The 57,671-nt window shown below is 36.8% G+C and carries 59 protein-coding genes and 1 tRNA gene (2 of these 60 only partly in view); 33 read left to right on the top strand and 27 right to left on the bottom strand.

Annotation, left to right across the window (positions count from 1 at the left end; translation table 11 throughout):
* Positions 1-525 carry the final stretch of an alpha-L-fucosidase gene (locus Q0983_RS11550; RefSeq protein ID WP_299553089.1) on the top strand. Its footprint begins 1,035 nt before the window's first position, so 525 of the gene's 1,560 nt are visible here — the last part of the coding sequence; its start codon lies off the left edge, out of view; its stop codon occupies positions 523-525.
* A gap of 66 nt (positions 526-591) precedes the next feature.
* Positions 592-2,160, top strand: a complete 1,569-nt coding sequence (locus tag Q0983_RS11545; protein ID WP_299553086.1) for an alpha-L-fucosidase — start codon at positions 592-594, stop codon at positions 2,158-2,160.
* A 247-nt stretch (positions 2,161-2,407) separates the two neighbouring features.
* On the opposite strand, the gene Q0983_RS11540 is transcribed toward Q0983_RS11545, so the two are convergent.
* The 3 genes from Q0983_RS11540 to Q0983_RS11530 are packed head-to-tail and all read right to left on the bottom strand — an operon-like array spanning position 2,408 to position 3,788.
* A complete protein-coding gene (locus Q0983_RS11540; RefSeq protein ID WP_299553083.1) occupies positions 2,408-2,668 on the bottom strand; it encodes a hypothetical protein in 261 nt (86 codons plus the stop codon).
* A 26-nt stretch (positions 2,669-2,694) separates the two neighbouring features.
* A complete protein-coding gene (locus tag Q0983_RS11535) occupies positions 2,695-3,270 on the bottom strand; it encodes a hypothetical protein (protein WP_299553080.1) in 576 nt (191 codons plus the stop codon).
* Complete coding sequence (locus Q0983_RS11530; RefSeq protein WP_299553076.1) at positions 3,267-3,788, bottom strand: hypothetical protein; 522 nt, start codon at positions 3,786-3,788, stop codon at positions 3,267-3,269. The genes Q0983_RS11535 and Q0983_RS11530 overlap by 4 nt, the downstream gene beginning before the upstream one ends.
* A gap of 159 nt (positions 3,789-3,947) precedes the next feature.
* Here Q0983_RS11530 and Q0983_RS11525 point away from each other — a divergent pair, with 159 nt between their 5' ends.
* A complete protein-coding gene (locus tag Q0983_RS11525) occupies positions 3,948-4,484 on the top strand; it encodes an RNA polymerase sigma factor (RefSeq protein WP_299553073.1) in 537 nt (178 codons plus the stop codon).
* 11 nt (positions 4,485-4,495) lie between these two features.
* Positions 4,496-5,278 carry a hypothetical protein gene (locus Q0983_RS11520; protein WP_299553070.1) on the top strand — a complete coding sequence of 261 codons (783 nt, stop codon included), beginning with the start codon at positions 4,496-4,498 and terminating at the stop codon, positions 5,276-5,278.
* On the opposite strand, the gene Q0983_RS11515 is transcribed toward Q0983_RS11520, so the two are convergent.
* Entirely contained in the window at positions 5,270-8,395 is a 3,126-nt protein-coding gene (locus tag Q0983_RS11515) for a CHAT domain-containing protein (RefSeq protein WP_299553067.1), read from the bottom strand. The genes Q0983_RS11520 and Q0983_RS11515 overlap by 9 nt on opposite strands.
* A gap of 161 nt (positions 8,396-8,556) precedes the next feature.
* Here Q0983_RS11515 and Q0983_RS11510 point away from each other — a divergent pair.
* A tRNA-Leu gene (locus tag Q0983_RS11510) sits at positions 8,557-8,641 on the top strand.
* 127 nt (positions 8,642-8,768) lie between these two features.
* Here the strand turns inward: Q0983_RS11510 and Q0983_RS11505 are convergent.
* The 3 genes from Q0983_RS11505 to Q0983_RS11495 all read right to left on the bottom strand — a co-directional run bounded on the left by Q0983_RS11505 (position 8,769) and on the right by Q0983_RS11495 (position 11,131).
* On the bottom strand, positions 8,769-9,518 hold the full coding sequence (locus Q0983_RS11505) for a CPBP family intramembrane glutamic endopeptidase (RefSeq protein WP_299553064.1): 750 nt from the start codon (positions 9,516-9,518) through the stop codon (positions 8,769-8,771).
* A 50-nt stretch (positions 9,519-9,568) separates the two neighbouring features.
* Positions 9,569-10,582 (bottom strand): helix-turn-helix domain-containing protein, encoded by a 1,014-nt coding sequence (locus Q0983_RS11500; protein WP_299553061.1) that lies wholly within the window; start codon positions 10,580-10,582, stop codon positions 9,569-9,571.
* A gap of 204 nt (positions 10,583-10,786) precedes the next feature.
* Positions 10,787-11,131: a helix-turn-helix domain-containing protein gene (locus Q0983_RS11495; RefSeq protein ID WP_299553058.1), complete on the bottom strand. Its 345-nt coding sequence runs from the start codon at positions 11,129-11,131 to the stop codon at positions 10,787-10,789.
* An 87-nt stretch (positions 11,132-11,218) separates the two neighbouring features.
* Between Q0983_RS11495 and Q0983_RS11490 the strand changes: the two genes are divergently transcribed.
* Positions 11,219-11,986 (top strand): type 1 glutamine amidotransferase domain-containing protein, encoded by a 768-nt coding sequence (locus tag Q0983_RS11490; RefSeq protein ID WP_299553055.1) that lies wholly within the window; start codon positions 11,219-11,221, stop codon positions 11,984-11,986.
* A 3-nt stretch (positions 11,987-11,989) separates the two neighbouring features.
* Complete coding sequence (locus Q0983_RS11485) at positions 11,990-12,616, top strand: NADPH-dependent F420 reductase (protein WP_299553052.1); 627 nt, start codon at positions 11,990-11,992, stop codon at positions 12,614-12,616.
* 142 nt (positions 12,617-12,758) lie between these two features.
* On the opposite strand, the gene Q0983_RS11480 is transcribed toward Q0983_RS11485, so the two are convergent.
* The 6 genes from Q0983_RS11480 to Q0983_RS11455 form a co-directional block, all read right to left on the bottom strand.
* A complete protein-coding gene (locus Q0983_RS11480) occupies positions 12,759-12,989 on the bottom strand; it encodes a hypothetical protein (RefSeq protein ID WP_299553049.1) in 231 nt (76 codons plus the stop codon).
* Positions 12,990-13,016: 27 nt separating this feature from the next.
* On the bottom strand, positions 13,017-13,796 hold the full coding sequence (locus Q0983_RS11475) for a prohibitin family protein (RefSeq protein ID WP_299553046.1): 780 nt from the start codon (positions 13,794-13,796) through the stop codon (positions 13,017-13,019).
* A 262-nt stretch (positions 13,797-14,058) separates the two neighbouring features.
* Positions 14,059-15,072 (bottom strand): alpha/beta hydrolase, encoded by a 1,014-nt coding sequence (locus tag Q0983_RS11470; RefSeq protein ID WP_299553043.1) that lies wholly within the window; start codon positions 15,070-15,072, stop codon positions 14,059-14,061.
* Positions 15,073-15,077: 5 nt separating this feature from the next.
* Positions 15,078-15,578, bottom strand: a complete 501-nt coding sequence (locus Q0983_RS11465; RefSeq protein ID WP_299553040.1) for a nuclear transport factor 2 family protein — start codon at positions 15,576-15,578, stop codon at positions 15,078-15,080.
* Positions 15,579-15,580: 2 nt separating this feature from the next.
* On the bottom strand, positions 15,581-16,096 hold the full coding sequence (locus Q0983_RS11460; RefSeq protein WP_299553037.1) for a nuclear transport factor 2 family protein: 516 nt from the start codon (positions 16,094-16,096) through the stop codon (positions 15,581-15,583).
* Between the two features lie 79 nt (positions 16,097-16,175).
* Positions 16,176-17,090: a helix-turn-helix domain-containing protein gene (locus tag Q0983_RS11455; RefSeq protein WP_299553034.1), complete on the bottom strand. Its 915-nt coding sequence runs from the start codon at positions 17,088-17,090 to the stop codon at positions 16,176-16,178.
* Positions 17,091-17,296: 206 nt separating this feature from the next.
* Between Q0983_RS11455 and Q0983_RS11450 the strand changes: the two genes are divergently transcribed.
* From Q0983_RS11450 to Q0983_RS11435, 4 genes are all read left to right on the top strand, one after another.
* A complete protein-coding gene (locus Q0983_RS11450; RefSeq protein ID WP_299553031.1) occupies positions 17,297-17,545 on the top strand; it encodes a DUF6364 family protein in 249 nt (82 codons plus the stop codon).
* Complete coding sequence (locus Q0983_RS11445) at positions 17,542-17,964, top strand: PIN domain-containing protein (RefSeq protein WP_299553029.1); 423 nt, start codon at positions 17,542-17,544, stop codon at positions 17,962-17,964. Before Q0983_RS11450 ends, Q0983_RS11445 begins: the two co-directional genes overlap by 4 nt.
* 268 nt (positions 17,965-18,232) lie before the next feature.
* Positions 18,233-18,442 carry a hypothetical protein gene (locus Q0983_RS11440; RefSeq protein ID WP_299553026.1) on the top strand — a complete coding sequence of 70 codons (210 nt, stop codon included), beginning with the start codon at positions 18,233-18,235 and terminating at the stop codon, positions 18,440-18,442.
* A 7-nt stretch (positions 18,443-18,449) separates the two neighbouring features.
* Complete coding sequence (locus Q0983_RS11435; RefSeq protein WP_299553023.1) at positions 18,450-19,031, top strand: TetR/AcrR family transcriptional regulator; 582 nt, start codon at positions 18,450-18,452, stop codon at positions 19,029-19,031.
* A 103-nt stretch (positions 19,032-19,134) separates the two neighbouring features.
* Here the strand turns inward: Q0983_RS11435 and Q0983_RS11430 are convergent, their stop codons facing one another.
* Positions 19,135-19,494 (bottom strand): hypothetical protein, encoded by a 360-nt coding sequence (locus Q0983_RS11430; RefSeq protein ID WP_299553021.1) that lies wholly within the window; start codon positions 19,492-19,494, stop codon positions 19,135-19,137.
* Positions 19,495-20,003: 509 nt separating this feature from the next.
* Here Q0983_RS11430 and Q0983_RS11425 point away from each other — a divergent pair.
* Positions 20,004-20,579 (top strand): hypothetical protein, encoded by a 576-nt coding sequence (locus Q0983_RS11425; protein ID WP_299553018.1) that lies wholly within the window; start codon positions 20,004-20,006, stop codon positions 20,577-20,579.
* A 352-nt stretch (positions 20,580-20,931) separates the two neighbouring features.
* A complete protein-coding gene (locus Q0983_RS11420; RefSeq protein WP_299553015.1) occupies positions 20,932-21,447 on the top strand; it encodes an ORF6N domain-containing protein in 516 nt (171 codons plus the stop codon).
* A 15-nt stretch (positions 21,448-21,462) separates the two neighbouring features.
* On the opposite strand, the gene Q0983_RS11415 is transcribed toward Q0983_RS11420, so the two are convergent.
* Positions 21,463-23,730, bottom strand: coding sequence for a tetratricopeptide repeat protein (locus Q0983_RS11415; RefSeq protein ID WP_299553012.1), 2,268 nt, complete (start codon positions 23,728-23,730; stop codon positions 21,463-21,465).
* Positions 23,731-23,939: 209 nt separating this feature from the next.
* Here Q0983_RS11415 and Q0983_RS11410 point away from each other — a divergent pair, with 209 nt between their 5' ends.
* From Q0983_RS11410 to Q0983_RS11390, 5 genes are read left to right on the top strand one after another with little or no spacing between them, the layout of a single operon-like run.
* Entirely contained in the window at positions 23,940-24,839 is a 900-nt protein-coding gene (locus Q0983_RS11410; protein ID WP_299553009.1) for a MerR family transcriptional regulator, read from the top strand.
* A gap of 48 nt (positions 24,840-24,887) precedes the next feature.
* Positions 24,888-26,354: a phytoene desaturase family protein gene (crtI, locus tag Q0983_RS11405; protein ID WP_299553006.1), complete on the top strand. Its 1,467-nt coding sequence runs from the start codon at positions 24,888-24,890 to the stop codon at positions 26,352-26,354.
* Positions 26,351-27,190: a phytoene/squalene synthase family protein gene (locus Q0983_RS11400; protein WP_299553003.1), complete on the top strand. Its 840-nt coding sequence runs from the start codon at positions 26,351-26,353 to the stop codon at positions 27,188-27,190. Before crtI ends, Q0983_RS11400 begins: the two co-directional genes overlap by 4 nt.
* Positions 27,191-27,199: 9 nt before the next feature.
* Complete coding sequence (locus Q0983_RS11395) at positions 27,200-27,649, top strand: sterol desaturase family protein (protein ID WP_299553000.1); 450 nt, start codon at positions 27,200-27,202, stop codon at positions 27,647-27,649.
* A gap of 4 nt (positions 27,650-27,653) precedes the next feature.
* Positions 27,654-28,358 carry a lycopene cyclase domain-containing protein gene (locus Q0983_RS11390; RefSeq protein WP_299552997.1) on the top strand — a complete coding sequence of 235 codons (705 nt, stop codon included), beginning with the start codon at positions 27,654-27,656 and terminating at the stop codon, positions 28,356-28,358.
* Here the strand turns inward: Q0983_RS11390 and Q0983_RS11385 are convergent.
* The 8 genes from Q0983_RS11385 to Q0983_RS11350 all read right to left on the bottom strand — a co-directional run bounded on the left by Q0983_RS11385 (position 28,339) and on the right by Q0983_RS11350 (position 33,736).
* On the bottom strand, positions 28,339-29,304 hold the full coding sequence (locus Q0983_RS11385) for a D-2-hydroxyacid dehydrogenase (protein ID WP_299552994.1): 966 nt from the start codon (positions 29,302-29,304) through the stop codon (positions 28,339-28,341). The genes Q0983_RS11390 and Q0983_RS11385 overlap by 20 nt on opposite strands.
* A gap of 11 nt (positions 29,305-29,315) precedes the next feature.
* Complete coding sequence (locus Q0983_RS11380) at positions 29,316-29,879, bottom strand: TlpA disulfide reductase family protein (protein ID WP_299552991.1); 564 nt, start codon at positions 29,877-29,879, stop codon at positions 29,316-29,318.
* 88 nt (positions 29,880-29,967) lie between these two features.
* Positions 29,968-30,837, bottom strand: a complete 870-nt coding sequence (locus tag Q0983_RS11375; protein ID WP_299552988.1) for an anti-sigma factor — start codon at positions 30,835-30,837, stop codon at positions 29,968-29,970.
* A 76-nt stretch (positions 30,838-30,913) separates the two neighbouring features.
* Entirely contained in the window at positions 30,914-31,585 is a 672-nt protein-coding gene (locus tag Q0983_RS11370; protein WP_299552985.1) for a Crp/Fnr family transcriptional regulator, read from the bottom strand.
* 102 nt (positions 31,586-31,687) lie between these two features.
* Positions 31,688-32,113 (bottom strand): DUF5606 domain-containing protein, encoded by a 426-nt coding sequence (locus tag Q0983_RS11365; protein WP_299552982.1) that lies wholly within the window; start codon positions 32,111-32,113, stop codon positions 31,688-31,690.
* Positions 32,114-32,166: 53 nt separating this feature from the next.
* Positions 32,167-32,757, bottom strand: a complete 591-nt coding sequence (gene def / locus Q0983_RS11360; protein WP_299552979.1) for a peptide deformylase — start codon at positions 32,755-32,757, stop codon at positions 32,167-32,169.
* 56 nt (positions 32,758-32,813) lie between these two features.
* Complete coding sequence (gene ruvX, locus Q0983_RS11355) at positions 32,814-33,224, bottom strand: Holliday junction resolvase RuvX (RefSeq protein WP_299552976.1); 411 nt, start codon at positions 33,222-33,224, stop codon at positions 32,814-32,816.
* A gap of 200 nt (positions 33,225-33,424) precedes the next feature.
* On the bottom strand, positions 33,425-33,736 hold the full coding sequence (locus Q0983_RS11350; RefSeq protein WP_299552973.1) for a hypothetical protein: 312 nt from the start codon (positions 33,734-33,736) through the stop codon (positions 33,425-33,427).
* 459 nt (positions 33,737-34,195) lie between these two features.
* On the opposite strand from Q0983_RS11350, the gene Q0983_RS11345 reads away from it, so the two are divergent.
* Positions 34,196-35,011: a 2,3,4,5-tetrahydropyridine-2,6-dicarboxylate N-succinyltransferase gene (locus Q0983_RS11345; protein WP_299552970.1), complete on the top strand. Its 816-nt coding sequence runs from the start codon at positions 34,196-34,198 to the stop codon at positions 35,009-35,011.
* Positions 35,012-35,054: 43 nt separating this feature from the next.
* On the top strand, positions 35,055-35,960 hold the full coding sequence (locus Q0983_RS11340) for an ATP-grasp fold amidoligase family protein (RefSeq protein WP_299552967.1): 906 nt from the start codon (positions 35,055-35,057) through the stop codon (positions 35,958-35,960).
* Between the two features lie 10 nt (positions 35,961-35,970).
* Here the strand turns inward: Q0983_RS11340 and Q0983_RS11335 are convergent, their stop codons facing one another.
* Entirely contained in the window at positions 35,971-36,798 is an 828-nt protein-coding gene (locus Q0983_RS11335; RefSeq protein WP_299552964.1) for a glycosyltransferase family 2 protein, read from the bottom strand.
* Positions 36,799-36,853: 55 nt separating this feature from the next.
* On the opposite strand from Q0983_RS11335, the gene Q0983_RS11330 reads away from it, so the two are divergent.
* Positions 36,854-37,609 (top strand): glycosyltransferase family 2 protein, encoded by a 756-nt coding sequence (locus tag Q0983_RS11330; protein ID WP_299552961.1) that lies wholly within the window; start codon positions 36,854-36,856, stop codon positions 37,607-37,609.
* Between the two features lies 1 nt (position 37,610).
* On the opposite strand, the gene Q0983_RS11325 is transcribed toward Q0983_RS11330, so the two are convergent.
* Positions 37,611-38,366 (bottom strand): lipopolysaccharide kinase InaA family protein, encoded by a 756-nt coding sequence (locus tag Q0983_RS11325; RefSeq protein ID WP_299552957.1) that lies wholly within the window; start codon positions 38,364-38,366, stop codon positions 37,611-37,613.
* An 11-nt stretch (positions 38,367-38,377) separates the two neighbouring features.
* The gene (locus tag Q0983_RS11320) at positions 38,378-39,430 is read right to left on the bottom strand and encodes a beta-1,6-galactofuranosyltransferase (protein ID WP_299552954.1); all 1,053 of its coding nucleotides are present in this window, start codon (positions 39,428-39,430) and stop codon (positions 38,378-38,380) included.
* A 66-nt stretch (positions 39,431-39,496) separates the two neighbouring features.
* Here Q0983_RS11320 and glf point away from each other — a divergent pair, with 66 nt between their 5' ends.
* The 7 genes from glf to Q0983_RS11285 are packed head-to-tail and all read left to right on the top strand — an operon-like array spanning position 39,497 to position 45,050.
* A complete protein-coding gene (gene glf / locus Q0983_RS11315; protein ID WP_299552951.1) occupies positions 39,497-40,615 on the top strand; it encodes a UDP-galactopyranose mutase in 1,119 nt (372 codons plus the stop codon).
* On the top strand, positions 40,612-41,175 hold the full coding sequence (locus Q0983_RS11310; protein WP_299552948.1) for an L-threonylcarbamoyladenylate synthase: 564 nt from the start codon (positions 40,612-40,614) through the stop codon (positions 41,173-41,175). Before glf ends, Q0983_RS11310 begins: the two co-directional genes overlap by 4 nt.
* A gap of 29 nt (positions 41,176-41,204) precedes the next feature.
* Complete coding sequence (locus Q0983_RS11305) at positions 41,205-41,579, top strand: GxxExxY protein (protein ID WP_299552945.1); 375 nt, start codon at positions 41,205-41,207, stop codon at positions 41,577-41,579.
* A gap of 28 nt (positions 41,580-41,607) precedes the next feature.
* Positions 41,608-43,032 carry an HD domain-containing protein gene (locus tag Q0983_RS11300; protein ID WP_299552942.1) on the top strand — a complete coding sequence of 475 codons (1,425 nt, stop codon included), beginning with the start codon at positions 41,608-41,610 and terminating at the stop codon, positions 43,030-43,032.
* Complete coding sequence (locus Q0983_RS11295) at positions 43,025-43,477, top strand: GNAT family N-acetyltransferase (RefSeq protein ID WP_299552939.1); 453 nt, start codon at positions 43,025-43,027, stop codon at positions 43,475-43,477. Before Q0983_RS11300 ends, Q0983_RS11295 begins: the two co-directional genes overlap by 8 nt.
* 4 nt (positions 43,478-43,481) lie before the next feature.
* The gene (locus Q0983_RS11290; protein ID WP_299553191.1) at positions 43,482-44,498 is read left to right on the top strand and encodes a COX15/CtaA family protein; all 1,017 of its coding nucleotides are present in this window, start codon (positions 43,482-43,484) and stop codon (positions 44,496-44,498) included.
* 36 nt (positions 44,499-44,534) lie between these two features.
* Positions 44,535-45,050 (top strand): hypothetical protein, encoded by a 516-nt coding sequence (locus tag Q0983_RS11285; RefSeq protein ID WP_299552936.1) that lies wholly within the window; start codon positions 44,535-44,537, stop codon positions 45,048-45,050.
* Between the two features lie 2 nt (positions 45,051-45,052).
* Here the strand turns inward: Q0983_RS11285 and Q0983_RS11280 are convergent, their stop codons facing one another.
* The gene (locus Q0983_RS11280; protein ID WP_299552933.1) at positions 45,053-46,114 is read right to left on the bottom strand and encodes a hypothetical protein; all 1,062 of its coding nucleotides are present in this window, start codon (positions 46,112-46,114) and stop codon (positions 45,053-45,055) included.
* A gap of 121 nt (positions 46,115-46,235) precedes the next feature.
* Here Q0983_RS11280 and Q0983_RS11275 point away from each other — a divergent pair, with 121 nt between their 5' ends.
* The 5 genes from Q0983_RS11275 to Q0983_RS11255 all read left to right on the top strand — a co-directional run.
* Complete coding sequence (locus Q0983_RS11275; protein WP_299552931.1) at positions 46,236-47,144, top strand: ABC transporter ATP-binding protein; 909 nt, start codon at positions 46,236-46,238, stop codon at positions 47,142-47,144.
* Between the two features lie 4 nt (positions 47,145-47,148).
* Positions 47,149-47,973 carry an ABC transporter permease subunit gene (locus Q0983_RS11270; protein WP_299552928.1) on the top strand — a complete coding sequence of 275 codons (825 nt, stop codon included), beginning with the start codon at positions 47,149-47,151 and terminating at the stop codon, positions 47,971-47,973.
* Between the two features lie 31 nt (positions 47,974-48,004).
* Positions 48,005-50,722 (top strand): T9SS type B sorting domain-containing protein, encoded by a 2,718-nt coding sequence (locus Q0983_RS11265; RefSeq protein WP_299552925.1) that lies wholly within the window; start codon positions 48,005-48,007, stop codon positions 50,720-50,722.
* A 12-nt stretch (positions 50,723-50,734) separates the two neighbouring features.
* Complete coding sequence (locus tag Q0983_RS11260; protein ID WP_299552922.1) at positions 50,735-53,197, top strand: T9SS type B sorting domain-containing protein; 2,463 nt, start codon at positions 50,735-50,737, stop codon at positions 53,195-53,197.
* 147 nt (positions 53,198-53,344) lie between these two features.
* Positions 53,345-57,671, top strand: the 5' portion of a protein-coding gene (locus Q0983_RS11255) for a T9SS type B sorting domain-containing protein (RefSeq protein WP_299552919.1). Its footprint extends 578 nt past the window's final position; only the first 4,327 of its 4,905 coding nucleotides appear in the window; the start codon lies at positions 53,345-53,347; its stop codon lies beyond the right edge, outside the window.

The raw sequence follows: 57,671 nt of genomic DNA, 5'->3' as shown, positions 1-57,671 counted from the left end.
CGCCTGAAAACACCAACAATAATTATCCAGGAACTGGTAGATATTTCCAGTAAGAATGGTTGTCTATTGCTAAATATAACCCCTACCCACGATGGTAAAATTCCCGAAAAACAAAGAGAAGGGCTTTTGGAAATAGGAAAATGGCTGGATGTTAACGGAGAAGCGGTTTACGAAACCCGCCCGTATGTAACCTATGGAGAAGGCGGTACAAAACTTAAAAAAAATCATTTTGGAGGTGTGCAAGGTGATGGGGTTACCTATAAAACAACTGATTTTAGGTTTACCCAAAACAAATCAAAAGACGTTATTTACATAACGCAGTTAGCAATCCCCAAGCCAGGTGCAACCTTTCTTTTAAAAACGTTTGCATCAGATGGTGTTGGAGCTGATGAAAATATAACATCAGTTGAAGTCATTGGCAGTAATGAAGCCATTACATGGTCTAAAACAAATGAAGGCTTAACCCTGAAAGCTCCAAATACAGTTCCAAACGAACATGTTTTGGTGTATAAAGTGCATTTATAAGTATTTGGATACATTCCATATGGAATTAACAACATAAATATCAACTGGATTTTAAAAATAACTATTATGAAAAACTATGTATTAATGCTTCTTTCCGTCATTTTAGTGTCTTGCGGATCAAAAGAAAAAAAACAGGAAACTGATAATGCAACAAAAAAAGACACCATAACGTATGAAGCCGACTGGGAATCGTTAAAACAACACAAAACACCGGATTGGTTTTTAGATGCCAAATTTGGTATCTACTGCCACTGGGGACCCTATTCGGTACCTGCTTATGAAACCGAATGGTATGCCCACTGGATGTATGTTAACGCGGATAACCCGGAAGCCAGAAATGGAAAAGCGCATGAGATTCACGACTATCACGTAAAAACCTATGGTCCGTTGGATAAATTCGGTTATAAGGATTTCATCCCGATGTTTAAAGCCGAAAAATTTGATCCGGCGGAATGGGCCGATCTATTCCAAAAAGCAGGTGCTAAATTTGCAGGGCCGGTTTCCGAACATGCCGATGGTTTCGCCATGTGGGACAGTGAACTGACCGAATGGGATGCCAAAGATATGGGGCCAAAACGTGATATTATGGGCGAGTTAGCTAAAGAAATTCGCAAACGTGACATGAAGTTTATAGCTACCTATCACCGCCAATGGCTATTTGGCTGGTATCCAACCTGGGATGAAACTACAGATGCTTCAGACCCAAAGTACGCCGGTCTTTACGGTCCTAAATTGAAAAAAGGAGATAATGTCATGCCGAGAAGCAAACACGATATAGACAACGGTATTGAAAAATATTACCCCGTGGCAGATCAAGCGTTCAATGATGACTGGTTAAACAGATTAAAAGAGATCATTGATAAATATGACCCAGATTTAGTTTGGTTTGACAACAAAATGGACATAGTTAGTGAAGCGCACAGAAAAGCGTTTTTACAGTATTATTACAACGAAGCTGAAAAGAAAGGACAGGAAGTAGTGTCTACCTATAAATTCTATGATTTTGCTGAAGGAAGTGCGGTTTACGACCTGGAACGTGCCAGAATGAGTGAGAAGAAGGATTTCCCCTGGTTAACTGATGATTCTATCGATTGGAAAGCCTGGTGCCACATCAGTGACCCGGATTACAAATCAACCAACAGACTAATTGATTTTTTAGTGGATGTTGTTAGTAAAAATGGCGCGGTACTTTTAAACATTACACCCAGAGCGGACGGTACGATTCCTGAGCCGGTAAAAGAACGTCTATTGGAAATGGGCCAATGGTTAAAAGTTAACGGTGAAGCCATTTACGGCACCCGTACATTTGAAATTTACGGCGAAGGCGATGCCAAAGTGGTTGAAGGGCATTTAAGCGAGCGCAGTAATGACGACAATACGGCAAAAGATATTCGGTTTACAACCAAAGGCGATACGCTTTACGCCATTGCTCTGGATTGGCCGGAAGGAAGCGAATTAGTGATCACCTCATTCAAAAAAGGCAATGATCTATTATCAAAAGAGATAAAATCTATTGACTTGTTAGGCGGTGAAAGCAACCTCAACTTTGAAATTAAAGACGACGGTCTGCACATTCAATTACCTGAAAAAACAGGAGACCACGCCTTCGTCTTTAAAATAAATCCTAAAATCTAATCTGATTTTTAGCACCCAACCATAAACAAAAGAGGTTGTCCAAAAAGTTACATTTTTTGTTGTCAGGTTGAGCGCAGTCGAAACCTATTGATTGATTATCTCTGATTTAAGGCATTTCGACAAGCTCAATGTGACATAGGATTTACTTTTTGGACAACCTCTTTTTAATACAATAATTCAAAAAAAATATATAAAGCCCCCCTTTTGTTCGTTTCAATTAACAATCCCTTTAAATTTGTAGCATGCCTCATTCAGGATAAACCTGGTAGCAATCATCGGAATCTCCTGTTGGCGGGCAATAGGATGCTTTACAGGCACTACCGGCTTTTTCCTTGGCTATTTTTATACATTCGGATTCCGAAACAAAAGGATGATTGGTCTGCACAAAAGGCTGACTGGTACCAAATCCGCCACAACTAATACTGCAATTTCCCCCTGCGTTGTCAGCCGAACAGGCAAACAATAACATGGTAAACGAAATGGAAAAATATTGAAAAAAGGATTTCATAGGTGTATAATTAAATGAGTTAAACATTATTGACTGATGCAATTTGCGGGCTCCATTAGGCTCGATTGCAGGCGTTTATTTAATATTTCATAATCAAAGAAAGTCCCGAGTTTGTCTTTTCCCATTTTATCCTCAGGAACTTTGTCCGAATCAAAATATACTTTCAGATGAACTACCGGTTGGGAGATGAACAATTGTAGTTGTTCCGGACTTATTTCATAATAAGGTTTATTGATCTCCGTTGTGGCCGGTAAGGTAAACTTCCCCATTAATGTTTTATCAGGGAATAGAGTAATAATACTGTCGTTCTGAAACCTGACAACCAAAGGGTTCTCCTTCAAAATATTTATTCTTCTACCCAGTTCACGTACCAGGACCAATGACAGGTAATAATGCTCCTCAGATCTTACAAAATTAACTGATGCTGCCTGACTGAATTTGGAGAACAACGGCTTCTGCTTGGTGGCCTTTATCATTTTTTCCTTTTCAAAATGCTTGTTGGCCTTCCGTACCCTTTTTTCGGAATACTTACATTTTTGTCCAAAACAGGTTATACAAAATAGCAGTGCCAATAGGGTTGTAAAGCGAGCATATGTCTTCATATTTTTAAAGTGATTTTAATATTTGAGAAACTTTCCTTTGTTAAAAATCCGAATTGAATTGAGGGACGCAATCCTGCAGATGCTTTTCCCAGGTATAAAGGTTTCCATTTTGGGACAAACACCCCTACCAGCGCTCCCAGTATAGCACCACCGCCTGTCATACCAAGATAAAACCCGGCATCTTTTTCTCTGGGGCGCCCCAGATAATCCGTATCCAAATCAATAATTAATGATGCCAGAGCCATAGTGCCGGCCCCAAAAAGGGCCCCTTCCCACAAATAATTTCCTTTAGGTATTTTAATAAGGTCTATTTTATCAACAGCTATTGTTTGTTTTGTATCACCATCTGATTCAATAAATGAGGCATCCGTTTGGGTGATCTCCAAATCCTTCACGTTTAGAATCCTGTGATCCTGCAAATACACCTTTGCCTTCGGATAAGAACCAGTGGTATTGGATTGTGCCATTCCCTTAAATATCATGGTGAAAATTATCACTGTAAAAACTGCATATTTCATGGTATTCCTTTTTGCCTTTTAATCGGAGTTATACTAAAACTGATCTTTGTATAAACCTTAGACTCCAAAAAGGGTCATTTTTTCCCGATACCGGGAATAAAAAAATACATCGGGAATTTTTTGCTTAATTTGTAGTCTATTAACTGATACCTCTATCTAATGACCAAACCTGATCAAAGTGACCACTTATGGGACCAATACTTAGATGGAGACACCGCTGCGCTCAAAGCGTTGATAGACAGATACAATGATCCTTTGTTTATGTTTTTGGTTGGTAAAACCAGGAGCAGGGACATTGCCAGGGAGCTGGTGCAGGAAACCTGGCTCAAGATGATAAAGCACAAAAAGGGCATAAAAAACTTTAAAGCCTATTTATTTAAAGTAGCCTCAAATGCCTGGGTGGATATGAATACTAAAAACAACAGATTAAAATCAGTTGGAAATGCCGCCACTATAGTGAATGGAAAAGTAGTAAAGCCTGAGGTATTCCATAAACTTGAGAGCGATGATATTACAAAAATGTACAGGGTCTGTTTAACCAAAAATGAACACGAACTATGGAAGCTTCATTGCGAGGGCTATAACAGTGAAGAGATTTCCAAACGCCTTTCAATTGCTAAAAAGACTGTGGATAATAAGAAATCGATCATTAGAAAGAAATTGATCATTGAAATAAAAAATCACGCCAATAATTAAAGCGTTTGTATATGGATGATTTTTCAGATTACAAAGAACACCCTGATTTAGAATTACTCATTGACTATGTGGATGGTATTCTGGATGCCGAAATGAATGCTAAAATAGCACACCATTTAGAGCAGTCTGATGCCTCTAAAAACATAGTTGATGGTATCCGCTTTTATTATGAAACGTATGGAGCCGATAGAAAAGGGCTTGAAAATTATCTACAGGAGACCAAAGACAGTGTCTTTTCAAAACTGGATATCCCGGAGGATCAGCCTGCCAGTTTAAAAAAAACTCGAACTTTAAGGTATTATATCCCCCGGATTGCCGCCGCTGTTTTACTTCTCATGATTCCGGTATTTATATTTGTCTATCAGGGAAAATCCTCCGCGTTGTTGATAGATGACTACCTTTCTGTCCCTTATGACAAACCGCCGGTAATGCGGGGAGATTTTGACCAAAATATGGCGCTTTGGAACAAAGTAGCTTTCCAATATGAAAGTCAAAACTACCGGGAAGCCATACAAGTTCTGGATTCATTAATACGTCAAAATGAAACACGTTCCATGGCTCATTTTTATACCGGGCTGTGCTATTTATATTTGGAAACCCCGGCCCCCTATAAAGCCATCCTGCATCTTCAAAAAGCTATTGACACCGAGAGTCCGTTCATGGAGCAGGGTTTATGGTATTTGAGCCTGGCTTATTTTAAAGCTGAAGAAAAAGACCTAGGCAAAAAAACCTTAAAACGCATTGAAGGATATAAATACGAAGAAGCTCAAAACCTGATGAGTAATCTAAAATAATGGAAGGGTTGTCCTTTTTCGTTTTCCGAATAAAAGCACAACAATCAGGCCCACTAAAAGCACAGCGATAGCATATACATACCAGGATGCTCCCGATACCTGAATATCCAGGGGTTGGGTATTACCGTGAACTATAAAACCCGCCCAGAAATACGGATGCTCGTACAATGGGTTTTCAATAGTTTGAAGATAATTTAATTTCCCTTTTTGCAAAGCCTCGTCTATGGGAAGTCCTGCCATGAGGTTATCATAAAAATCAACCATGGAGTGCACTGTGGTATCATCAGAGACTTTCCATAAACTGGCCACCAAACTGGAGCACCCGGCATAGGCGAATGCCCGTGAAAGGCTCATAATGCCTTCACCTTTATTAATTTTTCCAAAGCCGCTATCGCAGGCACTCAATACTACCAAATCGGCATTGAGCTCCAAATTGTAAATTTCCGAAGCGTTTAAAAAACCATCTTCAAGGCTATTCTTTTTTTGTGTGAACATCAGTTTTGAGAACATAGGATTTACGTCATCTGTAAGGCCATGTACTGCCAAATGCAATATTTTATAATTATGAGCTGTCTCTTTAAATGCTTTTTCGGTGGTCATGGGCGACCATACTGCTTCACCATCAAATTTTTCTGCAATAGTCTGTACCTCCTTTTTAGCACCGGGCAAAGCCGCTATGTTCCAATCTAACGTATCAGCACCCGCTTCTCCATCTTCTCCAACCGGAAATAAAGAAAACGGCTCCGTATATTCGGATGCAAACCCTCCAAACCTTAACACATCACTTTCTTTAGCTTTCAATTGTGCCACTTTAACAGATGTCATTAAAAACCTGGATGAATAGGTGTAACTAAGGCTATATTTTTTTATCAGGTAGTCCAAATCCTTATATCTGAATCCGTTCAGGTCAGCAGGAAGTTTAGTTAAAAATGCCTCAAAATTCAGATAGCTCAATTCGCCGTCAGGTATTACTATGATCTTTTTTAAAGGCCTGTTCAGCTCCTGAAGTGGCTTTTGTAGTAACATTTGGTACAATTCGAAGGCCGCATTAATAAAGGCCTGTTTACTTTCTCTTCCGGCTTCAAGTACTGCTTGTTGATTTGTCAATCCCTGCCTGTAATCCCCTATGAGTTTTTTATATGTTTCCGTTTTCTCGATGATGAATGTGCGAAAATCATCTTTTGTAATACTAAAGAGATATAGGTTGTCTTCCGCAATAAAAAACTCTAAAAGCACACTGTTTTGGTCCAACAGTTTACTTTGGATATCTTCCACGGAAAATACGTCAGCACTATATTTTAATTGATAGTACCGGGCGTACTGCGCTTCAACATTATTTTTGATCGCTTCAAAATCTAACCTGGCCTGAAATAATTTTTCCCGATACAATTTTGTTTTTACCGAATCCTTCTTTTGGATCGCACTATAGAGTTGCTCCTCATAAAACGCCGATCTGATTTTCAGTGTCCTTTCCTGCTTAATGATACTATCCGGAATAGCCCCGTACTGTTTAATTTCAGAATCCCTCAGTTGCTGCAACAAAATAAAAGCCTTACTTGCTTCGGAATATTCAAAGGCTTGTTTCAAGAGATCTTTGTCTCTGTTTATTTTAAACAATTCGAAAGCAACTTCAATAGCTCTTTCGTAAACGGGCATGGCCTTTTCAATGAGTTCCTGTTTTGACATGGCAGAAGTGATCTCTGACTTAAGTATGTCTATCAACTCCAAAGCCTTGCCATATGTAGCAAGACTACTTTCAAGGTCTGAAACCTCAGGATGTGTATCATGTAAATATTTGGCTTGTAACGCCATTGCTTTGGCACTTAAAAGCGCTAAAAGATTCTTTTTTGAACCGATCTCGGTCAGGTTGGGGTTTGAATAAATGTCTTCACTCTTAAAATCCTTAACAACAGCGGTTAAGCCTTGTTGAAAAGACGATAAGGCCTGTTTCCAATCTTTAACACTCACATAATACGATCCAATGATATTACAGGTATTGGCAACTTCCGGATGATTTAAGCCAAGTACTTTCTTCTGGATATCCAATCCCTTTTGAAAATAGCTTATAGCCTTTGTCCCGTCTTTAATTTTGCCAAAACAGTTACCCAAATTAATATAGGTTACAGCCACATACGGATGGTTATCCTGTAATGCCGATAAAAAAATAGTCAGTGCCTTTTTATGATATGTAATGGCCTTTGTAGCGTTACCATTATGCAACCAGGCACTCCCAAGATTATTATAAAAAATACCAGCATACACATGGTTTTCGCCAAACAACCCGATCAACAGATCCAGGGCATTTTGATAAGCTTCTATGGCCTTACCATAGTAACCTTGTGCATCATACGATTTCCCTAAGTTGGAGTAACCAATGGCTTTAAATTGATTTTGCTCTCCAACAGCATTACTCATGACATCCAATGACCGTTGAAAGTAGTCCTGAGCTTTTTTGTATTCCCCTTTGCTTAAATATATGGCTCCGATATTGGTATAATCCTGCGAAAGGCCAAAGTCATTGGAATCTAAGGTCCCGAGATGAATATCCAACCCCTTTTTTGCACAGTGCAAAGCATTTTCATAATCCCCCAGGTATTTGTAGCTAACAGATAAACTGCTATAGGTCTGGGCCACTTTAGGGTGATTATCGCCCAATTTATCCAATCTGATCTCCAAAGCTGCCTTATAATTCTCAAACTGTTTTTCATAATCCCCGTTCCTGCTCCAATCGAACCCCAGGTTCTGGTAAGTGTCCGCCACTTCCGGCTGCTTTCCTAATGTTTCAAGGCCAACACTCAAAGCCAGTTGCAGCTGTTTTTGAGCTTCTTCATGCTTTGACAACAAAGTATAACAGGCCCCTAAACCATTTAACGACTTCACATAACCTGACCATTGGGATACTTTTTTATAATCGGATGCCGCTTTTTGATAGTAGACAATGGAATGGTCATAATCTCCGGCATCACCAAACTTTCGAGCCTGTCCGTAGAACTCATCGGCTGTTGTTGTTTCCGGTTGTTGCGCAAAAACGCCCTGTGCGGCTATTACAAATACAAAAAGTATTATATACGCAATTCGTATAAAACCAACAGAAACTACCTTTAAAGCGCTCAACATAGGAACCCGGGTATGACAAAAGGACTAAAATGACCTGTTTAATATGCATTAAAATATCTACAACCAAAATAATAATTTCCTTCTAATAAAGTTAAGTCCCTTATCGATTTAAAAAAATAAGGTTAATCTCTTAACTTTTTTTACTTTTGCGTACTTCATAAGCACACGTGGCGGAATTGGTAGACGCGCTGGCTTGAGGGGCCAGTATCCGTTTAGGATGTGGAAGTTCGAATCTTCTCGTGTGCACAGACACGATGCAAAAGACCCTATATTCTCTGTTATAGGGTCTTTTTATGTGTTAGTCTAATGGCATTGGTTTCCAGAAGTCGTGATCATTTCAATGGATCACTTCAGGACTTTGCTATTTGTGATGCTAACTAAAGTACAACTGCAGTATTAAAATAGTATCCATATAAACATGTGCAAGAATTAATACCCAAATCTTTTTCTTTAAAAACAGATAGCTGAACCCTAAAGCCAGTCCCATAAATGCCGTCTGAACAATACCCACGATACCCCAGCTATAGTGCACCAAACCAAAGATCAAAGCACTTATGATGACAGCTGTTATTTTTCCTGATCTGCTATTAAGCCCCAGTTCTGAAATACGATTTATAAGAAAGGCTCTGTAAATGACCTCTTCTCCAAAAGAAGAAGCCACATATATACCTGCCAGTGACACAAAAAGCATCCAAACGTTGTTTTTTAGGTAATCATAGCCGCCCATGTCCGGACTTTCAGGAATGCCCACAATGTTTGCCATGACAATAGCCCCCAAAACAAATCCCAGTAAAGCAATAACGAACACCAGCATGGATTGTAAAAGGGTTCTAAGTGCAAACTTTAAATTGAATTTTTTAAAGCTAAACCCAAAATGGGTTAAGGGTTCTCCCCTTAGCCTTAAACCCATGTAAACCATGAACAGCATAATAATGTTTGCCAGCCATACAACAAATTGATTATAGATCAGATCAGATGCTTCATCAGATATAAGCCATTGAATAAAAAGAAGTGCTACCAAAAATACCAGGAGTATTTCTATAATTTTGGCGTATATATTTGTTTTTAAAAGGGTTCCCAACGTTTTAAAAACCCGTATCCCGAATTGATTTTCTAATGGCATGAGATTTTTAAGGCAATATTAAATCTTAAAAGACACAAAACAGACCGATTTCAGGAAGTCGAACCCTTTTTAAATTGAGTTGGAGTTAGATTAGTGAACTTTTTAAAAGCCGTATTGAAAGACGATTTAGAATTAAAACCGGAATCATACATAACTTCCTGAACGGTAAGTTTATCATCCGATTGCCCCATCAATAGGGATTTGGCAACATCAATTCTGTATTTGTTTACGAAATCAAAGAAATTATACCCATAGCCTTCATTGATTACCTGCGACAATACTTTTAATGGTATGCCCAATTCAACAGACAGATCATTAATACTTAATTCACTGTCTAAAAACCTGCGCTTTTCTTTCATATAGTCCCCTAATTCTTTCTTAAATGCGTCAAGTTCTGTTTGGGATAACCTGGATCCTGCATATTTTTCTTTCTCCTTAAAGAAAGCCCGTGTTATTTCACCACTTTCATTTGAAACATGATTTAGCATTCTCAGCAATATAGAATTAATGAAATAAAACATAAAAACAACAAGTGCCGGTAATGTGATTATCAGCCCTTTTTTGATCCCGATAAAGGGTAACATGGAGTGCATTAATGATAACAGGAATAATACAATAAAACTGTTAAGTATGAACTTTAAAAGCTTAAAACCAGCTTGATTGAAGCTTGAATAATTGCCCTTAACCTTGTGTAAAACCCTTTGGATGTATTGTTTGGATCGGTATAAATAATAAAAAATATGAGTCAGAATTAAGATCTCAACAATACGAAAGTTTGGCGGTATTTGTTGCGTATAAAAGTCATTAATGGTCTGTGATAACGATCTAGTATCAACAAATAGAATGGTTGTTATAACTAAACAAACGGCTATAAAAAAAGGTATAAAATGAATGGCATCTGTCCTTTTTAACTTATAATGCTTAAATAATACGGATTGCGTAAAAAGGAATAATAAAGGGCCATATGCCAACATAAATGTATCATCAATGAACAGCAACTGTGGTAAACCTATCTTTATGTCAAAAACGAATAAGTAGAGGCTCAGCACCGATATGCTCATCATTAGGAAAACTACAGCTAACAATTTATTGCTTAGTGCTTTTCCTTTTTTATTTTGAAACAGAAAAAAGGAAACAAACAAAAATTGAAAACTCAATATGTAAAACAATATCTTCAACATAATATGCTCAACAGGCATTCCGGATGTAATATAAAATTAGGTCCATTAAAATAAATTAAAAAGCATTATCTAATACGGCATTTGCATTTAATCTTTGATACCATCCTGCTTCATCAAACTAAAACCATAGTCTCTCAACACGGATATTATGGGAATAGCTTCCTGGCCTCTTTCCGTCATGGTATATTCAACTTTTACCGGTACTTCAGGGATAATGGTTTTTGAAATAAAGCCATCATCACAGAGCTCCTTAAGGTTCTTGCTAAGCATCCTGTCAGACACATTTGAAATACTTTTTTTCAATTCGGAATACCTCCAGGCCCTGTCTTTGACGCGCCAAAGGATAGGCATTTTATAGGTCCCTCCAATTTTTGAAAATACGTACTCAACGGGTGTATAATATTTCTTGTTATTGCTTAAAAACTGTGGCATACTTACATAAATGTTAGTTACTAACAAATATAATCATTTGTCAAACAAATGTTGTTTCAAAATAACTTTGTATAAAAAATGATACCGATGAAAACAGCAGTAACAGAAACAGAACAATATGTGCACTTCCATGGCGCACCCTTTAAAGGCAACATTTTAATGGTGGCAAGCAGTCCGGCCATTTCCAAACAAACCAACTGGCCCATTGGTTTTTGGGCTGCAGAATTAACACACCCCCTGCATGTATTTCAAGAGGCCGGTTATGAAATAACTTTAGTTTCTACAGCGGGTGGTACTATTGAAATGGACAGCTATTCAGACCCGACAGATGAAAGCGGATACGCTGCCCATGATATTATAACATTAGGTTATATGCAGCAGAACTGGTTTCATACTATATTGGAAAACACACAAAAGCTAACGGACATAGATCCAAGCGATTTTGATGCCATATTTTTAGTTGGTGGACAAGGCCCCATGTACACCTTTAGAAATAATACCGGGCTGGAGCGGTTGTTCGTATCATTTTACGAGCTTGGAAAACCAAGTGCAGCCGTATGTCATGCCACTACCCTGTTATTGGGTGCCAAATTATCTAATGGCGACTTATTGGTAGCCGGAAAAACGTGGACAGGTTTTGCTGATGCTGAAGAGGATTTCGCCGATAATGCCATTGGCATACAAATCCAGCCATACAGAATAGAAACGGAGGCCAGGACCATTAAAAATACTAACTTTAAGGTGGCTGCGCCCTTTTCAAGTTATGCTATTGCCGATGGCAATCTAATAACGGGACAGCAACAAAACTCGGGTGCCGCAGTAGCAAAAATGGTCGTAGAACAACTAAATCGATAACATATGAAACTAGCTTTTATAGGTATTGGAAACGTAGGATTTGCCATAGCCAATAACCTGCAACAAAAAGGATATGAGATCCTTGTGGCCAATGACAATCCGGAATCGGACAGTGTAAAAAAAGCGCTGGACAGCAATCCTCTTTTTAGCGTATTGCCTTTAAAAGAGGCTGTTGATATGGCAGAAGTCATTTTTTTAGCCACACCCTTTAAAGCAAATGAGGGCATTCTGGCTTCTTTGGATTTTCAAGGCAAGCCTTTGGTTGATTGTACCAATCCGGTTGGGCCGGGCATTTCTCATGGATTAGAGAGTAGCATTTCCGGAGCAGAGCAAGTACAGGAGTGGGCAGCCAGTGCCCGGGTGGTCAAAGCATTTACGATCTATGGTTTTGAAAATTTTAGCAACCCGGCCTATTTAAAGGCTAAAGAATCCCCTGTAATGTTTTTTGCAGGAAATGATGAAAAAGCCAAATCAAAAGTCGCAGCGACCATTTCGGATAGTGGGTTTTATGCCAAAGATGTCGGTAGTTTAGACCAGGCCCTTCACCTGGAACATATGACCCTGCTTTGGGTGAAAATGGTGCGACGTGACGGACACCATCCAAACTTTATGTGGCGTTATTTGGAATAGTAAAAGCGAGGCCTGAACCTCGCTTTTCAATTGTTATAAGTTCTTGTGAACAAAGTCTTTGGTGATCACAGAATAGTTCCATAGTAAAACAAAAGGTCGAACAACCTTTACCGGTCAAGGCCATTCGACCTACCAACAAAATTCAGATTGCGGTACTTAAAGAACGTCCCTTAAGCCTTTTATCTATTTTACGTTTTTTCACCGTCACTAATTTCATTATTTCCATTAAATAAGGGTCTTTCGTTTTCTTGTAAATAGTGTTGATGGCCAGTACTATGGACTTGGCTTCTCTGGACGCCAAAATACGATCACTGGTGCTCATTCTTGCCGTACTTCTTTTCTCAAACTCTAATGCTTTTTCTATCAGTTTCATAGGATTCTTTTTTAAGCTGTTTACTTTTTATTCTTCCGTTTCAATTAAAAATGGTGTTTTACCATCGGTAATTATAATTTTACTGTTGTTAGATTCGGATAGCTTATTGAAGGCTTCAATACTTCTGATTTTAATAATCTCTTTTGTCAGGCCTTCAGACAATATTTTTTGTGCATCCCTTTCTCCCTTGGCATTTATAATTTTTCTATCGGCCTCCAGTTTTTCCTGTTGAATCACAAACTCCATACGCATAGCATCTTGTTCTGCCTGTAACTTGCGTTCTATGGAATTAGCTAAACCCCTGGGAAGCTGTATACTTTTCATCAATACCGCAATTAATTGAATACCATCTGCTTGCTTTTCCAGATTTACCTTCATTTTTGATTTGATCTCTTCTTCAATCGTCGCTCGCATCCCCGAGTGCATGTCCTTGGCGAAAAACTGTGCGCAAACATCAGAAGACGCCGACCTAAATACACTTGTGATTATAGACTCATAATCCCGTCCTAAATTTTCTAGTACTGACGGAATCTTGTTTTGTTCTAAACGGTAAAGGATGGATATTTCGGATTTAACACTAAGTCCTTCTTTACTGGGTAAGTTTAAAATGAGCTTAATATTATTGGTTTGAGTCGATTCCTTAATGACCTTGCTTGTAATAGGATTATAAAAAATAGTGCCCTGGGTAGCAACGTCGCCGGAGAATTTACCCAATGTCATCTTTACACCTGCTTCTCCCGGTCGTATGACGGCACAACTTGTAAATAGGAGAATTGTTGAAATAAATAAAAGCGTTTTCGTTTTCATAATGTTATAATATTTTTTTTAATTTTTCATAAAATTATGAAACAACAACTATATATTTTTATTTATATTTATAATGATTCATATAAACAAAAATTATAATAAAAGTTGGCAGGCATTTAAAAGTTAGCATTGAAACTCAGGGCCGTGTTACCATAAAAACAACAATTCACACATAAAAAATGGGTTGTCCCTTTCGGTTTTTATCAAATAAAAAAGGAATTCTGTTTAGAATTCCCTATCCATTTAGCAACAGTATTGCTAATTAAAGATTGTGAAAAAATGCACTTGTTTTCTCCACAGCTAAATTCACTTCTTCATTCTGGTCATAAAAAGAGAATTGATGCATTGGTGACCCTAAATCAGTATCCACCCAAACCAGTTCTTTGTCGGTTGACGCCACAGCGTCAAAATACTTTTTAGTGTAATCCGGTAAAACACAGCCGTCGGAATGTATCATAAGCAATGGTTTCTTAAGTTTTGAGGCCGATGGAAACGGATCCAGCGTTAACCAATCTTCCCAGGTAGCCACGGCAAACTGGTCGGCCTTCCACTGTGGAATAGCACCACGCTCGGGGTTCAAATAATAATCGAACTCACCAAACATGGCGGCTGTCTCATCTGTGGTTGATATGGCTTTTATATAAGTAAACTCCCCGGTTTCTGCATATTTTTTCTTTGCTTCCTGAGCCATTTTTATTTTGCTCTCTACGCCTTCATCCCCGCCATAAAATAATTTTACGGCTTCGGCATCATGCAACCAGGAGGCTGTAGTAGCCACGGCCTTTATATTAACATCTTCGGAGGCTGCCATTAAGGTATACATGGAACCGGCGCACACACCAAAAGCACCTATTTTAGTGGCATCTACTTCCGGTAAAGTTTTTAAATAGGCCACGGCGTTTTTAATATCCTGGATTTTCATTTCCGGATTTTCCCAGGCTCTGGGGACACCTTCGCTTTCACCATAGTTTCTAAAGTCGAATGCCAATGTAATGAAACCTTCCTTAGCAAAACGCTCGGCGTATAAACCGGCCATTTGCTCTTTGACCGTGGTCCAACTTCCGGATACTACCAGCGTCGGGTAGCGCTTTCCTTCTTCATAATTTGGCGGATAAAACAGGTTTCCTACCAGGTTTAATCCTTCGCTTTTAAAATGTATTGTTTTCATGTGTGCTTTATTTTCAGTTGTTTCTAAAGATCCGTTTGCTATTTTGACAGTGTTTTTACAAGCCGCAAAAACCGAAAGTGCTACTGCCATTATGAGTATTTTTTTCATGGTTCTTATTTCATTTTATCTAATAATCCAAAGCCTCGAGCGGCTGTAATAGGATTAAATATTTCTACATATTCTATAATCTTACCGGCTTCATTGAACTTGAATGTCGCATAATAATCATTACTGTACACCCCGGCATTGTGCTTCAATTTGATATTCCCGGTAAACTTTACATAGACCATGTTAGGGTCTTCCATGGCATAGATCGCTTCTATTGGAAAGGCCATCCCGTCAAAGTTTGGAAAAACAGGCTCCCAGTAATTACGGATCCCTTCTTTCCCCCGGGCTCCTTCAGGAAACAATCCGGAATGATAGGGATTGATATGTTTTGCATCGTCCGCGAATAAATGTACCAGGTCGTCTACGTTTTCGGCTTCCAAAGCTTTAAAAAATGCTTTTACCGATACCTTATTTTTATTTGCTGTTTCTGTGGTCATGGTTTGTTGATTTTGTTTTGTGCAGGACATTAGCATGCCCAAACACACTAGTATTACAATTGGTTTCATTATTATTTTGATTTCACATGTTCAATAGCTTTTTGGGCTAGGCTTGAATTTCCGTCCTGATACTTAAAGTTGAAAGTCATGGTGGTGATTTTCCAGTCCTCATTTACTTTTTCCAGGTCAAAATCGTAGCTGCCCACTACCGTCCGGACATTGCCATTATCATCTTCCAGGTAATGCGTAGCGGTTCCGTAGCAAAAAACATGGGCTTTATTATGCGTTATATCCACCAGCACATTTCCTATTTGGTGATGGGTATGGGTAAAACCGGGTAATACGGTTTTCCAGGCACCGGTAATGTCTTTCGGTTTTAGTGCTGCTGCCGGATTTCCGGACAGGGATGAATAATCCAGGATTACTTTTGAAGCGAATTGTGCTTCTACGCCATTCCAATTCCTATTATCTGTATTCACAAATAATTGTGTTACAGTGTCCTTAATACGTTCCGTTTGATTCATTGCTTCTTGATTTTTGCATCCAAACAATGTTAATATTGCGAGGATCATGATACCGTGTTTCATGTGGTTCGTTTTTGATACCACAAAGATGCGGCAACCTTGTTCCGGACGCGTTATGAAATCAAATCAAGAGGTATAAAAATCAAAGATTGTTGATTTTTCTATAGGCATTTGGGGTTTGGCCGGTCATTTTCTTAAAAAAACTACTGAAGTTATTAGGCGACTCAAAGTGCAGGGCATAGGCAATTTCCTTAACACTTTTGTCCGTTTGTAGTAATCGTGACTGCGCTAAACGCAGTATATGATTGTTAATATGGGTTTTGGCCGTATGCCCGGTAATTTGTTTTACCGTGGCATTTAAATGATTCGGATGAACCGCTAATAGTGCGGCATAATAACTTGGTGAATGCGACTTTTTAACTGACAAAGCAGTTTCGTAAAAACTGGTTTCAATCAGGGTTTGAAACCTTGACAATAAATGGATATCGGCTTTTCTGAAAGCTGCTTCGGCTTCTTCCCTATTGGTCTGTGCATTAAAAAACCGTTTTACAAAATTGAGTAATACCAATACCTGAGCTTCAATGATATTAATGGAATCTTTACTTAAATTCCGGTACTCCTCATAAATGGCTTCATAAATGGTCAGAAGTTTTGAAACCTCTTTCGGTTTGACTTCAAAGGGAATGGACTTATCTATTTTTAAAAAGGGAAATTCGGTTAACAGCTGTTGCAGGTGCTTTGATTGGGTAATAAACTCTTTTGAAAACATTAGATAGTAGCCTTCCCAATCCGGTAAAATATCCCAGGAAATAATTTGAAACGGCGAATTAAAAAACACGGTAGCGCCTTCCGGGAAATTGGTATGATGCCCTGAAATGGCTTTCCCGGAGCCTTCCACTTTTATAGCTATGGCATAAAACTCATGCTTAAAAGGAGGCATTTTTGCCACCACCGTAGGCATGTTTTCTTCAAAACTGCGGATATCAAAATACGGATGCCCGGGTTGCGAGATATTAATCGCTTTACAATACGCTTGTATGGTTTTAAAATGTTTCACTTATCAAATCTACAGTTCTTTTTGATAAAAGTAAACGCTTTGTTTGAAAGCATATTTCTTAAATTTACTGAAATATGCATAACAGATATGAAATCAATTGTTTTTATATCTGCGTTGTATGTAATTAACGCTCACCTCGAAAAGTCATCCCAAAACTCAGTAGTACGGATTATTTTTATATATTTGTACGTATAAGATAATTTATTATGGACACAAAATTAACTTTAAAGCTAAATCAAAGGGTTATTGAAAAAGCAAAGGCATATGCTTCTAATAAAAAAATGAGCTTATCCCGAATAGTTGAGGCTTATTTACAGTCTTTGACTTCAGAAAATGAAACATCTGAATTTGAGATTTCACCTTTTATCAAAAGTATCACGACCGGAACTGAAATCCCATCGGATTTGGACTATAAAAAAGAATATTCTGATTATTTAATTGAGAAGTATAAATGAGTAAAAGGGTTTTTATAGACACTAACATAATGTTAGACTTTTTGGGAGAGAGGAAACCTTTTTATGAACCAATTGCCAAAATTGCAACCTTGGCTGAAAAAGAAAAACTGACCATGGTTGTATCACCTATTTCATTTGCAACCGTAAACTATTTTCTGGAAAAATTTGAGAGTAAAAAAATAGCAAGGGAAAAATTAAGAAAGTTTAAGATAATTTGTGAAATATGCTCTTTGGACGAACAAACTATTGAAAAAGGTCTTAATTCTTCTATAAAGGATTTTGAAGATGCTCTACAATATTTTAGTGCAACCGAATCGGAATGCGAAATTATAATAACAAGAAACGGAAAGGACTTTAAGAAATCTTTACTACCTATAATGACAGCGGAGGAATTTCTAAAATCTTTAAATATAAAATAACTACTCCCAACATTGGTCATCATTACACAAGGTTCCTGCTCTTCGAAGTTTTGCCATGCTGAGCTTGGCGAAGTATAACTTCGAACCAGAGTTTACAAAACCAAAGCTTTGATTTTACAGAAGTATGCGAAGTTTAAAACTTCGCATAGCAAGCCCGTAATGCGAGGTTTTAGTGCATTTAAAAAGAATCCTCAAAACAATTTTGATAATAATTTGGAAATTTGATAAGACATTTATATTTTTGACTGACCATTTAGTCAATTAAAAAATGAATATATCAGTATTTAAAACATCCATAAAACAAGAAGACATTAAACATGTCAACTCCATCCTAAGAATGATAGCACCAAATTGTATCTGGGACTTTGACCTTGAAGATTGTGACCACATTCTGAGAGTGCAAAGCGAGACCAATATAAATGAGTTAGTTTGCTTTCATCTTAAAATTGACGGTTTCATTTGTGAAGAATTAAACTAAGTTTTATATGTCACCAAGAACATCTGAACAATATCAACATATAAGAGATCAAAGCAGGAAATTAATCAAGAATTCTGCCCTGGTATTGTTCTCAAAAAATGGCTTCAGCTCCACCAAAGTTGATGATATTGCAAAACATGCCAAAGTATCAAAAGGTTTAATCTACAATTATTTTAGTAGCAAAGATGACTTACTTAAAGAAATATTGGCTGATGCCACTTTGAGAGGTCAAAAAGTAATTGAAAAAATAGAGCGTTTGGATTTATCGGCGAGAGAACGCTTAAAATATCTGGTTGAATACATTTTTGATATGATGCAGGAAGACTTTGAATATTGGAAACTAGTGAATGCTTTGTCTTATCAGGAAGATGTACTGGAACTTCTGTCACACACAATTAAGGAATATCTGGAAAAAATGATCTCTATTAAGACACAGCTTTTTAAAGAAATTGGTAGCCCTGATCCGTTGATTGACACCTATTCATTAAGTGCCTTATTAGATGGTGTTTTTGTACAATATATCCACTTACAAGACAATTATCCAATGACTCAAATGAAAAAGCACATTCTGGAAACTTACTTAAAATAACTAATTGTTGTAGATAATATTTTTTTAAAAAATATGTAAAGTTTTAAACCGTGTAAAGATAAATTACAGAGGACTACCAACACAAGGTAGCCCTCTATAAAATTTAAGATGTTGCTACCTGCTCCAACCCTTCCCACAAGAGTTTTAAATTAAAAAGGGCCTGTTTCTCTTCGGAATTAAAACACACAGTTGTGTTATACAAAGCGAGATCATGAATCCTTTTTAAAGAGGTAATGACCTCCTCAATACCGTGAAGTTTGATATTATCTACAAGTTTCTTTTCGGGAGCGGTAGTGAAATAAAGCCGTTTTGACCTGTCAAATACATAGCTAATGTGCTCTAAAAATCTGATCTGTTTTGGAGAAAGCGGTTCTCCTTGTTTTACTTCGGTAATAAATAAACCGTAAGGGGTCTGTACCAAGTTATCATGAATACATACCAATTGCCCATTTTGTGTTCGCATAAAAATGAAATTTAAGGTTAATGAATTTAAAAAGAAGGGAAGTCACTGCGAACACATTCCAAGCGGTGCTTAGATAGGTCTCGGGACTTACACCCGTATGCTTCCCCATGATTTTCTGTTTCAGACATAATTGAAATAACTTCACCATTGATAATAAATTTGAAATATGTTCGCATTTCAAATATACGACTAAAAATGAAATGAAAGAAAAAACCGATAACATAGCATATTAAAAAAAAGCCATTTTCTTTAACATAAGAATGTCAAGGTTTAATGGCTAAATGGTGCTCGCATGAGGCTGACCTTTGGTGGCACAATAATTGTATATATTTTGACTAAATTTTATCGGATAGACATTACGGCATACGAATTCAACAACACTCTAAGTTTTGCAATTACGCTGATTATTTTGTCTATGATTTTTGGACAACTAATTTTTCCGATTAACATTATTTACGGACTTATAAAAAAGAAAAATAAAAGTATTAATTAACAATAATTATAAATAAATGAAAAAAATATCGATCTTTTTATTGGTGCCTTTCTTTGGATTTGTTAATGTTTTATCCGGACAAGAAAACACCGGTAGTTATTCCACTATTTTAAAAAATGAAACCCCAAATTTTGCCACGTTTTCAACTGATGGAAAATATATTGCCGCGGGAGTCTACGGTGCTATAAGGATTTGGGAAACCGGTACGGAGAAATTCAAAGATTACAAAACCAATTTAAAAAATGAAACGCCTCTTTTTGTTTGCTTTTCACCAAACGACAAATACATGGCGGCAGGTGTTTACGGCGCTGTAAGAGTTTGGGAATTACATACAAATAGTTTTACCGATTATGAGGTTAAACTAAAAAATGAGACCCCAAATGGTGTTTGTTTTTCTCCAAACGGAGAACATATGGCCGCAGGTATTTATGGAGCTGTAAGAGTTTGGGATCTTAAATCCGGGGCGTTTACAGATTATCCAACAAGGCTAAGGAATGAAACGCCAAAACATGTTAGTTTCTCGGCGGACAGCCAGTTTATTGCTGCGGGTGTGTATGGAGAAGTTCGTACCTGGAACATTAGCGAAATGTGATACCTTGTTTTTATATAGCTAACTCATAATTATTTGCCATAATCCATAATGCATTTCAAAGCTCAATAGTCTTGTTTAGCAAAGACCTGCCAGGTTTTCGAAACCCTGCTCTTCGAAGTTTTCCCGTACTGAGCTTGTCGAAGTATAACTTCGAAGTCATTCAAACTTTATATAAATACCCGGGATTTTTGTCTTGGTGACGTCCTGATTTGTAGGAATATTTCTTAAATTTACTGCAAACAAAAGCTAATAATAGCAATGATCCATTACACTCATTGGTTAATTATATGAACTACACTTACATTTAATTAGGGGTATCACAAATTGTGATACCTCTTCTTACATTTACTATATGAAATTAACAAAAGGAGACAAGGACATAGCCAAGAACATAATTCCTCTTAGAAATGACCGTATAATTCTGGATATACATCTGGCTCAAATGTATGAAGTTGAAACCAGAGCCTTGAAACAACAGGTTAGAAGAAATTTGGATAGATTTCCTGAAGATTTCATGTTCGAACTCAATGCATCGGAAATCGATTTGATGGTATCACAAAATGTGATACCTAACAAAGGTGTTTTAGGAGGGGCAAAACCAATGGCATTTACAGAACAAGGCGTCGCCATGCTTTCAAGTGTCTTAAGAAGTAAGAAAGCAGTTGAAGTAAACATTGCAATTATGAGAACATTTGTCCATGTGAGAAGAATTCTTGAAGATAACCAGGAACTGGCAAAACAGGTAAAGCAACTAGAGAAAAAATACGATGAGCAATTCCAGATCGTTTTTAATGCAATTAAAAAGCTAATTGAAAAGAAAAACCCTCCAAGAAATCCTATTGGATATAAAGCAAAAGAGAAAAAATAATCAGTTTACAATTATCTACTGCACCTGCCTTAACTGGTTATACATGCCAACATACTGCTGATTATTAGGATATAACTGTACCAATTGTTGGGCTATGTTTCTGGCCTTGCCTATTTGTCCGTTCTTTTGATAGATATAGGCCAGTACATATAACAGATCGCCATTTTGTGGTGCCAGTTTTAAGCCTTTCACAGCGATTTCTTCAGCTTTTTTAAAGTTATTGACTTTATCGTATAATAGGCTTAAATTGTAGTAGAACCTGATATTTTCCGGCATATATTTTATAGCCAATATCATTTGTTCTATAGCCTCTTCGGTTCTGTTTTGCTCGCCTAACAATAAGGCATAGGAATAATAAGTCTGACCAAATTCCGGTTCCTGACTTATAATGGTCTTAAACGCTGCTTCGGCTTCTTCAACCTGCCCGTTTCTATAGTATAGATTGGCTAAATTGCTTCTTATAATGTTATTAAGGTTATCAACCTCTAAAGCACTTTCAAACGATTTTATAGCATTCAATAAATCGCCCTTCTTTAAATAGTAGCCACCGCGTTTGGCACGTCCTCCGGCAAAATCCGAGGTCACACTTAAGTGTACTTCAAACTCCTTTTTAACTTTTTTATAGGCGTCCTTATATTCGTCCGGGATCTGAAGTTCATCCAACGAGCTTAAAGCAAAAAACGCTTTTATCCTAACCGTTCGTTTTGGGTCTTTCAACAAGGGTAAAAAGTAGTTTACGTAATCCTCATTGGTTATTTCGCTAAGCGCATCAATGGTAGCACCTCTTACAATAGGCGATTCGTCTTTTAAAAAGCGAAGCATATCATTGATCACCTCCCGGTTAAAATAATTGGTCATCAAATTAACCGCTGATGCCCTGGCAATATCCGGGTAAATAGTATCACTCGCCATGGTTAACAGATCATGGTATCCCTCTGCTTCCCCGGTAAATGCCGGAGCCAGTAAATCGGAAAAATGTGTATAATCCGGTTCACCATAATTCTTTTTAAAATGCTCCCAGGCCCATTCGTTGGACTTATCCGTATGACATCTCACGCAGGCATTTGGCGTCCCGTATTTTAAACTTTGGTCCGGCCTTGGAATTCTGAAACTATGGTCACGCCTGTAATCATTCCCCATATAAATTTTGCCATCCATATGGCAGTTGATACACTGGGCGCCTTCTGAATTTACCTCATGAAAATGGTGGGAAGGTGTATCATACTTTGGAGGTTCATGACACTGCAGACACAGGGCATTCCCTTCAAACCTTAATTTTAAAGAATGCGGATCATGGCAATTGGTACAGGTCACATTGTGCTGATACATTTTACTTTGAACGAACGATCCGTATACATACACCTCATCCAGGATCTGTCCGTCCGGATGATACAAATTATTAGTGAGGATTTGAGGGAAGTAATGATCCATCATAGTGCCTTCAAAATTGAAATGACCGGAGAATTGCTCCCTTCTCATATGACACCGGGCACATTGGTCCACTAATTCTTTTGGCTCAGTATCAGCGGTCATCCACATGCCTTCGGTAGCTACATAATTATCACCCAGTTCGTTAACCTGCTCTACATGCGCTTTTCCCGGGCCATGACAGGCCTCACAATTCACGTTGATAATGGCGTATTTGGTATCGTAGCTGTGATCTGCCTGCTTGTAGTTCTTTCTAACATTGGTGGAATGGCAATCGGCACACATGTTATTCCAGTTAAGACCACCCCTGGACCAGTGCAACCATTCCGAATGCACTACTTTAAAATCCGGGTATAGGTCAAACCATTTGTTCTTTTCTGTATCCCAGGCGGTTCTTAAACATTGGTAATGTCCGTTAGGAAATTTAACAATGTATTGCTGTAACGGTGTAATTCCAAAGGTATATTCAATTTTATAATCGTGGTTTTCGCCATCCGGTCCTTCCGTATTTACATAATAACCATCATCCTTTTTAAAAAAACGAGAGGTGACCCCCTGGCTCTTAAAGCTGGTATTATTGAAATCGGCCAATATGGTAGCATCGGTAGCAATTTGCATTGCTTTGTCATGGTGAGACCCCTGCCAGTCCTTAACTTCGTCTATATGGCATACGGCACAGGCCTTATCGCCTAAAAAATGATCATCGGGAATTAGTTCCGAAGACACAAAAACACTTTCTTTTTTAGCTTCAACGTACTTATTTTCTTTATTGTTACAGGAAACTAACAGGATAATGGCTAATACAAATAATAAATTATTTGTTTTTATTTTAAAAAAAGAAAGGGCTGTGAACATAGTTTAAACTGGTACCGAAAATTTGTATATAAACGCCTCAAAAATAGGCTTTACTTCCGGGTTTACAAAGAAATACAGGTATTAAAAAGATCGTCTTCTTTACGGCAACATCGTTGTTGTTTTTTATCGCTTAACAAATGTTAATTTCTCTATTTATTAGATTATATCATATAAATTCATTACTTTTGTTTAACTTATATCTAATTTTGATGAACAATATACAGGTTAATTTTAGTATAAAAGATTTGGAAAATCTTACCGGAATTAAAGCACACACCATTAGAATATGGGAAAAGCGCTATAATTTACTGCAGCCTAACAGGTCGGATACTAACATAAGAAACTATAGTATAAGTAGCCTCCAAAAACTGCTCAATATTTCTTTTTTAAATAATAACGGTTATAAAATTTCAAAAATAGCCGATTTAAAAGAAGAAGAAATCCCTATTAAGGTCAGAGAAATTGCCTCACGATCTAAAGTTGAGGATCATGCCATTAACGCTTTAAAAATGGCTATGATCAATTTTGATCAGGTACTGTTTTACAATACGTACAACAACCTCATTGAAAACAAGACCTTTAGTGAGATCTTTTACACTGTTTTTCTGCCTCTATTGAACGAAATAGGCATCTTATGGCAAACAAGTACCATAACACCGGCGCATGAACATTTTCTTTCCGTACATATAAAGCAAAAGATCCTTTTAAATATAGAACGGCTTCAAAGTTTAGAGCCCAAACCGGCATCAAAGACATTCATCCTGTTTTTACCTGAAAATGAGATACATGACATTGGTCTATTGTTCATTAACTACCAATTAAGAAGTAAAGGCTACCATACCATATTTTTAGGAGAAAGTGTGCCTTTAGACAGTTTAACCAGTGTTCTTGAGTTCTTTAATGAGATTACCTTTATCTCATATTTTACGGTCAATCCGGAAATAGATAAAATACCTGATTACATTAGTGAGTTCAATGAACTATTGTTAGAAGACAACAATCATGACCTCTTATTATTAGGCCCGAAGCTCTTAAGAACCGATGATATCAAAACGCCTGAAAAAGTCACTATTTATCCAACTATTGAAGACCTGGTAGCGATTTTATAGTATTTAAATTTTATTTTGTTTAACTTTTTTATATATTTGTTAAACAAAATGAAAAAACGTATTATAATAATCGGTTCCGGCTTTTCGTCTTTAGCAGCTTCTTGTTACCTGGCTAAAGCAGGCTACGCCGTAACCATACTGGAAAAAAACGACACTATTGGCGGCAGGGCCAGGCAATTGCAAAAGGATGGATTTACCTTCGATATTGGCCCCACCTGGTATTGGATGCCTGATGTTTTTGAACGCTTTTTTGCTGATTTTAATAAAAAACCTTCGGATTACTACACCCTGGAAAAACTCAATCCAGCCTATAGCGTTTACTTTGATAAAGATGAATTTATTACCATTGAGGATTCTTTAGAAAAAATAAGCAACACCTTTGAGAACATTGAATCAGGCAGTTCCGCCAGGCTCAATGAATTTATTGGAAAAGCCAAAAGAAATTATAACATAGCTATTAAAGACCTGGTGTACAAACCCGGTGTTTCTCCTTTGGAGCTGGTATCGGTTTCAACCGTAAAACGATTAAACCAGTTCTTCAGTAATGTAAAAAAGGATGTTCGCAAGGCCTTTAAAAATGATAAACTGGCAAAAATTCTTGAATTTCCGGTGTTGTTTCTGGGAGCCAAACCCAGTAATACACCGTCGTTCTACAATTTTATGAACTATGCCGATTTCGGTTTGGGCACCTTTCATCCTAAAAAAGGCATGTACGAGGTGATCCTCGCTTTGGAATCTTTAGCAAGAGAACTTGGAGTAGTTATTAAAACCGGTACTCCCGTTGAAGGCATTAAAGTGGAAAAAGGCAAAGCAAAAGGAGTCGTTTCAAATAAGTTTGTTTACAGTGCCGATATTGTTTTAAGCGGAGCCGATTACTGGCATACCGAAACCCTTCTGAAAAAGCCATACAGGCAATATTCCAAGAATTATTGGAAGAAAAAAACCTTTGCCCCTTCTTCCCTGTTATTTTATGTAGGTTTCGATAAAAAACTTAAAAATGTCAATCATCATACTTTATTTTTTGATGTAGACTTTGACATACATGCCCATGCTATTTATGATGATCCCAAATGGCCGGAAAATCCGCTATTTTATGCCAGCTTCCCCAGTAAAACGGATCATTATGTTGCTCCTGAAGGCAAGGAAGCAGGTATTTTTTTAATTCCGTTAGCACCGGGATTAAAAGACACGGAAGCCTTAAGAGAACAGTATTTTAAAAAAATAATCAAAAGATTTGAAGACCTCACCTCTCAAAAAGTATCGGATCATATTCTTTTTAAAGAATCTTTCTGTGTAAAAGACTTTAAAAAAGATTATAACTCCTATAAGGGGAATGCCTACGGGATGGCTAATACTTTAACACAAACCGCCTTTTTAAGGCCCAAACTTAAAAGTAAAAAGGTCAAAAATTTGTATTTTACAGGGCAGCTTACTGTACCTGGTCCCGGTGTACCGCCCTCCTTAATTTCAGGAAAATTAGTATCAGAATTAATAACAAAACATCATCAACAATGAAACAATTATTTGATACCGTATCCTACGGTTGCAGTAAAATGGTTACCAAAACGTATAGTACCTCTTTTTCTTTGGCAACTAAAATGCTAGCCAGTTCCATTAGAAATGATATCTACAATATTTACGGATTTGTTAGGCTGGCGGACGAAATTGTGGACTCGTTTCACGATTACGAAAAAGAAATACTATTCAACAGGTTTTCTGAAGATTTGGAATCCGCTTTAAAGGATAAAATAAGTTTAAACCCGATTCTGAATGCCTTTCAACACACCTACCATAAATATAATATTGACAGGCGTTTGGTTGATGCCTTTATGACAAGTATGCGCCTGGATCTGCATAAAACAGATTATTTGACCGATGAAGAATACAAAGCATACATTTACGGATCTGCCGATGTTGTAGGCTTAATGTGCCTGAAAGTGTTTGTTAAAGGAGATGATGCCAAATACGAAGCTTTGAAAGATACGGCGATGTCTTTAGGTTCTGCCTTTCAAAAGGTTAACTTTTTAAGAGACCTTAAAGCTGATTTCGATGATTTGAACAGAAGTTATTTCCCGAATACGGACCTTAATAATTTAAGTGAGGCCTCTAAAAAAGAGATCATTGATGATATTGAGACTGATTTTTCCAAGGGGTTATCCGGTATTAAAAAACTGCCCATGGAAGCTAAATTCGGGGTATTTATGGCTTACCGGTATTACAGACAACTTCTAAAAAAATTAAAGAAAACGCCGGCGCTCAAAATAAAAAGCACCAGAATAAGAGTGTCTAATCCAAAAAAAATTGAGCTTTTAATGCGCAGTTATGTTAAATATCAACTAAATTTATTGTAATTTAAAGTCATGCAAACTGTTTTGTGGATATTGGTTTTTTTAGCAGCGTATTGCACCATGGAATTTATGGCCTGGTTTACCCATAAATACATTATGCACGGGTTTTTATGGAGTTTACATAGGGACCACCACAAAAAAGACCATGATAGTTGGTTTGAGCGTAATGATGTCTTTTTTATATTTTATGCCGTAGTTAGTATTAGTTTCATTCTACTTTGGGAATTTGCCGATTTTTGGGCAGGCTTACCCATTGGCCTGGGCATTTTTGCTTATGGCGTTTCTTATTTTATAGTTCACGATATTTTTATTCACCAGCGCTTTAAGCTATTTAGAAATGCCAATAATTGGTATGCAAAGGGTATTAGAAGGGCGCACAAAATACATCACAAGCATTTAGGAAAGAAAGACGGCGAATGTTTTGGGATGTTATTTGTTCCTTTTAAATACTTTAAAAAGTAATTGCATGAATTACTTGTATTTGTTACTGAACTTAGGCTCGATAAGTATCCCTTTTTTATTTAGTTTCCATCCTAAATTAAAATTCTACAAACTATGGAGGTCCTTACTTAAAAGTATGTTTATTTCCATGCTTGTTTTTATTCCCTGGGATATTGTTTTTACAGCCAATGGGTTTTGGGGGTTTAACAGTGCATACCTTTTAGGTTTTGAACTTTTTTATTTGCCTGTTGAAGAATGGCTCTTCTTTATTTGTATACCTTATGCCTGTGTGTTTACGCATTATGCGCTGTTATACTACTTCCCTAACCTGGGACTTCCCGATAATTACACCAAAATGATCGCTTATATATTGGTCTTTTTATTTACCATTGTTATAGTTTACAATTACAACAAATGGTACACGTTAATAAACTTTACACTGGCCATTATATTGATCTATATTACGCTTAAAACGCAGCTGAAGTTATTAAGTCAATTTTATATTACCTTTTTGGTAATGCTTATACCGTTTTTTATTGTAAATGGTATCCTAACCGGAAGTTATATTCAAGATGAGGTTGTTTGGTATAACAATGCCGAAAATTTAAATATCAGACTGTTCACCATACCCGTTGAAGATGCTGTTTATGCGTTTTCCCTGATCCTGTTGAACTTATTTTTGATGGTATCTTTTCAAAGATCTCAAAAAACTAGCCAGTCACCACATTGATAGGGTTACCATCCAAATAAGCTTCCAGATTCTTTATGGCGGTATGTAATAATCTTGCTCTGGCCTCTTTTGGCGCCCAGGCAATGTGCGGCGTAATAATACAATTTCTGGCATTTAACAATGGATTATCTGCCTTCATAGGCTCGGCCGAAACCACATCAACCGCAGCTCCCGAAACCTTTCCCGAATTTAATGCTTCGGCTAAATCTTCTTCAATAACCAATCCGCCCCTGGCCGTATTGATGATCTTAACACCATCCTTCATTTTCGCAATATTATTGGTATTAATAATACCTTTAGTACTTTCAAAAAGCGGACAATGCAAACTAATGATATCAGATTCGGCAAATAAGTCATCCAGCACTACAAACCTGCAAGCATCCGTCTCAAATTCCGGTCTTTTGGTCCTGGTATTCACTAAAATACGCAACCCGAAAGCCTGGGCTACTTTAGCTACTGCCTGACCAATGCTTCCAAAACCAATGATACCCAAAGTTTTTCCGTCCAGTTCCATAAGCGGCGAATTCCAAAAGCAAAAGTCTATGGCATTCACCCAATCCCCATTATGGACCGCATTGCTATGGTTTCCAACATGATAACACATTTCCAGTAACAACGCCATGGTAAACTGCGCCACCGATTGGGTACTGTAACTGGGTACATTGGTAACCGTAATGCCTAATGCTTTGGCAACAGCAACATCAACTACATTGTAGCCCGTTGCAAGTACCCCTACATACTTAACGGATGGCACCTTTTCAAGGACTTCTTTAGGCAAAGGCGTTTTATTAGTGTAAACGATTTCAGCGTCGCCAATAGTTTTAATAATTTCCTTTGTATCATACGGCGTTCTGTCGTGCACCATTAAATCTCCATATTGAGCTATGGCATCCCAGCTTAAATCGCCCGGGTTTAATGTGTATCCGTCTAAAACTACTATTTTCAATGGCTTTTGTTTTACTGTTGCATTAATTTGTCTATGGTTTCTCTAATAGTACTACTGTTCCAATTAGCGGCCCCGGTTTTATCAATAATGATCTTCCCGGTTTTATCAATTAAAAAGGTTCTGGGGATACTATTCACTTTAAACAACGCACCCTCATTTGAAACCGGCCTGTAAACCTTAAAGGTATAATCATTTTTTTCCAGAAACGCATCTACAACGGAAAACTTTTCATCTGTTACAAAAATGAAATCAATTTTGTCGCTATAATCATTATATAATTCCTGGAGACTTGGCATTTCCGCAATGCAAGGTGGACACCAGGTAGCCCAAAAATTTACTAAAACTATGTGTCCTTTGGTCTGGTTAAAATTAAAAAGATCACCTTGATTGTCTTTCAGTTCCCAGTTATACGTTGTTAAGTCTTTTTGCTTTTCATCACTTAAAACAGATGGACTAATAAGGGCCAACCCTTTATTTATAAATATTTGAACAGGTTTCCTGGTTTGAGGTATGATCAAAACGGCAACAATCACTAAAAACAGTATATCTTTTAATTTGGGTTTTTTAAAACGCATGTTTTACAAATAAAAAGCATGGTCTCTTTATTGAAACCATGCTTCAAATCTAAAAAAAACAATTAATCCTTCTATATAACAATTTACATTATCTGGAAACCATTCCGGTTAAACCTTTTACCGGTCCGTCTCCCATCATAATTACTGTATGGTTCATAGCATCATTAGGAACCATATGGGCTAATGGCTTTAAGGTAAATGGTGCGGCACTGTTATCAGGATCCGGCTCCACCGAAATAACCACGGTTCTTCCTTTCAGATCTGTTGGGAATGTTAAACCTGCAGGCGCATTTTGTAAATAATCTTCTCCTGGATATGCCGGTCCGTTATTTGCATCGCCCTTGAACATAGATGTTGCGGCATTATCATCGGCGGTATCTACCATGGTAAACGTTCCTGTGGTTATTGGTGTACCATCAAACACCACCCAACCTTCATATTTCCAACCGGCCGATAATGCGGGTAAATTTAACCCGGCTACAGGACTTCCACCGGAGTTATCTAAAAACCAAACACCGCTGGCTTCATTGGTATCATCGGTATCTGTAGGCGTTGCCAAAATGTATTTTCCCGACGAAGTACTAAAATCTCCAACAATGCCACTGGAACTTACACTGGCTTCATTTCCTGAAAAATCACCTGCCAAAATTTTTGTAGCTGCCGGTGCCGGGTCCGGATCAACAGCCGGCTCAATGGAGAGTACAAAGGTGGTTGCCTTTCTTAACTGAGACCTGTTAACATTAAATGTTTGCGGAAAACTAACCGAAGAAAATGTGCCTGTTGAAACCGGTGAGCCATCAACAATAATCCAGCCTTCATAAACAAAATCCGGACCTAACGCTTCTAAACCATCCAGATTTAAGGTCAATCTTGATGTTTTTATCGGGTTGTCATCATCACTACATGAAACGGTTAAAAACCCTATAGTCAAAACCGCCAGAAATACTTTTTTTATCATCACTCTTAATTTTTAAAGTTATTTAATACTTCAAAATTAAATGGTGAAGGTCTTATAAAATGTTAGCTACCTAACACTAGGCAATTTTTTTGTGGATTCTTATTTCTTTTCGGCTGAACTCTATGATGTTTTCTTCCTTTAGCTCGTTTAATAATATGTTAAGTGTTGGCCTGGAAGTACCTATTAAGGAAGCAATATCTCTTTGGGTATAGGGGTGATGAATGACTTTATCTCCTGTTTTTTCACAGTCATATCCGTAATCTGCACACAATTCTTCTAAAAACTCAATCAATCTGGTCTTGGCATCTTTAAATAATAATATTTGCAAACGTCTTTCCAGCTTGCGTAATTTAAACCCAATAAGCTTATAGATCTTTAAACTGAATGTTTGATTATCCCGCATTAAGCTGTGCATGGTTTCCACACCTATAGGGCATATACTTGTAGCATTATCAACTGACTGTGCAAATTCTTCTCGTTTGGATTCACCTAAAATAGCTGTTTCGCCAAACAGATCGCCACGGGTTAAAATAGATTTCACCACTTCAATGCCGTCTTCATTATAATACCCTATTTTTACCTTACCCTTCTCTATGAGGTAAACCTTATTGGATGAGTCTGCTTCAAAATAGATGTAGTCTTTCTTTTTATAGGAATCAAAATCATGTGCCGCTTTATAGGCTTTATATTTATGCGGGCACAGTACTTTAAAGAGGTTTACATCGTCAAAAAACCATAGCGAATTCATTAAGCCAGTCTTTATTTGTTAATGACATGTGTGTCGAAAAACCAAAGTAAACCTTACAACATAGATATAAAAAAACCTCCCGTTTCAGGAGGTTTTGAACATTTATTCTTCTTCGTCTGATGCAGCATCATTGTCATCATCTAAAAAGCCCAGCATATCATGTTGCTGAAGCAAATTATACCACTGAATGACCTTTTTAATATCGCTGGCATACACTCTGTCTTCATCATAATCCGGCAGAACATTAAAGAAGTATTCTTCGAGTTCGTCTTTACTGTCCTTTGGCTTTACTGATGTTTTCTCACCATTTTCTTTTTCCTTGATCTTTTTCAGGACGTCTTTTAAAGGCACTTCTTCTGCCAGCGTATAAATAGCTATTTCACTTAACACACTTACATTACTTTGGATACCTACGGAAATACGTTTTTTATCAATTAATGATTCTGCTACAAAACCACCACGCGTTTGAGCTATTAATTTGTATAATCCCGGTTTACCTGAAATTGAAAGTACTTTTTCTAAACTCATATTATTTTTTTGAAAGGCGCAAATATCAACCGTTTATTACGGTATTGCAAATATTATCGTTTCTTTTTTTGATCCGGAAAACGCATTCTGTAATCCACATTAATTTTTCCTTTGGATATATTGTTGAGTTTTCCTTTTATCAGTCTTTTTTTGAAGCTGGATAGTTTGTCTGTAAACAAAATACCCTCAATGTGGTCGTACTCATGTTGAATGACCCTGGCTATTAATCCGTTGAATTTCTCAGTATGTTTTTTGAAGTTTTCGTCATAATACTCAATTGTAATCACCGGTTGCCTGAACACGTCTTCTCTAACATCGGGAATGCTTAAACAGCCTTCATTAAAAGCCCATTCGTCCCCCTCTTCTTCTAAAATAGTGGCATTGATAAAGACACGCTTAAAGTCTTTTAACTCATTTTTTTCTTCTTCCGTGAAATTTTCATCTTCTGAAAAAGGCGTTGTATCTACTAAAAACAATCGGATTGGCAACCCAATTTGAGGGGCCGCCAAACCTACGCCATAAGCATTATACATGGTTTCAAACATGTTTTCTAAAAGGCCTTCCAGATTAGGGTAATCCTGAGAGATCTCTTTTGCTTTCCTTTTTAAAACAGGATCGCCGTAGGCTACAATTGGTAAAATCATAAGTAAATGAGCTATTAATGCTGCAAAAATACAATACTATATTTTATTGACGGTATTTATTTGGAATATAAATAACTTTGAAGGATAAGCGTTGCACTAATTTCGTCTATTAAAGCTTTATTCTTTCGCTGACTCTTTTTTAATCCGCTATCGATCATGGTTTGAAATGCCATTTTGGACGTGAAACGTTCATCAACTCTCTGATTGGGAATATTAGGGAATTCGCTTTTTAAAACCTCAATGAGCTTCTGGATAAAAACTTCACTTTCAGAAGCCGTATTATCCATTTGTTTTGGTTCTCCTATCAAAAATAATTCAACCTGCTCTTTACTGGTATAGTCTTTTAAAAACGTTATGAGCTCTTTTGTGCTAACTGTAGTCAGACCGGAAGCAATTATCTGTAATTCATCTGTTACAGCTAAGCCTGTTCTTTTGGTTCCGTAATCAATTGCTAATATTCTGGCCATCAAATTAATTTGCACAAAAATAGTAAAGAATTTATGTAAACGCTTTATTTAGATCCCGAATCCCGAAACAAGTTCGGGATGACCATTCCGGATTCAACAGATATCTTGAGGAAACCCTGAAGTCTTTTTTCAATAAAAAAAGACTGCCTTTTTACAGACAGCCTTTTTAAAGTTAAACCTACTTATTAATACTATAAATATTAAGCTTTTTTTGCTTTATTTATTTTTGGGAACAGTAATGTAATGTTTTCAACATTTCTTACTCTGTTAAAATACGTTCTGATATCACTAGCGGTACGAGCAATAGATTCTCTTAACTCCTCCTCGCTAATCAACAATACTTCTTCTTTTGAAGTGTTTAAGGTATCATTAGCAACAACCTTATCACTGTTATCTTCAGAAACAGAAATAGTCTTATCAGTTTCAACTGTTACAGTCTTGTCAGTACTTTGCGCATTTGCAAAAGAAAAAGAAAGTAATAAAACGAATAATATGTAAAATCTTGTTTTCATTGACTTGGGTTGTTTTTGATGGTTCAAATATATATCGAGCTTAAAGGTTACGTGCAAAAAAATAGTTGTAGAACATAGAATTTTCGTTTATTAGAAAATCGTATCGAAAACATCGACGAATAGTTCAAGTGCTTGTGTTAACCGATTAAAAACACCAAAAATGTAGTTCATCGATATTAATTTTTGCTTCAAAGGGAAATTTACTTTGAGGCTTCCGTAAAATGCATACAATTTCAGATAAAAAACGCGGCTGTTTTTTTAATTCTTATTACGATTCTTAAATGCCTTTTTTAAGTGATACCGATTATATTTCTGCTGTAAAAGCCAAATTTTGTAAAAAACCAGTAAAACTTGATTTTACTTCAGTAACCGCTATGGTAGCCTGTAAATTTTGTCATTTGGTTTTTGTCAATTTTTAAATAAAAAAATTCATGTACTTTTGCCAAAAATTAAATACAGATGACAGAATTACAGCAAATAATTGAAGCGGCCTGGGATAACAGGGATCTTTTAAAAGAAGAAAAGACTACGTCTGCTATAAGAACCGTAATTGATCTATTAGACAAAGGCGAGTTAAGAGTAGCAGAACCTGTTGAAGGGGGTTGGCAAGTTAATGAATGGGTAAAAAAAGGCGTGGTACTTTATTTTCCAATTCAACAAATGGAAACCATTGAAGCCGGTCCGTTGGAGTTTCACGATAAAATCCCGTTAAAAACCGGTTATAAAGAAAAAGGGATCAGAGTGGTTCCTCATGCTGTAGCCAGACATGGCGCTTATATTTCAAGTGGTACCATTTTAATGCCCAGTTACGTAAACATTGGGGCTTATGTTGATGAAGGTACCATGGTTGATACCTGGGCTACCGTTGGCAGTTGTGCTCAAATAGGCAAAAACGTGCATTTATCTGGTGGTGTTGGCATTGGTGGTGTTCTAGAACCATTGCAAGCGGCCCCTGTGATTATTGAGGATAATGTGTTTGTTGGTTCCCGTTGTATTGTTGTTGAAGGGGTTCATGTAGAAAAAGAAGTTGTTTTAGGTGCAGGTGTAGTGTTGACTATGAGTACTAAAATTATTGATGTTACCGGTGATGAACCTATTGAAATGAGAGGTAAAGTTCCGGCACGTTCTGTGGTTATTCCCGGAAGTTATGCTAAAGAATTTGCTGCCGGCAGCTATAATGTTCCCTGTGCATTGATCATTGGAAAACGTAAAGAAAGTACCAACAAGAAAACTTCGTTAAACGATGCTTTACGTGAGCATGATGTGGCAGTTTAACCAATGCTTGTAAATGTAAACATATAAACTTTATTGGGTTATAATGAATGTCCTTAAAAAAACGATCTATGGATTAATTAAAAAGCTCAAGTTTTTACCACCGGATCTGTACGTAAAAATCTATTACGAATATTATTCCGGCAAAAAACTGGATCTTGATAACCCAATAGAGTTTAATCAAAAAATTTCCTGGTTAAAGGTTTATTACCATCCTCCAATATTAACGCAGCTGGTAGACAAATATTCAGTTAGGGACTATGTAAAAGATAAAATAGGGGCGCAATACCTAAATGAATTAATTGATGTTTATGACAGTGCCTCTGAAGTAGACTTTGAAAAATTGCCGGATAAGTTCGTTATAAAAGGGGTTCATGGCTATAATTTTAATTTAATTGTTCCTGAAAAGTCTAAACTGAATAAAAGAAAAGCTTATTTTCTCATGAGAAAATGGCTAAGAAAAAATCAATACTATAGAGGTGGGCTAGAATGGGCTTATAAAAATGTAAAACCGCGATTAATAGCCGAAAAGTTTTTATCTGAAATTGGTAAAAAGGACCTTACTGATTACAAATTCTTTTGTTTCCATGGGGAACCAAAATTTGTTCAGGTGGATTTAGACAGAGAGGTAGACCACCAAAGGGCCTTTTATGATTTGGATTGGAACAGGGTTGAATTTTGTGACCCCATAAAAGTGACACAAAAGGAAGTTCCGCAACCGGAAAATTTTACCGAAATGATAAAATTGGCGAAAATACTTTCGAATAAATTTCCTTTTGTTCGTGTAGATTTTTACTCTGTAAATGGTAAAATAATTTTTGGAGAGATGACATTTTATCCGGCTGATGGCAGATATGAGTTTTATCCTCCGGAATACAACAAAATTATAGGCAATTACATTAAGTTACCTGAACTTCCAAAGCATGGGATTAAAGAAATAACAGCCATATAAGCCATATGTTTCATGTCTTGTGTTTCTTTATCCCAAAGTCTGTCCAAACCCGTTTTTCTTTTTTGGTAGTAGCCCTGATAGCAAGGTTTTTATCAATGGACTCCTTAGTTTTATAACCTCTTGGATGGTCTAAATGCAGGCATACGGCACTATACCTAATTTGTTTTGATTTTATACCAAGATTAAATAAACGTTCTCCTAACTCTCTATCCTGTCCACCATATTGCATACGCTCATCAAAACCATTTATTTTTAAAATATCTGCTTTCCAACCGGAAGCATTATGCCCATTCCAGCTGGCATTTGTTGGTGTTACAGCATTTAAAACTTTACTTTTTAAGCCCTTAGCTGTCAACTTATTATTTTTAAAAGACGATTTTAACCCGTTCTGTTTTAACCATTTCACATCAAAACACCTTTGGGATAAAATATCCTCTTTAGAAATTAACCTGGAAATGTTCATTGGCAACATAAAGTAGCCACCGGACAGGAAATAGCCTTTTTCTTTTCTATCTACATGGATCTTAACATAATCCTCTCTGGCAATACAATCGCCATCACTCATCAAAATATAATCAGCATTGCAAGCTACAACGGCCTTGTTTAAAATCTGTGATTTCTGAAACCCGTTATCTTCATGCCAGACATGAATGATGGGGTAATGCACCTCAGATTTCATTTTGTCTATTAAATCAAATGTCGGTTGTTTAGAACCGTCATCTGCAATTACCACCTCAAAATCCTTAAAAACCTGAGCTTCATAACTCCAAAGTACTTTTTCTAACCATGCTTCGGAATTGTAAGTGCTTATAATAACTGAAATACTGGGTTTTGACATAAAAAAATATAAAATCGTTGTAAAAATAATTATTTTCACCAACAATTAGCTACATATGCAAAAACTCACAGCCCTAATCCCTGTCGGAAATGAGATTCACAATATTGAAGGGGTCATTGACTCCGTAAATTTTGCTGACGAAATCTTAGTTGTTGACAGTTACAGTATCGATGGAACTTTTGAAAAAGCACAGGAACTTGCCACAAGAGTTTTAAGACGAGACTATCATTATTCTGCTTCTCAAAAAAATTGGGCCATCCCTCAGGCAGAGCATGAGTGGATTTTGTTAGTAGATGCTGATGAGCGCGTAACCCCTGAACTTAAAAATGAAATTCAAGGCATTTTAAATGATCCTCCCTTAGATATAATGGCGTTTTGGATAGGGCGCAACAATCATTTCATGGGGGAAAGGGTATATTATAGTGGCTGGAGGAATGATAAAGTCATTAGACTTTTTAAACGCGATTTTTGTAAGTATGAAGACAAACATGTCCATGCTGAAATTATTGTAAAGGGCCAGGTTGGCAAATTAAAAGAAAAGTTTTATCACAATACATACATTACTTTTGACAAGTATATTGAAAAAATGAACCGTTACGCCTGGTGGCAGGCAAAAGATTATGACAAAAAAACAGGTGTGCTAACACCGTATCATTTTGTAATTAAGCCATTTTGGGGATTCTTTAAACATTATGTCGTTCAAAGTGGGTTTAGAGATGGTGTTGTAGGATTCACCATAGGTTATATACAGGCCTATGTGATATTTATGAGGTATGTAAAGCTCTGGTTATTGCGCAGAAATAGAGAATAAACTATTGCTTCCAAAACTTAAGTTTCCTTTTTAATCGTCTTTTTCTGTGATATTTTTTTTGATAGTCTTCCGTTTCCTTCCACATTAGTTTAAAGACTTTATCATAATCTTCACCGGAACATTTGGCATACTCGCGACTCATCACTTCAACCATAGATCTATGAGGGGTTAACCTGGAAAAATTCTTAATTCTGGCTTCAAAATCCATAGGTACAAACCGCATTCTATTCAGGTCTACCAAATAGAATTCATACGTACCACCCTGCCCTTTTATAAGGGTATTTCCGGCAGAATGATCTAAAAAATGGATACCCTTTTCGTGCAAACTAAAGGTGAACCGGGTAAAAGCTTCCAGAATTTTTTGATGGCCGGGAATGTCAAAATCCTTTATCAGGTCTCTATAGGTATAATCACAATCTAAATGTTCAGTCACGTAAAAACTTTGCTTGAACAACAGTCTGGATTTAAATTCAAAATAAGCCAGTGGTTTGGGGGTTCCAATATGCATTTCCAAAAGCTTATTGGCATATTCAAAAGACCGTTGCGCCTTACTTTTTCTAAAAAAATTATATGCAATTTGGTTAATAAGGTTAGGCACTTTAAAGGCCTTAACATTAATAACAAGATCATTAACCTTAAAAAGTTTGATAGTATTCCTTCCGGAGATGAAAATTTCACCTTCAGATTCAAAATTATTAATAATGCTTAAAAGCTTGTCTTCAATATCCAGATAATCCCCATGTACTTCATTAAACATAAACACAATATTTAATCCATAGACCCTTTAAGTAATGCCGCGGCTTTACGTGTTGCTGTTTCAGCATGATATCCGGACATCACCTTATCCTGAAACTCAATAACACTTTTCTTCATCTTGTCATAGTCCGCTTTAGACAACCCACTTAAAACCGCTTCTAATGTTTCTAAATTTGAAATCCCTATTCCTAAATTATTATCAACTATAAAAGGTGCTAAAGCAGCCTCATTCCAAATAATTACAGGCAACCCGCTTAAAAGATACAAAGACGTTTTATGTGGGTTGTTAAATCTTAAATATTCCCCAAATCGTCCGGTACAGGTTTTGGTTGAAGGGCCATCCCATACCAATCCAAAATGGCCTTTTATACTAAAAGCTACTTTATCTGAAGGTAAAGCGCCATGATAGGTAAGTATCGAATCTTTTTGATCTACTTTTCTTTGGTCCTCTTCAAAACCTTTGCCGTATAAATTTAAGTAGTAGTTGGAATTACTTAGGGTGTCAAAATCATATAAATAGGAATTCTTTTCACCACTCATGCCTCCGGCATAGACTATTCCATATTTACCATTGGCAGTGACATGGTCATTTTGATCCGGCCTTAGTTCTGAGATATAATCGAATAGATCTAAAGAGATGATGTCTCTGTCTATATTATGATCCAAAAACCAGTTCTTCATAACCAAATTATGAACAATAATAGCATCAGACTTTTTCAACTTGGTCAGTTCTTTTTCCCTGTCCCTGGTTCTTCCTCTTAAAAACCTCACGTCATGTATCAGTGTTATAATTTTACACCGTTTTATTTTAGCTACCAACAGAATATACTTTCTGTATTTATTAATGGGATATTGTGTACATAAAATGGCCCCAAATGGTAATTTTATCAAAGCCAAAGTTATACCGAAGAAATTTTTTATGGCACCAATGGTAGAATTAGGAATACTGGATTGTTTAAAACCAAGGTTTATAAAACCCATTTTATTTAAAACATATTCATAATCCGTCTTGGCTTTTCCTGCTGCACTAAACAACGATTTATAGTTTTTAGATATATAATACATTAACAAACTATTTTTTTTAACTATTTAGTAATATTATTGCATAATATAACCATTGGTTAATATGCGATGCAAATGTATGATTATTTAATTGTTGGCGCCGGCCTTTTTGGCAGCGTATTTGCCCATGAGGCAAAAAAGAGGCATAAAACCTGCCTTGTCATTGATAAAAGACCGCATTTGGGCGGTAATGTCTATTGTGAAAATGTTGATGGTATCAATGTCCACAAATATGGCGCTCATATTTTCCATACAAATGACAAAGCCATTTGGGACTACGTGAACCAATTTGCAACGTTTAACAATTATGTTAATTCACCATTAGCAATTTCAAAGGGTAAATTATACAACCTGCCCTTTAACATGAACACTTTTCATGCGCTTTGGAATGTAAAAACACCTGCTGAAGCCAAACAAATAATTGATGATCAGGTAAAAAAATATGGCTATAAAAATCCAAAAAACCTGGAAGAACAAGCACTTTCTTTGGTAGGAAAAGATATTTATGAAACCCTGATCAAGGAATATACAGAAAAGCAATGGGGAAGAAAAGCTGTTGAGCTTCCCGCATTCATTATAAAAAGGCTCCCAATACGATATACCTTTGACAACAATTATTTCAATGATATTTACCAGGGGATCCCGATTGGTGGCTACAACAAAATTGTAGAGGGCCTATTAAATGGCATAGATACGCTTACAAACACAAATTTCTTAGATCACAAGGAGGAATTAAGCGCTAAAGCAAAAAAAATAGTTTTTACCGGGCCCATTGACGCCTATTTTAATTATAAGTACGGGGCATTAGAATACAGGTCCTTACGTTTTGAACATGAGCATTTAAACGAAACTAACTTTCAGGGCAATGCTGTGGTAAACTATAGTGACCTGGAGGTTCCATTTACAAGGATAATTGAACATAAACATTTTGAGTTTGGCAAACAAAACCATACGGTTATAACAAGAGAATACCCGGAACAATGGACGCATGAAAAAGAAGCGTATTACCCTATAAATAATAAAGAAAACCAAAGCAGATATCAAAAATATCGGGATTTGGCAGCACATGAACCTGATGTTATTTTTGGCGGGCGTTTAGCGGAATACAAATATTACGACATGCACCAAATAATAGCTTCTGCACTGAAAAAAGCGGAAAAGGAATTTCATCATACCATGTCATCATGATCAACCGGGAAATACAAAAAGCCATACAGGTCTTAAAAGAAGGCGGACTCATACTCTACCCTACAGATACCGTTTGGGGTATTGGCTGTGATGCTTCAAATGAAGAAGCTGTAAAAAAAGTATATGAATTAAAGCAGCGCGAAGACAGTAAGGCCTTAATCTGCCTGGTGGCCGATGACAGAATGCTGAAAAAATATGTAAAAGAAATCCCATTCGCTGCACATAGTATTATCGATGTTACAGATAAACCCACTACCATTATATATGACGATGCCCAAAATTTAGCACCAAATTTAATTGCTGACGATGGCACTATTGCCATCAGGATCCCCGATGACGATTTTTGCTATTGGTTATCAAGAAAGTTCAACGGGGCCATTGTATCAACCTCTGCTAATATTAGTGGGCAACCAACACCTAAATCTTTCAAAGAAATAACTCCTGATGTTTTAAAAGGAGTAGACTATGTTGTAAATTTGCATCGCGAAAAAATTTGTGCTAAACCTTCGTCCATTATTAAACTGAGCAATGATGGTATTGTAAAGATTAAACGCAAATAAAGTTGTCGCCACGAATTCACGAATAATTTATGTCTAACATTATTTATAAAGATAAAAGCTATACCATAGTCGGTGTCTTATTTGAAGTATATAATAACTTAGGCAGTGGTTTTTCTGAAATCGTGTATAAAGATGCTTTGGAATATGAGTTTAAAAAACTAGACATTCCGTTTGTAAGGGAAAAAGAGTACAAAGTACATTACAAAGATGTTATTTTGCCGCATAAATTTTATGCTGATTTTGTTGTTTTTGATAAAATCATACTGGAAATAAAATCAATTGAAAAACTTAATGACAAACATACAGCCCAATGTATAAACTACTTGAAAGTATCACAATGTAAGTTAGCCATTTTGGCAAATTTTAGTAAAGAATTTTTAGATCATAAACGAATTGTTTTATAAACATTCGTGCATTAGTGGCCACAAGAAAATGAATTATAAAGAAGCATTACAACATCCCGTTTTTAGAACCATTTCCCTGGCGGCTGAAGAACTTCAGCTGGAAGCTTACGTTATCGGTGGGTTTGTGCGCGATTTTATTTTAAAACGTGGTAATGCCAAAGATATTGATATTGTAGCCATAGGCAGTGGTATTAAGCTTGCCAAACAAGTTGCCAAAAACTTACCAAACAAACCAAAAGTTCAGGTTTTCAAGACTTATGGTACGGCCATGCTCAGGTATGATGATATTGAGATTGAGTTTGTTGGTGCCCGAAAGGAATCGTATTCAGAAGATAGCAGAAACCCCGTAGTTGAAAATGGCAGCTTACAAGATGACCAAAACCGACGCGATTTTACTATAAATGCCTTAGCTTTAGGCCTGAATGAGGATGCTTTTGGTAAACTGTTAGATCCTTTTAATGGTATTCAGGATTTAGAACACCAGATTATAAGAACACCTTTGAATCCGGACATTACCTATAGTGATGACCCATTAAGAATGTTAAGAGCTATACGGTTCGCCACGCAATTACATTTTACTATTGAAGCCCATAGTTTAAATGCCATCACCAAAAATGCTTCAAGAATTAAGATCATTACCAAAGAACGTATTGTTGCTGAATTGAACAAGATCCTTGAGAGCCCAAAACCGTCCATAGGCTTTTTACTTTTGGAAAAAACGGGATTATTAGATCATATACTTCCAGAGCTTACTGCTTTGAAAGGTGTTGAAGAAGTTGAGGGTCAACGTCATAAAGACAATTTTTATCATACCCTGGAAGTGGTTGATAATATCTCTGAACACACTGATAATCTCTGGTTACGTTGGGCTGCTTTATTGCACGATATAGGCAAGGCTCCAACTAAAAAATTCAACAAAAAAGTAGGCTGGACATTTCATGGGCATGAATTTGTAGGAGCTAAAATGGTATATCGGTTGTTCAAGCGATTGAAAATGCCATTGAATGATAAAATGAAATTTGTACAGAAAATGGTACTGATGAGCTCACGCCCCATAGTACTTGCTCAGGATATTGTGACTGATTCCGCCGTGAGACGCCTGGTTTTTGATGCCGGTGATTATGTGGACGATCTTATGACATTGTGCGAAGCCGATATTACCACCAAAAACCCTAAGAGATTCAAAAAATATCATAACAATTTTAAAATCGTACGCGATAAAATTGTTGAAGTTGAAGCACGCGATCATGTTCGGAATTTTCAACCGCCTATTTCCGGTGAAGAGATCATGAAAACCTTCAACTTAAAACCTTCAAAAGAAATAGGTGTTATAAAAGAATTTATAAAGGAAGCCATTCTTGAAGGCGATATTCCCAATGAATATGAAGCGGCTTACAATCTTATGCTGGAAAAAGGTAAAAAACTGGGATTAAAAGTCATTGGTAATGATTAAACTGGTAAGAACAAACTCCAAAAATGAAGCCTTTATTGCACTGGTAAACCTATTGAATGGCTATTTAAAAACCGTTGACGGGACGGAGCATGATTTTTATATGCAATACAACAACATTGATGTTCTAAACCATGTGGTGATTGCCTATCATGACTCTATTCCTGTAGGTTGTGGTGCTTTTAAAAAATTTGATGACGATGCTGTTGAAATTAAACGCATGTTCACGCTTCCGGAGTATAGAGGTAAGGGAGTAGCAACACTAATATTAAAGGAATTGGAAACCTGGGCTAAAGAAGCCCGTTATAACATTTGTGTTTTAGAAACCGGGAAACGGCAGATTGAAGCTGTGAATTTTTATAAAAAAAAGCGTTACCAGGTTATTCCTAATTACGGACCGTACAAGGACATAGCCAATAGCCTGTGCTTTAAAAAAATACTTTCTTAAAATGATGAACAAAGACAATAAAAAAGTTATTTACTGGCTGCTAACCGGATGCTTCCTCATCTTTGTTATGGTGGTGGTTGGTGGTATTACAAGATTAACGCATTCGGGGCTCTCCATTTCAAATTATAAATTGATCTCAGGCACTATTCCCCCAATGAATGAGGTAGAATGGCAAGAAGCTTTTGATTTGTACAAACAATACCCTGAATATCAAAAGCTGAACAGTCATTTTACATTACAGGATTTTAAAGACATTTATTTTTGGGAATGGTTGCACCGGGTCATTGGAAGGCTCATTGGTATTGTATTTTTTATTCCGTTCTTGTACTTTTTAATAACCAAACAACTTTCAAAACCTACCATCAAAAAATCAATCATTTTACTTGGACTAGGTGCCTTTCAAGGGTTTTTAGGCTGGTATATGGTTAAAAGCGGATTGGTAGACAATCCGGATGTAAGCCATTACAGGCTCGCTGCACACCTTACTACGGCATTTATAACCTTTGCATATACCTATTGGGTAGCACTTGATCTGAGATATCCCAATAAGAAACCTGTGGATATTAAATTTAGAAACCTGGTCAGGTTTAGCCTTGCCATTTTGTTATTGCAAATTATTTACGGAGCCTTTGTTGCCGGATTAGATGCCGGATTTATCCATAATCACTGGCCCATGATGAGCGAAGGCAAGTTTATGCACGAAACGGTTTATATAGAGCAAGACCCGCTTTATAAAAATTTTATTGAAGGTAAAAGCGGCGTTCAGTTTGTTCACAGAATCTTAGCCTATGTAGTGGTTTTATTGGTATTTCTTATATGGAAAAACTCAAAAAAACTAAACTTAACAAAACTTCAATCAAAGGGAATTAAGGCACTAATGATCATGGTCGGGCTTCAATTTTTATTGGGTGTTTTCACCATACTTTTACAAGTTCCCGTTTGGTTAGGTGTGGCCCATCAGGTGGGTGCTTTTTTCTTATTAAGCGCCATGACATTTACACTGCATCGTTTTAGCAAATAATCTAAAAAGCTTAACTTTGCCTCATAATTTTGCATCATGATTTATAGATTTAGAGTAATACTTGATAATGATACGGAAGACGATATTTTTCGTGATTTAGAGATTAGAGAAAGTGACTCTTTAGAAGATTTACACAATATCATCACCCAATCTTTTGGGTTTGAAGGTAGTGAGATGGCATCGTTCTATATAAGTGATGAGCACTGGAATCAGGGCGAAGAAATTTCGTTATTCGATTTAAGCGATGATGGTTCTGCGCGTCTAATGAATGAAACTACGATCAATGATGTGGTTCATGAAGCACAACCAAAACTTATATATGTCTACGACTTTTTAAGCATGTGGACGTTCTATGTAGAACTTGCCGAAATCGTTGAAGAAGCAGAAAGTACGGATTATCCGAACCTCATGTTTGTTCACGGGCAAATTCCCGACACCGCTCCTGATCGCTTATTTGAATCAGAGTCCGATGAGGATGTTTTCAATGAATTTGAAGACGACTTTGATGTTGATGATTACACCAACTTAGATTTTGACGAAAACTGGAATTAGTATTAGCCCAGTTTCAACGGATTCACATTCTCGTAGTTTGTTGTTAAAAATTCCAATCCGCATTTTAGTATTTGCCCCATACTATTACAGTTATTAAACTTTTCGTCTTTGGAATACCTGAAAATGTCGCTTCTAAGCATTTCAATATGTTGTTTGGTAGATATCGTATCCACTTTCATACAGGATAATAACGACTCAATCCTGTCGTGAAAACTTTTTAAACGCTTAACCAAAATGGAACGCTCTTCCGTTTTATACTGCGCTATGGACAACTTTTGAAAAGTTTGCGATACCATTTGAACCATTTCCAGATTTTCCTTGAAGAATTGTGGCCTGTAAATATTAAACTTGCCTTCATAGGATTGCTGGTCAAAATCAATAGCTCTGATCTTATACACTACATGATCAAAATCATGTGTGGGCACAATAACATAATTGTAGGAGCGCATATCACCCAAAAGCCTGATCATACAACGCTCGTTGAATTTCACAAACTCCTTGGCTATTTGAGCTTTTTCAGATTTATTACAACTAGGCAGCATATCCTTTATAAACACATCTCCGGGAATTCCCGCAATATGTTCTTCAATTAAAGTATCCCTATAAACTAAAAAATTAAGGTTATAGGGAGACAGCATATGCTCAAGTTCCAAACCGTAAATCCGGGAAGCATCAGCTGTTTTTATATAAAAATACGTATAGTTGTCATTTAAAATATTTCTGATTTTTATTCTGAAGGGTTTTGAATTTCCAAACGTGCAATAATCAATAGCATCAACACTTAAAAAAGGATGCACTTCCTCATTTCCGTCGGAATGTAAAATAGTATAAACTTTCTTTAGTGACAGCTCTATTTCTTCGCGCTCATAATCATTATAATACACTCTAATCCATAACGTATCATTATCATTTTCATCATAGACCACTACCGAACCCTGAAAGCGTAATAAATCATGATAAAAAATAGGGATTTCTATATTTCTATTATATTCAGTGAGGTAGTTGCTTAATTTCTCGCTAACCGGATACGTTGGTTTCTTTTTAGATATTTTTAAATCCTTCATGATGTAAAATTAGGTAATTTTAAAGGTTTTATCGCTATCCTGTAACAAAATAAGAACAGGCTCGTCTTACCCATATAACTAACCAATGTCAAATGGATTTTGACATAAAAAACGTTACAATTTGGAATCCATTCTTACAATTAATAATCTCACCAAAAAATTTGGGTATCTAACAGCAGTAAAAGATTTATCGTTTACCATTAACAAAGGAAATGTCTATGGTATTCTGGGGCCTAACGGCAGTGGAAAATCAACTACTTTGGGAGTTGTTTTAAATGTAGTCAACAAAACGCACGGCGACTTTCACTGGTTTGACGGCAATACCTCAACCCATGATGCCTTGAAAAAAGTAGGTGCTATTATAGAGCGTCCCAATTTTTACCCGTATATGTCCGGATATCAAAACCTAAAACTGGTTTGTAAAATTAAAGGTGTTGATTATGGTAAAATTGATGAAAAGCTTGAGATTGTTGGGCTTTTAGATCGAAAAGACAGTAAATTCAGAACCTTTTCATTAGGTATGAAACAACGACTGGCTATTGCCTCTGCCCTTTTAAATGATCCGGAAATTTTAATTTTAGATGAACCTACGAATGGTTTAGACCCTCAGGGAATTCACCAGATCAGAGAGATTATTAAACAAATTGCCGCTAAAGGCACTACCATTTTGTTGGCCTCACATTTATTGGATGAGGTTGAAAAAGTGTGCTCCCATGTGGTCGTTTTAAGAAAAGGAGAAAAATTGTATTCCGGCAGAGTAGACGAAATGATCTCAAGCCACGGTTTCTTTGAGTTAAAATGTAATGATAATGAGGCCCTGGTTAAACTGTTGGAAAACCATAAATCCTTTGGGAACATTAAAGTGGAAGATGATTTGATTACTGCTTTTTTAACGGAACCCATGAAGTCTGATGCCTTTAACAAATATCTTTTTGAAAATGGTATTGTACTCACGCACCTGATCCAACGAAAAGAAAGCTTAGAAGAACAATTCCTGCAACTAACAGATAACCAAACCAACCAAATTTAGTAACATGTTAAGACTTTTAAATTTAGAATTACAAAAATTACTATTAAACAGAACCAGTAAAATACTGATTTTCGTATCGTTTATTTTACCCTTTTTTGTTATACTGTTATCGTCTTTAAGAATTAATGTTTTTGGTTTTTTTACACTTGAGTTAGGGGAATTAGGGATCTTCAATTTTCCTGTTATCTGGCATTTAACCACATTTTTTGCCTCTCAGTTCAAGTTCTTTTTTGCCATAGTAGTGGTTAGTATGATCGGTAATGAATACAGTAATAAAACCATAAAACAAAATCTCATTGATGGTTTGAGCAAAAAGGAATTTATCCTCTCAAAATTTTATACCATCATTTTCTTTTCATTGGTTTCAACCCTATTGATATTCTTGATCTCCTTGTGTATTGGCTTATATTATTCCAGCTATAACGAAGCTTCCATAATTTTGCAGGAAACCGAGTTTTTAATGGCATATTTTGTAAAACTTATTGGTTTTTTCAGCTTGTGTTTATTCTTTGGAATGCTTGTAAAACGATCGGCTTTTGCTTTAGCATTTTTGTTTATTCTATATATCCTTGAGTGGATAATATTTGGTTTAATCACCTGGAAGTTCAACGTAGACACCGCTGAAAAAATACAAAATTTCTTCCCGCTAAAATCTATGTATAAGCTAATAGACCAGCCTTTTCAAAGAATTGCTATGACAAAATTTCCTGAAAAAGCAAATTTAGCTTACGATTATGCAGTACATTGGCATGAAATGGCTATAGTTTTGGCTTGGACAGCCTTATTTATCTTTTTATCGTATAGATTATTAAAAAAGCGCGATTTATAATATCTTTGATAGCCTTGGCTATTGAAGAAGAATGAAAAAAATCACCGCATCCCTCATATTGTGTGTTTTTAGTATGTGCGTCTTTGCTCAAAGACAGGCATCTAACTGGTATTTTGGTTTTGGTTCGGGCATTCAGTTTAACCTGGCAAGTAACTCCATTACTTCGGTTGATAATGGCCAATTGTTCACTAATGAAGGCTGTTCATCTATTTCAGATGAGGCCGGAAACCTGTTGTTCTATACTGACGGTACCATAGTATGGAATAGAAATCATAGCCAAATGATGAATGGCTTGGGGTTATTTGGCGACAACTCCAGTACCCAATCCGCCATTATAGTACCCAAACCTGATGATAAAAATATTTATTACATATTTACGGTGGATACTACAGTTGGTTTAGATCCCGATAATGGTTTCAACTATTCTATTGTGGATATGACGCTTGATGGTGGTTTGGGAGGCATCACTCAAAAAAATGTAAACCTGCTTCAGCATTGTTCGGAAAAATTAACGGCTGTTTTAAAAGATTGTATCACAAAATCCATTTGGGTTATTACCATGGCTTCAGAAGATGGTATTACGGCTGAATACAATACCTTTCACGCCTTTGAAGTTAGCGATTCGGGGGTAAGCCCAACCTCTGTTAAGTCTACATTTTCTTCAATAATTACCGATAGACGGGGTTATTTAAAAGTATCACCGGACGGAACAAAAATGGCCGCTGCCCATGTTAGCAGTGGTTTGCAGGTTTTTGATTTTGATGCTTTTACGGGACAGGTCACTAACCTACAAGATATAGCCATTGCCAGTGAAGGTAGTCCTTTTCCGTATGGCATTGAGTTTTCTCCTAACAGTCAATTACTCTATGTACACGCCTCTAACAACTTTTTTGATGTGGAAAACAGATCAAACAATGAGATCCCTTCCAATCACACGTCTGTTTTAGTTCAGTTTAATATGATGGCCCCGGATATTCAGGGATCACAAGCAATTCTGGATGACAGGATTTTGTATAGAGGTGCCCTGCAACTTGGTCCCAACGGAAAAATATACAGGGCCTTAAGTGCTACTTATACTCAAGGCTTACCATATCTGGGAGTCATTCATAACCCAAACAATTTAGGTGTTGCCTGCAACTATCAACATAATGCTGTAAACCTGTTCCCTAATACGTCATCGCAGGGCCTCCCTCCATTTATTGCCTCATTCTTTAATAAACAAGTTGATATTATTAAAAACGGAGAAAGTGCCACAAACCTGAACCTTTGTGAAGGGGATTCGTACCGGCTTACTTCAGTTGACATCCCCGGTGCAACCTACAGCTGGACACTGGATGAAACACCGCTACCGGAAACGGATTATGATTTGATAGTAACCCAAAGTGGCCATTATGAAGTTTATATAGACCCAAATAATGGTGACTGCGCTATCGAAGGTGATGCTTTTGTTTTATTTAACCCTAACCCCATTGCCAATAATCATACTATTTTACAATGTGATGAAGATGGTATGGCCGATGGCTTTACACTTTTTAATTTAAATGAAGCTATTGTTGATCTAAATGAAAGTGATAATAACACATCTACCAGGTTTTATACGGATGCAGCCAGAACTAATGAGATTGACGGTAGTTCATTTGCCAATACGTCCAACCCGCAAACTATTTATGTTGAAGTTCTTAATACGCTGACTAATTGCTATGCATATGCCGAACTTACTTTAGATGTTAGTGTGACAGATTCCAATGACACATCGATTGAGGTCTGTGACGATGATGGTTCTGAAGATGGTTTTTATAGCTTCAATTTAAAAGATATTGATAGTGAAGTAATCAGCGGATTACCTTCGGGGTTAACCGTTTCCTATTACCAAACTTATGAAGAGGCCCTCTTAGAACAGAATAATTTAGGTGATTCCTTTACAAATACAACGCCTTATAATCAAACCATTTATGCCAGGGTGGAAAATGCTAATAATTGCTATGGTATTAGTGAAGTATCACTTACGGTTAATGAACTTCCAAATATAGATACCGAAGATCTTGTTTATTATTGCCTTAACTATTTCCCGTCTGTCATTACATTGAATGCCGGTTTGATAAATGACAGCCCTACAAATTATAGCTATGACTGGTCTACCGGAGACAACACTTATAGTATTGACGTCAATGAAGCTAAAGATTATGTCGTTACGGTTACCAACTCTAATAGGTGTTCAAAAACCCGAACCATAATCGTTGAGGCTTCTAATATTGCCACTATTGAGGATATTAAGATTGAAGACGCTTCTCAAAATAATGTTGTGACGGTGATGGCTTACGGGGAAGGCGAATACCAATACAGTTTGCTTGATCAAAACGGTTTAGTATATGCCTCATACCAGGATAGCCATGTATTTGAGAATGTAGCTCCGGGGTTTTATTCTGTTATCGTAAGAGATGTTAAAAATGATTGCGGAGCTACAGTACCTGAAAGAATTAGTGTGATTGGGTTTCCAAAATATTTAACGCCAAATAATGATGGTTTTAATGACACATGGCAGGTACTTGGGGTTTCAAGCATGTTCCAGCCTGATACAAAAATCCAGATATTTGACAGATACGGAAAACTAATAAAAGAATTAAGTCCGTTAGGTGAAGGTTGGGATGGATTATTTAACGGAGAAAAATTACCATCAGATGATTACTGGTTTTCTGTCAGGTTACAGGACGGTAGGATTTTTAAAAACCACTTTACTTTAAAATATTAAACTATATTAGATTTGTTCAAAAAACCTTTTCTTTACTTTTTATTCATTGTGGCTGGCTTAAACAGCTTTGCACAACAGCCTAATGACTGCGTTGATGCCATTATAACCTGTGGAAACTCAGATGTTAATTTAGATGTTAGTGGCTTCGGAACTCAGGAATTATTCGGTACAAATATTTGTGGCGGAGGTGGCGGTAGCTTAGGAGAGAATAACAGCGTATGGCTGCAGGTAACTTTGGTTACCAGTGGTACACTGGGTTTTACATTAACACCGCAAAGTACAGCAATAACTGAAGATTATGACTTTTTCGTTTATGGCCCTGATGTATCTTGTTCGGATATCGGACAAGCTATCAGATGTTCCAGTACAAACCCTCAAGCGGCTAATCAGGGTAACAACCTAACCGGAATGAATGCTTCCTCTACAGATACATCTGAAGGCCCTGGTCCGGATGGAGATAGCTTTGTAAGATGGTTAGATGTTCAGGCCGGGGAAACCTATTTTATAGTGATTGACCGGCCGATAGGAAATAGTCCTTTTAATCTGGAATGGACAGGAACAGCACAATTTGCGGATCCACCAACAGATCAGTCCAATAGCATTGGGCCAAGGAACCCAACCGATATGGAAAGTTGTGATATAGTTGCGCCGTTCAATGACGGTTTTACAAGCTTTAACATATCTGACAATACACCGTTAATTACCGGAACACAAACCGATGTTACCATTACTTATCATGCTTCTGAAAGTGATGCTAACATTGGGATAAATGAATTGGTTAGCCCGTATACCAATATAAGCAATCCGCAGAAAATTTTTGTTAGAATTACTAATAACATCACCGAGTGTTTTGAATTGACCGATTTTGATTTAAGTGTAAATTTGGGGCCGGGTATTTTAGTACCTTCTGATTTCGTTCTGTGCGATAATATGAATGATGGTGATGACAAAAATGGGCGCACAGATTTTGACCTGACACAAAAAAATAATGAAATTCTAAACGGATTAGTCCCTTCAGATTATAACATAACATACCACAGCACTCAGGTGGATGCAGAGAACAGAGCCTCTCCATTACCCAATTCATATTACAATGTAACACCTTTTAATGAACAGGTTTTTGTCAGAGTTGAAGATGTATTATATCCGGATTGCAAAAGTATTGTGGCTTTAAACCTGGTAGCAAACCCTAACCCTATAGCTTTCAATCATACCATTTTACAATGTGACGAAGATGGCCATGTTGATGGTTTTACGCTTTTCAATTTAAATGAAGCAAATATAAGTTTGACAGGTGGTGATAATAACTTATCCACCAGATTTTATACAGACTCAGCCAGAACTGTTGAAGTTGACGGCAATGCTTTTTCTAATACAACAAACCCACAAACTATTTATGTTGACGTTATTGATACCAGAACAGGTTGCTTGAGTTATTCTGAGCTTATACTGGATGTTAGTACAACAGATTCAAATAACGCCACATTGACTACTTGTGATGATGACGGATTAGAAGATGGGTTTCACCAGTTCACCCTAAGTGATGCTGATAGTGAAGTGACTAACGGCCTTATTACCGGCCTGGATATAGCTTATTATCAAACCTATGAAGAGGCGCTTTTAGAGCAAAACAATTTAGGAAATACGTTTACCAATACCATACCGTATACTCAAATTATTTATGCCCGGGTTGAAAACGCCAATAACTGTTATGGCATTAGTGAAGTAACCCTGGTTGTAAATGAACTTCCGGACATTGACATCGAAGATTTGACATATTATTGCTTAAATCAGTTTCCGGTACCCATTACTTTAAATGCAGCTGTTTTAAACGATTCGCCAAACAACTATACTTATAATTGGTTATCAGGAGAAGATTCCTATGAAATTGAAATAAACGAAACAGGACATTATGAAGTAACCGTTACCAATGGCAATGGATGTTCGAAAACCAGAACAATTACAGTAGAAGCATCAAATATTGCGACCATAGATGATATAAAAGTAGATGATGCATCACAAAACAATACTATAACCGTTATTACATCGGGTGAAGGCATATATCAATATCGGTTATTGGACGAAAACAACGTGGTTTATGCAGATTATCAGGATAGTAACCTATTTGATAACGTATTTCCGGGCATTTATACTGTTACCGTAAGAGATATAAAAAATGATTGCGGAACCGTGAGTAAAGATGTTTCGGTAATAGGATTTCCAAAATTTTTTACGCCTAATAATGACGGATCGCATGATACCTGGCAGGTTTATGGCGTTTCCAGTATGTTTCAGCCTAACACAAAAATTAGAATTTTTGACAGGTTTGGTAAACTTATAAAAGAATTAAATCCGTTAGGTGAAGGATGGGACGGTATGTTTAACGGAGAGAAATTACCGTCAGATGATTATTGGTTTTCAGTTAGATTACAAGACGGTAGAATTTTTAAAAATCATTTTACTTTAAAAAACTAATACTAACACCTTAAAAACCAATAAAATTGCATTTTATCCGATTTTTTTTGCATTTCATCTAAAAAAGACCTATTTTTCCGCAAAATATTTCGGACTAAAAACCCGGAATATTGAGCCTAAAAAATCGGAACAAAAAAACCTACAGCTATGAGATTTGTTTATCTATTCTTAATTGCCCTTATCTGCAGTTGCGGTATGGTATTTTCGCAGCAAATCTCGGTGGACAGTTCCGTAGGTTTACAACAACTCATTGAAGACAACCTAGTTAACGGTTGTGTAGAAATTTCTAATATAACCTCATCCGTAAACGGAAATTCTACAGGCTTTCCAAGTTACGCCTACTTTGAAAGAGGCTCCTCTAATTTCCCTTTTCAAAATGGTATCATGCTGTCAACCGGTAGTGCCAATTCCGGGGGTAATGGGGTTAGAACTCCCACGCTTAGTGAGGGCTCAACCGTTTGGGGAACTGATCCGGATTTAGAAGCAGCTTTGGGAATTACCAATACTTTAAATGCAACCTCTATTGAGTTTGATTTTGTTTCAATTTCCAGCCAATTTCAATTTAACTACCTATATGCTTCGGAAGAATATTTTGATATCCTGCCGTGCCAGAATGTTACAGACCATTTTGTTTTTCTTATAACAGAAGCCGGGACTGGCAATCCGTACCGAAACATTGCATTAGTGCCTAGTACAACTAGCCCTGTTAATTCAGTTACGGTTCATAATGAAATTTTTGGCGTATGCCCCGCGCAAAACGATCAATATTTTGATGCATATAATGTTGGAGACACCAATTATAATGGTAGAACAACCGTTTTAATGGCCTCGGAAACTATTGTTCCTTATGTACAATATCACGTCAAGTTAATTATTGCAGACCAAAGAGATGGTAATTTTGATTCGGCGGTATTTATTGAAGGTAACAGTTTTGAAGTTTTAGATTTAGGAGACGATATTGAAACCTGTGCCGGATCGGTGCTTTTAGATGCAGATATACAGAACCCATTGGCATCTTATGCCTGGTTTTTAAACAACACTTTAATTCCCGGTGAAACTAACCCAACTCTGAATGCCATTCAGGATGGAACGTATAGAGTTGAAGTTACGGTACCTTTAAACTCCAATAGTTGTGTTGAAGAAGATGAAATTAATGTGGTTCTTAATACGGAAGAACCCATTAATCCGATAACAGATTACGAATTGTGTGATGATTCCAGTAATGATGGCTCAGAAGTATTTGACCTAACAACCAAAAACACTGAGTTAATTGCTAATATTCCTTTTAGCAATTATACATTTACCTATCATTTTTCTGATGCCGATGCCAGAAATAATATTAGTGCAATAAATGCCCCCATCTCTAATACGTCAAATCCGCAAACCATCTATGTTAGAATTGATGATTTAGACAGTAACTGTTTCGCTTATACCAACTTTGATCTCATTGTTAATCCGGCTCCGGATGCTACCCCACCATCACCTCTGGAAACCTGTGATAGTGATGATACCCCGGACGGATTTACAGTTATTGACCTGACCGAAAAAGACAATGAAATAACAGGAGGGTTAAGTAACTTATCCGTAAGTTATCATTATAATGCATTAGACGCTTCTACGGGCAATAATGCCATACCCGGTTTGTATGTAAATGCTAATACACCATCAGACACTGTTTTTGTCAGAATATTGAATACGGATACAGGCTGTATTAACACCACAACTTTAACCGTTAATATAACTACAAGTCCCATAGTAAACAGAGATACGCAATTTTTGGATGCTTGTGACGCAGACCAGGATGGGAACGCTTTTTTTGATTTAACACAGGTCACGGGTGATATTTTAGGTGGCTTAACAGGTGTTACTGTTACTTTTCACGAAAGTTTCGATGATGCCGATACAGGAAGTAACCCTATTGCAGACCCGGCCAATTACGAGTACACAAATCCCGCTCTGGAACCCGGTTCAAGAAACCTTTATGTTAGAATTGTAGATGACGTCACAGGCTGTGCCTCTATTGTTCCCTTAGAAGTTCATACCAATTTATTATTAACAGGAACAGATACCGGAGATTTTGCCCTGTGTGATGTTAATGATGATGAAAATGACACTTTAGACTTCAACCTGTTCACTGTAGAAACATTTATTGGCAACGATTTACCAAACCCGATAACAGTTACATTTTATGAAACACAAGATGATCTGGATAATAATGTAAATGCGCTTGATAAATCGGTTTTATATTCGGCATTGAGCCCTACCGTACTTTATATAAGAATGGAAGATACGGTCACCGGTTGTATTGAACAATCTGAAATTACTTTGTTGGTAAACCCTATTTTATTATTTGAACCTACTGATCCGGTGCCTTATTGTGATACAGATGATGATGGCATTGTTAGTATAGACCTGCATTCCCTGGATGATTTGGTAACCGGTGGTAACCCCAGTTTTACGGTAACGTATTTTGGATCTGATGCTGATGCCCAAAATAACATGAATGCATTACCGGCCTTTTATGCCAACACCAATCCTGTTGAAACCATTTACGCCAGAATTGCAAACATAGATTCCGGTTGTTCTACGGTTAATCCTTTTGATATAGAAGTTATTGTGGCTCCGGGTACCACAACGCCTTCGCCATTTGTAATTTGCGATGATGACCAGGACGGGTTTTACACAGTAAACCTTGAGGACAAGATTCCTGAAATGATTGCTAGCACTACAGGCATAAATATAGATTTCTTTACAACTGAAAATGATGCAATAGCCAATACAAATCCAATACCAACCCCAAATAGCTTCAATGCTGAAACCCAAACCATTTATACCCGTTTTGAAAGTTCTGTTTCCGGTTGTTATAATATAAATACCATTGAAATAATTGTAAATACATTACCGCTGATACCTTCAGATCTGGAATTTCAAATATGTGAAGTCACGGGCACAACAGTTGCGGACTTTCTATTAGTTGAAATGGACGACGATATTTTAGGAACTCAGACCGGTAAAGAAGTTTATTATTTTGAAAATGAAAATGATGCCTTAACGGGCAACTTAGTCAATGCGATTGATAAAAATAATGTATATCAAAATACGTCAAGTCCACAAACGATCTACATCCGTGTTGAAAATTTAACGGCAGATCCGGATACTTGTTACGCTACATCTTCGATGATATTACAAGTATCTCCGGAACCTATATACAATCCTGTAATAGACTTTTTGGTTTGTGACGATTCGTCTAACGATGGGCTTCACACTTTTGATTTAGACGCCAAAAGAACTGAAATATCGCAAGGTTCTACAGATAACCTAAGCATTTCGTTCCATGAAACTTTTGATGATGCCGATACTAATACCAATCCGCTAGGTGATCAATACACTAACATACAAAACCCGCAAACCATATATGTTAGAATAGAAAGTTCCGATTCTTTATGTCATATTGTTGAATCATTAGGTATTATTATCATAGAAGCTCCGAGTATTACACAAGTTTCTGCACCCTTAATAGCCTGTGATGAAGATTATGATGGCTTTACCCGTTTCAACCTGGAGGATGCCGATTTTGAATTTTTAGACAGAATCACTGATGACCTTGTTGTTCATTATTTTGAAAACTTTGATGACATTAATCCGTCAGATGGTTTTGACAATACTTTGGCCATAGCTGATCCAACAAATTTTAACTCCAATACACAAACGGTATATATTAAAGTTTGGAATAATTTAACAGGGTGCTACAGTGTCATTGATTTAGAACTCATTGTTAATTTACCACCCCAAACTAATAATCTTGGTACCATAGAAATTTGTGACAATGATACCGATACTTATGATCTGGCTCAAGTAGATAGTATGGTTGTGAATGATACTAATCTGGTAAATATTTCATATCATGGCTCTTTACCGGATGCTACAAATAACACAGGAGCATTGGCAAATATATTTAACTATACTGCAAACCTTCATGAATTTTTTGTAAGAGTTTCTGATGCTACAACAGGCTGCCCGATTATTACATCGTTCAACCTTCAAATAAACCCTAATCCGGTGGCAAATAGTACGCCCGATTTAATTTCATGCGATGATGATTACGATGGCTTTTTTGAATTCACCATTTCTACTACCAGAAATGATATTCTTGGATCACAGGATCCGAACGAGCATACCGTCACATATTATAGTAACATGGCTGACGCTGAAAACGGTATAAATTCATTAGCGAATGTGCATTCAGCTTTTGATGGTGAAGTGATCTATGCCAGAATTGAAAATAATAATACGGGGTGTTATGACATAACTAATTTTTCAACAAGAGTGAATCCACTGCCCATAATTCCAATTGATGATTTAGTTCCATTATGTATCAACGATCTGCCATTAGTAATTGATGCTTATACCGGAAATCCGGATGACACTTATGTATGGTCTACAGGTGCTACAACAACACAAATCATTCTAAACG

Origin of the sequence: Seonamhaeicola sp., assembly GCF_028281565.1 — a bacterium.
GTDB lineage: Bacteria > Bacteroidota > Bacteroidia > Flavobacteriales > Flavobacteriaceae > Seonamhaeicola.
This window is presented reverse-complemented; position numbering and strand designations above follow the sequence as displayed.

What these genes read in the sequence shown, in the direction of transcription:
- Q0983_RS11290 (WP_299553191.1), top strand. Translation starts at nt 43,482, where the DNA reads ATGAACAAAGACAATAAAAAAGTTATTTACTGGCTGCTAACCGGATGC.
- Q0983_RS11465 (WP_299553040.1), bottom strand. Translation starts at nt 15,578, where the DNA reads ATGAAACCAATTGTAATACTAGTGTGTTTGGGCATGCTAATGTCCTGC.
- Q0983_RS11335 (WP_299552964.1), bottom strand. Translation starts at nt 36,798, where the DNA reads ATGTCAAAACCCAGTATTTCAGTTATTATAAGCACTTACAATTCCGAA.
- Q0983_RS11350 (WP_299552973.1), bottom strand. Translation starts at nt 33,736, where the DNA reads ATGAAAACAAGATTTTACATATTATTCGTTTTATTACTTTCTTTTTCT.
- Q0983_RS11450 (WP_299553031.1), top strand. Translation starts at nt 17,297, where the DNA reads ATGGACACAAAATTAACTTTAAAGCTAAATCAAAGGGTTATTGAAAAA.
- Q0983_RS11330 (WP_299552961.1), top strand. Translation starts at nt 36,854, where the DNA reads ATGCAAAAACTCACAGCCCTAATCCCTGTCGGAAATGAGATTCACAAT.
- Q0983_RS11475 (WP_299553046.1), bottom strand. Translation starts at nt 13,796, where the DNA reads ATGAAAACGAAAACGCTTTTATTTATTTCAACAATTCTCCTATTTACA.
- glf (WP_299552951.1), top strand. Translation starts at nt 39,497, where the DNA reads ATGCAAATGTATGATTATTTAATTGTTGGCGCCGGCCTTTTTGGCAGC.
- Q0983_RS11300 (WP_299552942.1), top strand. Translation starts at nt 41,608, where the DNA reads ATGAATTATAAAGAAGCATTACAACATCCCGTTTTTAGAACCATTTCC.
- Q0983_RS11325 (WP_299552957.1), bottom strand. Translation starts at nt 38,366, where the DNA reads ATGTTTAATGAAGTACATGGGGATTATCTGGATATTGAAGACAAGCTT.
- Q0983_RS11470 (WP_299553043.1), bottom strand. Translation starts at nt 15,072, where the DNA reads ATGAAAAAAATACTCATAATGGCAGTAGCACTTTCGGTTTTTGCGGCT.
- Q0983_RS11400 (WP_299553003.1), top strand. Translation starts at nt 26,351, where the DNA reads ATGAAACAATTATTTGATACCGTATCCTACGGTTGCAGTAAAATGGTT.
- Q0983_RS11440 (WP_299553026.1), top strand. Translation starts at nt 18,233, where the DNA reads ATGAATATATCAGTATTTAAAACATCCATAAAACAAGAAGACATTAAA.
- Q0983_RS11420 (WP_299553015.1), top strand. Translation starts at nt 20,932, where the DNA reads ATGAAATTAACAAAAGGAGACAAGGACATAGCCAAGAACATAATTCCT.
- Q0983_RS11435 (WP_299553023.1), top strand. Translation starts at nt 18,450, where the DNA reads ATGTCACCAAGAACATCTGAACAATATCAACATATAAGAGATCAAAGC.
- Q0983_RS11280 (WP_299552933.1), bottom strand. Translation starts at nt 46,114, where the DNA reads ATGAAGGATTTAAAAATATCTAAAAAGAAACCAACGTATCCGGTTAGC.
- Q0983_RS11395 (WP_299553000.1), top strand. Translation starts at nt 27,200, where the DNA reads ATGCAAACTGTTTTGTGGATATTGGTTTTTTTAGCAGCGTATTGCACC.
- Q0983_RS11285 (WP_299552936.1), top strand. Translation starts at nt 44,535, where the DNA reads ATGATTTATAGATTTAGAGTAATACTTGATAATGATACGGAAGACGAT.
- Q0983_RS11430 (WP_299553021.1), bottom strand. Translation starts at nt 19,494, where the DNA reads ATGCGAACACAAAATGGGCAATTGGTATGTATTCATGATAACTTGGTA.
- Q0983_RS11375 (WP_299552988.1), bottom strand. Translation starts at nt 30,837, where the DNA reads ATGATAAAAAAAGTATTTCTGGCGGTTTTGACTATAGGGTTTTTAACC.
- Q0983_RS11540 (WP_299553083.1), bottom strand. Translation starts at nt 2,668, where the DNA reads ATGAAATCCTTTTTTCAATATTTTTCCATTTCGTTTACCATGTTATTG.
- Q0983_RS11480 (WP_299553049.1), bottom strand. Translation starts at nt 12,989, where the DNA reads ATGAAACTGATAGAAAAAGCATTAGAGTTTGAGAAAAGAAGTACGGCA.
- Q0983_RS11425 (WP_299553018.1), top strand. Translation starts at nt 20,004, where the DNA reads ATGAAAAAAATATCGATCTTTTTATTGGTGCCTTTCTTTGGATTTGTT.
- Q0983_RS11295 (WP_299552939.1), top strand. Translation starts at nt 43,025, where the DNA reads ATGATTAAACTGGTAAGAACAAACTCCAAAAATGAAGCCTTTATTGCA.
- Q0983_RS11485 (WP_299553052.1), top strand. Translation starts at nt 11,990, where the DNA reads ATGAAACTAGCTTTTATAGGTATTGGAAACGTAGGATTTGCCATAGCC.
- Q0983_RS11460 (WP_299553037.1), bottom strand. Translation starts at nt 16,096, where the DNA reads ATGAAACACGGTATCATGATCCTCGCAATATTAACATTGTTTGGATGC.
- Q0983_RS11535 (WP_299553080.1), bottom strand. Translation starts at nt 3,270, where the DNA reads ATGAAGACATATGCTCGCTTTACAACCCTATTGGCACTGCTATTTTGT.
- Q0983_RS11410 (WP_299553009.1), top strand. Translation starts at nt 23,940, where the DNA reads ATGAACAATATACAGGTTAATTTTAGTATAAAAGATTTGGAAAATCTT.
- Q0983_RS11500 (WP_299553061.1), bottom strand. Translation starts at nt 10,582, where the DNA reads ATGATGAGCATATCGGTGCTGAGCCTCTACTTATTCGTTTTTGACATA.
- Q0983_RS11365 (WP_299552982.1), bottom strand. Translation starts at nt 32,113, where the DNA reads ATGAGTTTAGAAAAAGTACTTTCAATTTCAGGTAAACCGGGATTATAC.
- Q0983_RS11515 (WP_299553067.1), bottom strand. Translation starts at nt 8,395, where the DNA reads ATGTTGAGCGCTTTAAAGGTAGTTTCTGTTGGTTTTATACGAATTGCG.
- Q0983_RS11415 (WP_299553012.1), bottom strand. Translation starts at nt 23,730, where the DNA reads ATGTTCACAGCCCTTTCTTTTTTTAAAATAAAAACAAATAATTTATTA.
- Q0983_RS11305 (WP_299552945.1), top strand. Translation starts at nt 41,205, where the DNA reads ATGTCTAACATTATTTATAAAGATAAAAGCTATACCATAGTCGGTGTC.
- Q0983_RS11370 (WP_299552985.1), bottom strand. Translation starts at nt 31,585, where the DNA reads ATGAATTCGCTATGGTTTTTTGACGATGTAAACCTCTTTAAAGTACTG.
- Q0983_RS11380 (WP_299552991.1), bottom strand. Translation starts at nt 29,879, where the DNA reads ATGCGTTTTAAAAAACCCAAATTAAAAGATATACTGTTTTTAGTGATT.
- Q0983_RS11265 (WP_299552925.1), top strand. Translation starts at nt 48,005, where the DNA reads ATGAAAAAAATCACCGCATCCCTCATATTGTGTGTTTTTAGTATGTGC.
- Q0983_RS11390 (WP_299552997.1), top strand. Translation starts at nt 27,654, where the DNA reads ATGAATTACTTGTATTTGTTACTGAACTTAGGCTCGATAAGTATCCCT.
- def (WP_299552979.1), bottom strand. Translation starts at nt 32,757, where the DNA reads ATGATTTTACCAATTGTAGCCTACGGCGATCCTGTTTTAAAAAGGAAA.
- Q0983_RS11270 (WP_299552928.1), top strand. Translation starts at nt 47,149, where the DNA reads ATGTTAAGACTTTTAAATTTAGAATTACAAAAATTACTATTAAACAGA.
- Q0983_RS11320 (WP_299552954.1), bottom strand. Translation starts at nt 39,430, where the DNA reads ATGTATTATATATCTAAAAACTATAAATCGTTGTTTAGTGCAGCAGGA.
- Q0983_RS11310 (WP_299552948.1), top strand. Translation starts at nt 40,612, where the DNA reads ATGATCAACCGGGAAATACAAAAAGCCATACAGGTCTTAAAAGAAGGC.
- Q0983_RS11495 (WP_299553058.1), bottom strand. Translation starts at nt 11,131, where the DNA reads ATGCCACAGTTTTTAAGCAATAACAAGAAATATTATACACCCGTTGAG.
- Q0983_RS11345 (WP_299552970.1), top strand. Translation starts at nt 34,196, where the DNA reads ATGACAGAATTACAGCAAATAATTGAAGCGGCCTGGGATAACAGGGAT.
- Q0983_RS11445 (WP_299553029.1), top strand. Translation starts at nt 17,542, where the DNA reads ATGAGTAAAAGGGTTTTTATAGACACTAACATAATGTTAGACTTTTTG.
- Q0983_RS11490 (WP_299553055.1), top strand. Translation starts at nt 11,219, where the DNA reads ATGAAAACAGCAGTAACAGAAACAGAACAATATGTGCACTTCCATGGC.
- crtI (WP_299553006.1), top strand. Translation starts at nt 24,888, where the DNA reads ATGAAAAAACGTATTATAATAATCGGTTCCGGCTTTTCGTCTTTAGCA.
- Q0983_RS11545 (WP_299553086.1), top strand. Translation starts at nt 592, where the DNA reads ATGAAAAACTATGTATTAATGCTTCTTTCCGTCATTTTAGTGTCTTGC.
- Q0983_RS11340 (WP_299552967.1), top strand. Translation starts at nt 35,055, where the DNA reads ATGAATGTCCTTAAAAAAACGATCTATGGATTAATTAAAAAGCTCAAG.
- Q0983_RS11525 (WP_299553073.1), top strand. Translation starts at nt 3,948, where the DNA reads ATGACCAAACCTGATCAAAGTGACCACTTATGGGACCAATACTTAGAT.
- Q0983_RS11505 (WP_299553064.1), bottom strand. Translation starts at nt 9,518, where the DNA reads ATGCCATTAGAAAATCAATTCGGGATACGGGTTTTTAAAACGTTGGGA.
- ruvX (WP_299552976.1), bottom strand. Translation starts at nt 33,224, where the DNA reads ATGGCCAGAATATTAGCAATTGATTACGGAACCAAAAGAACAGGCTTA.
- Q0983_RS11520 (WP_299553070.1), top strand. Translation starts at nt 4,496, where the DNA reads ATGGATGATTTTTCAGATTACAAAGAACACCCTGATTTAGAATTACTC.
- Q0983_RS11530 (WP_299553076.1), bottom strand. Translation starts at nt 3,788, where the DNA reads ATGAAATATGCAGTTTTTACAGTGATAATTTTCACCATGATATTTAAG.